The 57,671-nt window shown below is 53.3% G+C and carries 48 protein-coding genes (2 of these 48 only partly in view); 17 read left to right on the forward strand and 31 right to left on the reverse strand.

The genetic code is table 11. The annotated features are described in order from the left end of the window. On the reverse strand, positions 1 to 569 hold the 5' end (the start) of the coding sequence (locus tag A8710_RS08015) for an acyl-CoA dehydrogenase family protein (protein ID WP_094078702.1). It extends 571 nt beyond the left edge of the window; 569 of the gene's 1,140 nt are visible here — the first part of the coding sequence; it begins with the start codon at positions 567 to 569; its stop codon lies beyond the left edge, outside the window. Between the two features lie 265 nt (positions 570 to 834). Here A8710_RS08015 and folD point away from each other — a divergent pair, with 265 nt between their 5' ends. Then, on the forward strand, positions 835 to 1,680 hold the full coding sequence (gene folD / locus A8710_RS08020; protein WP_068859487.1) for a bifunctional methylenetetrahydrofolate dehydrogenase/methenyltetrahydrofolate cyclohydrolase FolD: 846 nt from the start codon (positions 835 to 837) through the stop codon (positions 1,678 to 1,680). Positions 1,681 to 1,725: 45 nt separating this feature from the next. Here the strand turns inward: folD and A8710_RS08025 are convergent, their stop codons facing one another. From A8710_RS08025 to A8710_RS08035, 3 genes are all read right to left on the reverse strand, one after another. After that, entirely contained in the window at positions 1,726 to 3,024 is a 1,299-nt protein-coding gene (locus tag A8710_RS08025; protein ID WP_068859488.1) for a hemolysin family protein, read from the reverse strand. A 100-nt stretch (positions 3,025 to 3,124) separates the two neighbouring features. Continuing rightward, on the reverse strand, positions 3,125 to 4,537 hold the full coding sequence (gene cysS / locus A8710_RS08030; protein ID WP_068859490.1) for a cysteine--tRNA ligase: 1,413 nt from the start codon (positions 4,535 to 4,537) through the stop codon (positions 3,125 to 3,127). Beyond that, the gene (locus A8710_RS08035) at positions 4,534 to 6,204 is read right to left on the reverse strand and encodes a glutamine--tRNA ligase/YqeY domain fusion protein (RefSeq protein WP_068859492.1); all 1,671 of its coding nucleotides are present in this window, start codon (positions 6,202 to 6,204) and stop codon (positions 4,534 to 4,536) included. Before A8710_RS08035 ends, cysS begins: the two co-directional genes overlap by 4 nt. Before the next feature lie 112 nt (positions 6,205 to 6,316). On the opposite strand from A8710_RS08035, the gene A8710_RS08040 reads away from it, so the two are divergent. The 3 genes from A8710_RS08040 to A8710_RS08050 are packed head-to-tail and all read left to right on the forward strand — an operon-like array spanning position 6,317 to position 7,861. Next, positions 6,317 to 6,817, forward strand: a complete 501-nt coding sequence (locus A8710_RS08040) for a peptidylprolyl isomerase (protein ID WP_068859494.1) — start codon at positions 6,317 to 6,319, stop codon at positions 6,815 to 6,817. A gap of 3 nt (positions 6,818 to 6,820) precedes the next feature. Beyond that, positions 6,821 to 7,576: a UDP-2,3-diacylglucosamine diphosphatase gene (locus A8710_RS08045; protein ID WP_068859497.1), complete on the forward strand. Its 756-nt coding sequence runs from the start codon at positions 6,821 to 6,823 to the stop codon at positions 7,574 to 7,576. Positions 7,577 to 7,579: 3 nt separating this feature from the next. Then, the gene (locus A8710_RS08050) at positions 7,580 to 7,861 is read left to right on the forward strand and encodes a hypothetical protein (protein WP_068859499.1); all 282 of its coding nucleotides are present in this window, start codon (positions 7,580 to 7,582) and stop codon (positions 7,859 to 7,861) included. A gap of 6 nt (positions 7,862 to 7,867) precedes the next feature. Here A8710_RS08050 and A8710_RS08055 read toward each other — a convergent pair whose 3' ends face one another. From A8710_RS08055 to prmB, 7 genes are all read right to left on the reverse strand, one after another. After that, positions 7,868 to 8,338 (reverse strand): hypothetical protein, encoded by a 471-nt coding sequence (locus A8710_RS08055; RefSeq protein ID WP_157686352.1) that lies wholly within the window; start codon positions 8,336 to 8,338, stop codon positions 7,868 to 7,870. A 102-nt stretch (positions 8,339 to 8,440) separates the two neighbouring features. After that, positions 8,441 to 9,271, reverse strand: a complete 831-nt coding sequence (locus A8710_RS08060) for a putative RNA methyltransferase (protein WP_068859502.1) — start codon at positions 9,269 to 9,271, stop codon at positions 8,441 to 8,443. Further along, positions 9,259 to 9,906 (reverse strand): tRNA-(ms[2]io[6]A)-hydroxylase, encoded by a 648-nt coding sequence (miaE, locus tag A8710_RS08065; protein WP_068859504.1) that lies wholly within the window; start codon positions 9,904 to 9,906, stop codon positions 9,259 to 9,261. Before miaE ends, A8710_RS08060 begins: the two co-directional genes overlap by 13 nt. After that, a complete protein-coding gene (locus tag A8710_RS08070; RefSeq protein WP_068860700.1) occupies positions 9,906 to 11,132 on the reverse strand; it encodes a saccharopine dehydrogenase family protein in 1,227 nt (408 codons plus the stop codon). Before A8710_RS08070 ends, miaE begins: the two co-directional genes overlap by 1 nt. A 73-nt stretch (positions 11,133 to 11,205) precedes the next feature. Beyond that, positions 11,206 to 12,393 (reverse strand): MFS transporter, encoded by a 1,188-nt coding sequence (locus tag A8710_RS08075; protein WP_082968739.1) that lies wholly within the window; start codon positions 12,391 to 12,393, stop codon positions 11,206 to 11,208. After that, complete coding sequence (aroC, locus tag A8710_RS08080) at positions 12,354 to 13,457, reverse strand: chorismate synthase (protein WP_068859508.1); 1,104 nt, start codon at positions 13,455 to 13,457, stop codon at positions 12,354 to 12,356. Before aroC ends, A8710_RS08075 begins: the two co-directional genes overlap by 40 nt. A 1-nt stretch (position 13,458) precedes the next feature. After that, positions 13,459 to 14,373 carry a 50S ribosomal protein L3 N(5)-glutamine methyltransferase gene (gene prmB, locus A8710_RS08085; protein WP_264753537.1) on the reverse strand — a complete coding sequence of 305 codons (915 nt, stop codon included), beginning with the start codon at positions 14,371 to 14,373 and terminating at the stop codon, positions 13,459 to 13,461. 144 nt (positions 14,374 to 14,517) lie between these two features. Between prmB and A8710_RS08090 the strand changes: the two genes are divergently transcribed. Both A8710_RS08090 and folE read left to right on the forward strand, forming a co-directional pair. Continuing rightward, positions 14,518 to 15,198 carry a Smr/MutS family protein gene (locus A8710_RS08090; protein ID WP_068859510.1) on the forward strand — a complete coding sequence of 227 codons (681 nt, stop codon included), beginning with the start codon at positions 14,518 to 14,520 and terminating at the stop codon, positions 15,196 to 15,198. Between the two features lie 51 nt (positions 15,199 to 15,249). After that, positions 15,250 to 15,792, forward strand: a complete 543-nt coding sequence (gene folE / locus A8710_RS08095; RefSeq protein WP_094078681.1) for a GTP cyclohydrolase I FolE — start codon at positions 15,250 to 15,252, stop codon at positions 15,790 to 15,792. 72 nt (positions 15,793 to 15,864) lie between these two features. Here folE and A8710_RS08100 read toward each other — a convergent pair whose 3' ends face one another. Further along, complete coding sequence (locus tag A8710_RS08100; RefSeq protein ID WP_068859514.1) at positions 15,865 to 16,953, reverse strand: putative solute-binding protein; 1,089 nt, start codon at positions 16,951 to 16,953, stop codon at positions 15,865 to 15,867. A gap of 10 nt (positions 16,954 to 16,963) precedes the next feature. Next, entirely contained in the window at positions 16,964 to 17,953 is a 990-nt protein-coding gene (locus tag A8710_RS08105) for a putative solute-binding protein (RefSeq protein WP_157686354.1), read from the reverse strand. 131 nt (positions 17,954 to 18,084) lie between these two features. On the opposite strand from A8710_RS08105, the gene hrpB reads away from it, so the two are divergent. Beyond that, positions 18,085 to 20,622: an ATP-dependent helicase HrpB gene (gene hrpB, locus A8710_RS08110; RefSeq protein WP_068859518.1), complete on the forward strand. Its 2,538-nt coding sequence runs from the start codon at positions 18,085 to 18,087 to the stop codon at positions 20,620 to 20,622. On the opposite strand, the gene A8710_RS08115 is transcribed toward hrpB, so the two are convergent. The 3 genes from A8710_RS08115 to A8710_RS08125 are packed head-to-tail and all read right to left on the reverse strand — an operon-like array spanning position 20,606 to position 25,219. Then, positions 20,606 to 21,475: an alpha/beta fold hydrolase gene (locus A8710_RS08115; RefSeq protein WP_068859520.1), complete on the reverse strand. Its 870-nt coding sequence runs from the start codon at positions 21,473 to 21,475 to the stop codon at positions 20,606 to 20,608. The genes hrpB and A8710_RS08115 overlap by 17 nt on opposite strands. A 1-nt stretch (position 21,476) precedes the next feature. After that, a complete protein-coding gene (locus tag A8710_RS08120) occupies positions 21,477 to 22,295 on the reverse strand; it encodes an alpha/beta fold hydrolase (RefSeq protein ID WP_068859522.1) in 819 nt (272 codons plus the stop codon). Next, entirely contained in the window at positions 22,292 to 25,219 is a 2,928-nt protein-coding gene (locus tag A8710_RS08125) for an insulinase family protein (protein WP_227513004.1), read from the reverse strand. Before A8710_RS08125 ends, A8710_RS08120 begins: the two co-directional genes overlap by 4 nt. A gap of 180 nt (positions 25,220 to 25,399) precedes the next feature. Here A8710_RS08125 and A8710_RS08130 point away from each other — a divergent pair, with 180 nt between their 5' ends. The 3 genes from A8710_RS08130 (at position 25,400) to A8710_RS08135 (ending at position 30,404) form a co-directional block, all read left to right on the forward strand. Next, positions 25,400 to 26,905, forward strand: a complete 1,506-nt coding sequence (locus A8710_RS08130; protein ID WP_068859526.1) for a DUF3336 domain-containing protein — start codon at positions 25,400 to 25,402, stop codon at positions 26,903 to 26,905. A 241-nt stretch (positions 26,906 to 27,146) separates the two neighbouring features. Continuing rightward, the gene (locus A8710_RS12095) at positions 27,147 to 29,021 is read left to right on the forward strand and encodes a DUF1302 domain-containing protein (protein ID WP_082968740.1); all 1,875 of its coding nucleotides are present in this window, start codon (positions 27,147 to 27,149) and stop codon (positions 29,019 to 29,021) included. 27 nt (positions 29,022 to 29,048) lie between these two features. Beyond that, complete coding sequence (locus tag A8710_RS08135; protein WP_068859528.1) at positions 29,049 to 30,404, forward strand: DUF1329 domain-containing protein; 1,356 nt, start codon at positions 29,049 to 29,051, stop codon at positions 30,402 to 30,404. An 83-nt stretch (positions 30,405 to 30,487) separates the two neighbouring features. Here A8710_RS08135 and A8710_RS08140 read toward each other — a convergent pair whose 3' ends face one another. The 9 genes from A8710_RS08140 to A8710_RS08180 form a co-directional block, all read right to left on the reverse strand. Continuing rightward, on the reverse strand, positions 30,488 to 30,787 hold the full coding sequence (locus tag A8710_RS08140) for a high-potential iron-sulfur protein (protein ID WP_068859529.1): 300 nt from the start codon (positions 30,785 to 30,787) through the stop codon (positions 30,488 to 30,490). A gap of 143 nt (positions 30,788 to 30,930) precedes the next feature. Further along, entirely contained in the window at positions 30,931 to 32,379 is a 1,449-nt protein-coding gene (locus tag A8710_RS08145) for a hypothetical protein (protein WP_157686356.1), read from the reverse strand. Positions 32,380 to 32,384: 5 nt separating this feature from the next. Then, complete coding sequence (locus A8710_RS08150) at positions 32,385 to 33,986, reverse strand: LVIVD repeat-containing protein (protein WP_157686358.1); 1,602 nt, start codon at positions 33,984 to 33,986, stop codon at positions 32,385 to 32,387. A gap of 73 nt (positions 33,987 to 34,059) precedes the next feature. Then, positions 34,060 to 34,389, reverse strand: coding sequence for a hypothetical protein (locus tag A8710_RS08155; protein WP_068859535.1), 330 nt, complete (start codon positions 34,387 to 34,389; stop codon positions 34,060 to 34,062). A 26-nt stretch (positions 34,390 to 34,415) separates the two neighbouring features. After that, a complete protein-coding gene (locus tag A8710_RS08160) occupies positions 34,416 to 36,464 on the reverse strand; it encodes a pilus assembly protein TadG-related protein (RefSeq protein ID WP_082968741.1) in 2,049 nt (682 codons plus the stop codon). 35 nt (positions 36,465 to 36,499) lie between these two features. After that, complete coding sequence (locus A8710_RS08165; RefSeq protein WP_068859539.1) at positions 36,500 to 36,901, reverse strand: response regulator; 402 nt, start codon at positions 36,899 to 36,901, stop codon at positions 36,500 to 36,502. Beyond that, positions 36,901 to 38,802, reverse strand: coding sequence for a PAS domain-containing sensor histidine kinase (locus tag A8710_RS08170; RefSeq protein ID WP_068859541.1), 1,902 nt, complete (start codon positions 38,800 to 38,802; stop codon positions 36,901 to 36,903). Before A8710_RS08170 ends, A8710_RS08165 begins: the two co-directional genes overlap by 1 nt. Before the next feature lie 89 nt (positions 38,803 to 38,891). After that, positions 38,892 to 40,319: a hypothetical protein gene (locus A8710_RS08175; RefSeq protein WP_068859543.1), complete on the reverse strand. Its 1,428-nt coding sequence runs from the start codon at positions 40,317 to 40,319 to the stop codon at positions 38,892 to 38,894. A gap of 2 nt (positions 40,320 to 40,321) precedes the next feature. Further along, entirely contained in the window at positions 40,322 to 42,373 is a 2,052-nt protein-coding gene (locus tag A8710_RS08180) for a TonB-dependent receptor family protein (protein WP_068859545.1), read from the reverse strand. 242 nt (positions 42,374 to 42,615) lie between these two features. On the opposite strand from A8710_RS08180, the gene mfd reads away from it, so the two are divergent. The 7 genes from mfd (at position 42,616) to A8710_RS08215 (ending at position 52,572) form a co-directional block, all read left to right on the forward strand. After that, the gene (mfd, locus tag A8710_RS08185; protein WP_068860703.1) at positions 42,616 to 46,113 is read left to right on the forward strand and encodes a transcription-repair coupling factor; all 3,498 of its coding nucleotides are present in this window, start codon (positions 42,616 to 42,618) and stop codon (positions 46,111 to 46,113) included. Beyond that, positions 46,076 to 47,617, forward strand: a complete 1,542-nt coding sequence (locus A8710_RS08190) for a hypothetical protein (RefSeq protein WP_157686360.1) — start codon at positions 46,076 to 46,078, stop codon at positions 47,615 to 47,617. The genes mfd and A8710_RS08190 overlap by 38 nt, the downstream gene beginning before the upstream one ends. 2 nt (positions 47,618 to 47,619) lie before the next feature. Beyond that, positions 47,620 to 49,206: a hypothetical protein gene (locus A8710_RS08195; RefSeq protein ID WP_157686362.1), complete on the forward strand. Its 1,587-nt coding sequence runs from the start codon at positions 47,620 to 47,622 to the stop codon at positions 49,204 to 49,206. Next, positions 49,203 to 50,408 (forward strand): glycosyltransferase family 87 protein, encoded by a 1,206-nt coding sequence (locus A8710_RS08200; protein ID WP_068859551.1) that lies wholly within the window; start codon positions 49,203 to 49,205, stop codon positions 50,406 to 50,408. The genes A8710_RS08195 and A8710_RS08200 overlap by 4 nt, the downstream gene beginning before the upstream one ends. 5 nt (positions 50,409 to 50,413) lie before the next feature. After that, positions 50,414 to 51,574 (forward strand): glycosyltransferase family 87 protein, encoded by a 1,161-nt coding sequence (locus tag A8710_RS08205; protein ID WP_068859552.1) that lies wholly within the window; start codon positions 50,414 to 50,416, stop codon positions 51,572 to 51,574. 66 nt (positions 51,575 to 51,640) lie between these two features. Next, positions 51,641 to 52,120 (forward strand): TadE/TadG family type IV pilus assembly protein, encoded by a 480-nt coding sequence (locus A8710_RS08210; RefSeq protein ID WP_082968742.1) that lies wholly within the window; start codon positions 51,641 to 51,643, stop codon positions 52,118 to 52,120. Then, positions 52,120 to 52,572, forward strand: a complete 453-nt coding sequence (locus A8710_RS08215; RefSeq protein ID WP_068859554.1) for a TadE/TadG family type IV pilus assembly protein — start codon at positions 52,120 to 52,122, stop codon at positions 52,570 to 52,572. The genes A8710_RS08210 and A8710_RS08215 overlap by 1 nt, the downstream gene beginning before the upstream one ends. Here the strand turns inward: A8710_RS08215 and A8710_RS08220 are convergent, their stop codons facing one another. The 6 genes from A8710_RS08220 to A8710_RS08245 all read right to left on the reverse strand — a co-directional run. Then, positions 52,573 to 54,618, reverse strand: a complete 2,046-nt coding sequence (locus A8710_RS08220) for a pilus assembly protein TadG-related protein (protein ID WP_082968743.1) — start codon at positions 54,616 to 54,618, stop codon at positions 52,573 to 52,575. A 15-nt stretch (positions 54,619 to 54,633) separates the two neighbouring features. Further along, a complete protein-coding gene (locus A8710_RS12255; protein ID WP_157686364.1) occupies positions 54,634 to 54,813 on the reverse strand; it encodes a DUF3613 domain-containing protein in 180 nt (59 codons plus the stop codon). 191 nt (positions 54,814 to 55,004) lie between these two features. Further along, positions 55,005 to 55,871 carry a tetratricopeptide repeat protein gene (locus A8710_RS08230; RefSeq protein ID WP_068859558.1) on the reverse strand — a complete coding sequence of 289 codons (867 nt, stop codon included), beginning with the start codon at positions 55,869 to 55,871 and terminating at the stop codon, positions 55,005 to 55,007. Beyond that, positions 55,871 to 56,776, reverse strand: coding sequence for a type II secretion system F family protein (locus A8710_RS08235; protein WP_068859561.1), 906 nt, complete (start codon positions 56,774 to 56,776; stop codon positions 55,871 to 55,873). Before A8710_RS08235 ends, A8710_RS08230 begins: the two co-directional genes overlap by 1 nt. Then, the gene (locus A8710_RS08240; protein ID WP_068859563.1) at positions 56,776 to 57,654 is read right to left on the reverse strand and encodes a type II secretion system F family protein; all 879 of its coding nucleotides are present in this window, start codon (positions 57,652 to 57,654) and stop codon (positions 56,776 to 56,778) included. Before A8710_RS08240 ends, A8710_RS08235 begins: the two co-directional genes overlap by 1 nt. After that, positions 57,654 to 57,671 carry the 3' end of a CpaF family protein gene (locus A8710_RS08245; RefSeq protein WP_068859565.1) on the reverse strand. The gene runs 1,257 nt beyond the window's last position, so only the last 18 of its 1,275 coding nucleotides appear in the window; the start codon falls outside the window, past its right edge; the stop codon is at positions 57,654 to 57,656. Before A8710_RS08245 ends, A8710_RS08240 begins: the two co-directional genes overlap by 1 nt.

The following is a 57,671-nucleotide window of genomic DNA, read 5'->3' on the forward strand; positions in this document are numbered from 1 at the left end:
GCTTCGATCAGCAGCAGCGAAATGCTTTCGGCACCCTTGCTAGGATCACCCGTCTTCACCACCACCACCGCGATATCGCAGAGATAACCGTTAGTGATGAAAATCTTGCTGCCGTTCACGATGTAGTCATCACCATCGGCAATGGCGCTGGTGCGCACTGCCTGAAGGTCAGAGCCTGTGCCGGGTTCGGTCATGGCGATAGCGCCGACGGCCTCACCTGTGGCCATCTTTGGCAGCCACTTTTGCTTCAGCTCTTCGCTGGCGAAGTTATTCAGGTAGTTCGCCACGATATCGGAGTGCAGCGAAAAGCCTGAAGCAGAGTCACCTGCACGCGCCTGCTCTTCCATGAGGATCACGCTGTATAAACGGTCCACACCGGAGCCACCGTATTCTTCAGGCATGGTTGGGCAAAGCAGACCCAGCTCACCCGCTTTATTCCACAAGTTGCGATCAATGTGCTGCTGCTCTTCCCATTTTTCACGGTGAATTGCAATTTCATCTTCAAAAAAACGGCGGGCAGTACGGCGGAAATCTTCATGTTCTGCGCTGAACAGGGTGCGCGGAATCATGGCATTCATAGGATTCGGGACATTCAAACTCATGACAAACCACTCCGGAAAAGGTCATAAAAGGCAGGCGAACCTCAAAATGTGACTCAACGGTCTCGCAGCCAGCCGCGTTTATACAAGCGCGACTCATCAGTCGCAAGCGATTTATGACTGAACAGTCCTTTTTCTTCGCACCATAGAAAAGCTAGTCCTAAGTTCAGCACTGACAGGTCAGTCCCGCGCATGCGAAAATACGCGTCAACTTAACGACCGCTACGGAGATCTCATGTCTGCCTTGTTGCTGGATGGCAAAGCCCTGTCGCTGAAAATGGAAGCCGAGCTCGCCGAGCGCGTTGCGCACATCAAGGCTAAAAGCGGTCGCACGCCAATTTTGGCTACGATTTTGGTGGGCGACGACCCTGCCTCAGCGACGTATGTGACCATGAAGGGTAAGGCCTGCCAGCGGGTTGGTATGGATTCCATCCGTCTTGAACTGCCCAGCGTGACCACGACCGAGCAACTCCTGGCTGAGATTCACACGCTAAATGCCAACCCAGATGTCCATGGCATCCTCTTACAGCATCCGGTACCGCATCAGATTGATGAGCGCGCCTGCTTTGATGCGATTGCACTGGAAAAGGATGTGGATGGTGTGACCTGCTTAGGCTTTGGACGCATGGCCATGGGCGAGCGCGCCTATGGCTCAGCCACGCCAGCCGGCATCATGACGCTACTCAAGCATTATCAAGTGCCACTGGCCGGTCAGCATGCGGTCGTTGTCGGGCGCAGTGCCATCCTCGGTAAACCCATGGCGATGATGCTGCTCAGTGCCGATTGCACTGTCACCATTTGCCACTCGAAAACACAAAACTTAGCGGCGCTCATTGCGCAAGCCGACATTGTGGTTGGTGCTGTGGGTCGCCCCGAGTTCATTAAAGCGGCATGGATAAAAGACGGCGCTGTAGTCGTTGATGCCGGTTATCACCCCGGTGGCGTGGGTGATATTGAGCTGAAGCCGTTGGTTGATCGTGTGGCTGCCTGGACTCCCGTGCCCGGTGGCGTTGGCCCGATGACCATCGCGACCTTAATCGAACAGTCCGTGCAAGCCGCAGAGCGGCAACTCGTCAGTTGAGCCTTCGATCGGCCATTAAATAAATAAGCCCCAGTAGGGGCTTATCTAGTCATCAATGACTTTGAGCCTGCTCACTAAGAGCTTGTCGATACGCATGCCATCCATGTCCACGACTTCCAGACGCAAGCCATTCCAATTCATCACCTGACCCGTTCGAGGAATACTGCCTAGCTCGAACAGCACCAGCCCAGCCAGCGTTTGGAAATCTCGACTGCCTTCTAAATCGTCGCACTCCATCGGGAAAAGGTCGCGGAAGCGCTCAATGGAAAGTGCGCCATCAATCAACCACGAACCATCTTCACGGCGAACTACATCAGGGTCTTCAACGTTGGCATCGGAGGGCAATTCGCCGACCATGGCTTCCAGCACATCAGTGAGAGTCACTAAACCTTGAATTTCGCCGTACTCATCCACGACTAAGGCTAAATGCTCACGCTTGCTGCGGAACAGATCGAGTAGCGCCAAGGGAGACAAGCCCATCGGGGCAAATAAAGCGGGCTTAACCAGCGACTCAATATCCCAAATCGTGTTGTTGGCTAACTGCTGCTGCAACAGCACGGGGAGTGATAAAACCCCGACGATGTTCGCCATACCATCGCGGCAAACCGGCAGATAACTGTAGCTCGTCTGAGCCAGTAAGGCTTTTTGCTCGCTCAACGGCTCGCTAAGATCCAAGCACTCAATGTCCGGTCGCGTGGTCATGATCAAGCTCAAGTTCCAGTCATCGAGACGGAAAACATTGGCGACCAATTCACGCTCGGCTTGTTCAAAAATGCCTGCCTCAGCACCTTCTGCCATCAAGCCCTTAATTTCTTCTTCGGTTACCGGCGAGTCACCGGTGCGCTTGACACCCAGCAAATCCAACACTCGCTCGGTAGACCAGCTTAAAAAGCGCACTACGGGATGTGTTAGAAACAACACCCCGCGCATAAATGGCGCAATCACCCGAGCAATTTTCTCGGGCGACTGCATACCCAAACGCTTAGGTACTAACTCACCCACAATCAACGAAAAATAGGTAATGAGAATAACCATGCAACCCGTTGCCAAGATGCTGGCATAGGGCGCAATCAACGGGATGCTCTCGAAGATCGGTCGTAACCGGTCCGTAATGGCACCTTCGCCCAAGGCTCCGCTCATCACGCCAATGAGCGTAATACCGATTTGCACCGTGGACAGGAAAAAAGTGGGATGTTCAGACAGCTTCAACGCTGCCTTTGCACCTAAGTCACCCGTATCAGCCATTTGCTGCAAACGGATGCGGCGCGATGAAACGATGGCGATTTCCGACATGGCAAATAGGCCATTGAAGGTAATCAAAAACAAAATCAGCAGTATGTCCATAGAAGGCGGCGGTTAGTGACCGGGAGCGAGGGATCGCCGCAAGTGCAGCATGATACATGCCAACCTAGCTTTCCCCTAGCAGCTCCCAGCCTAATCCGGCTTAATCGGCTTTACGCCAACGAATGCCTTCGCGTGAAAACTCCACGGCCACACCCATGGCTTGCAGTTGAGCCCGAATCTCATCGGAGCGCTGGAAGTTTTTAGCGAGTCGTACAGCAGTTATTTCAGAAATTAAGGCTTCAACTTCGGCGACAAAGTCTGCATCCCCCGCCCCCGCTTGACGGAAGGCTTCAGGTTCGTACTGTAAAAGCCCCAAAATGGCACCGAGGCGTTTAAGCAGGTTGGCATACTGTGCAGCACCCGTCGCATCAGCTGCTTTGTCACAGCGATTCGCTTCACGCACCAACTCATACAGCACGGCTAGGGCTTCGGGAGTATTGAAGTCGTCGTTCATTGCCAATGCAAATCGCGCCTCATACTCCGCAGCCGTTTCTGGCTCGCCCGCGCCTAGATCAACCAATGCACCAAGCGTTGCATAAAAGCGCTCTAGGGCTTGTTTAGCCTGATCCAACGCAGCGTCCGAATAATTCAGTGGGCTGCGGTAATGGCTAGCGGCAATGAAGTAACGCAAGACTTCCGGGTGATACTGCTTGAGCACTTCGCGAATGGTGAAGAAGTTGTTTAACGACTTCGACATCTTCTCAGCATTGACCTGCACAAAACCGACATGCATCCAGGTATTGACGTAGGTTTCGCCGGTCGCCGCTTCAGACTGTGCAATCTCATTTTCATGATGCGGAAAGAGTAAATCCCCACCGCCGCCATGAATATCAAAACCGCTGCCTAAGCAGCACGTGCTCATGGCTGAGCATTCGATGTGCCAGCCGGGCCGACCCTGACCCCACGGCGAAGCCCATGAGGGCTCACCGGGCTTTACGGCCTTCCAAAGCACGAAATCCATGGGGTTTTGCTTGATGTCATCGATCTCAACACGCGCACCTGCCTGCAGCTCATCCAATTTTTTATTGGACAGGCGACCATAGCGCGGGAAGCTAGAAACGTTGAAATAGACATCGCCATTCTTGGCAGGATAGGCATGCCCTTTCTTCACCAAGGTGTCGACCATACGCAAAATATCGTCAACATGATCCGTCGCTTTCGGCTCTAGATTCGGACGCAATGTACCCAAAGCAGCCGCATCTTCGTCCATGGCCGCAATAAAGCGTGCCGTCAGCGCGTCAATGGATTCGCCGTTTTCGTTTGCGCGCGCGATGATCTTGTCGTCGATATCGGTGATGTTGCGGACATACGTGACCTTGAAGCCTACGTGACGCAACCAGCGGGTAATGATATCGAACGACACCATGACGCGAGCATGGCCGATATGACAGTAGTCATAGACCGTCATCCCACAGACATACAAGCTGACTTCACCGGCTTTTCGCGGCACAAAGGCGGCCTTGCTGCGCGTCTCTGAGTTATGAATGACCAATGCTGACGATGTCACACTCATGCCGGCTTGCCCCAAGAGTCACGCAAACCGACGGTGCGGTTGAATACTAAGTGCGCTGGACTGGACTCTTTTAAGTCAACGCAGAAATAACCTTCACGCTCGAACTGAAAACGATCTTCTGCCACTGCTGTGGCTAGCGAGGCCTCAACGCGGGCGTCAGTCAGCGTCTCTAAAGAGGCTTCATGAATAAAGGTTTTGAAGTCAGCATCGCCACGATCTGGAGAGGCATCATTGAACAGACGGTCGTAAAGACGAACCGTTGCAGGTAAGGAATGTGAAACCGATACCCAATGAATCACACCCTTCACTTTACGATCCGTCGGATTAGCCCCCAGCGTGGCGAGGTCTAAGGAACAGCGCAGTTCGGTGGAATTGCCGGCTGCATCTTTAATGACTTCATCGCAGCGCATGACATAGGCATTGCGCAGGCGTACTTCGCCACCCAATGTCAGGCGCTTAAAGCCTTTGGGTGGCACTTCTTCAAAGTCTGCACGGTCAATGTAGATTTCTTGGGTGAGCGGTAATTCACGCTCACCCATGTCCACATTCGGATGACGTACCGTGCGAATGATTTCGAGATGATCCGCTGCCACGTTCGTTAAGACGACCTTTAGCGGGCGCAGCACGGCCATGGCTCGCGGAGCGCTCAGCTCCAAATCCTCACGAATACAAAACTCGAGCATGGCCACATCCACTACACCATCGCTTTTGCTGAGGCCAATGCGGTCACAGAAATTGCGCAAGGACGCAGGCGTATAGCCACGACGACGCAGGCCAGAAATGGTGGGCATACGTGGATCGTCCCAGTCCTGTACCAGCTTCTCATCAACGAGCTGTTTGAGCTTGCGCTTGGAGGTTACGGTGTAGTTCAGGTTGAGCCGCGCAAATTCGATCTGCTGTGGGTGCGGCAGCGACGGCAGTTGCTCCAACAGCCAGTCATACAACGGCCGATGCGCCTCAAACTCTAGCGTGCACAGCGAATGCGTAATGCCTTCCAAGGCATCCGAAATCGGGTGCGTGTAGTCGTACATCGGGTAGATGCACCAGTCACTGCCGGTCTGGTGATGGTCGATGTGGCGAATGCGGTAGAGGATCGGATCGCGCAAGTTGATGTTGCCTGAGCCCATATCAATTTTCGCGCGCAAGACATGAGCACCATCGGGAAATTCGCCCGCTTTCATGCGTGCAAACAAATCCACGTTTTCGGCTATGGAGCGGTCACGGAATGGCGAATTACTGCCGGGCTGGCTCAACGTGCCGCGCATCTCGCGAATTTGTTCCGGCGTTTGCGAATCCACATACGCTTTGCCCGCTTGAATCAGCTCAACGGCAAAATCATGCAGTGCCTGGAAGTACGAGGAGGCATAACGCACTTCGCCTGACCATTGGAAACCCAACCATTGCACATCACGCTGAATGGCATCGATGTACTCTTGCGACTCTTTTTCAGGATTCGTGTCATCAAAGCGGAGGTTGCACAGCCCGCTAACACCGGGATGCGTTGCAGCTTCTTCAGCCAGTCCAAAGTTTAGGCAAATCGATTTGGCGTGACCAATATGCAGGTAGCCGTTCGGCTCCGGCGGGAAACGGGTCACAATTTGGGCGTGGGCACCGCTATCAATATCGGTAAGCACACGGGTTCGGATGAAATCTCTGGCTTCAATCATGGTCTAGCAGGCAAAATTAAAGGCTGGAGTGTACGCCTCACGGGGGTACGCTCTCAACCGAATACGGGCTATACATGTCCACTGTCATTCATAAATACGCAGGAATCCGCGCATGAAAGTTGCACTTAACACAAATCAAGGTCGCATCGTGCTGGAACTCGACGCTGCTAAAGCGCCAAAGACCGTTGCCAACTTTGTTGAATACGTTCAAAACGGTCACTACAACGGCACTATTTTTCACCGTGTCATTGATGGCTTCATGATTCAAGGCGGCGGCTTCGACGAGAAAATGAAGCAAAAGTCGACTGGCACGCCCATTCAAAACGAAGCTGACAATGGCTTGAAGAACGATATCGGCACCATCGCCATGGCGCGTACCGGTGATCCGCACTCAGCAACGGCTCAATTCTTCATCAACGTCGGCAACAACGGCTTTCTCAACCACAGCGGCAAGAATCCACAGGGCTGGGGCTATGCTGTTTTTGGTAAAACCGTAGAAGGCATGGACGTCGTCAATAAAATCAAGGGGGTTGCTACGGGTAATGCCGGTGGCCATCAAGATGTGCCCCGTACCGCCGTGGTAATTGAAACTGCCGAAGTGATCGCGGAGTAAGCCGTGGCCTGTGCTCTGCTGCTGTCGGATGTTCATCTCGCGCCTGACCTGCTGCGCTGTAGCGAGGGCTTTAAAACCCTGCTGCGCGAACTGCCAGGCGACTGCTCGGCAGTCTATGTGCTGGGCGATCTGTTTGAGGTCTGGGTTGGAGACGATCTTCATACGCCCTATCTCGACAGTATTTACGAGAGTTTCCGCAGCGTCAGAGCACGTGGCATAGAGCTCGTCTTTTGCCACGGCAATCGCGATTTTCTGCTGGAACGTGGCCCTGCCGGTGTGCCAGGTTTTGCCGAGCTCGCCGGTGGCCGCATGATGGCTGAGTCGGAGGTTGTCGATCTGTTTGGTACTCCCGCCCTGCTCATGCACGGCGATCAACTCTGCACGCTGGATACCGCCTACCTGGCGTTCCGCCAACAATCGCGCAGCAGCGAATGGCAGCAAATGATGCTGGAAAAACCACTCGATCAACGCCTGATGGTGGCCGAGATGTGGCGCATGCAAAGCAAGATGGCGAACAGCAACAAACCAGAAAACATCATGGATGTGACGCTGGAAGAAGTCGTTCGTGTCATGGCGGAAGCCAATGTGGAGCTGCTCATTCACGGTCATACCCATCGCCCGATGCGGCATGCCGTGGAACTGCCCGGCGACATGGCCGGTGAGCGTCTGGTGCTGGGAGACTGGCGCGAAGAGGCTGGTGAGGCCGTCATTGCCTGGGCTAGCCCTGAAGGCATTGAGCTCGTGCAGTATCGGTTTTAAGCCATGGCAAAGAGCATTCTGCAAAAAACCATTGAAGAGCTTCAAGTGCTGGCGGCCAAGCAAAGCGAAGAGATTTTTGTCTATCCCGAATTTGGCGACAATCGCAGTTATCGATTAACGGCCTTAGAGCCCTATCTCGACTTACTGATTATTCACTACGAGTCAGCGGGCGAACAGTTCGCGCTGGAAACGCCCAAGTTGCAAGACTTTGCGTTTTCCAAGTCCCGATTAGAGCTGCGTATGGAAGATATTGACGGCGAAGGGCTGCTGCTGGTGGCAGAATAAGCGCTGTTAACCGCTCATTTTCACCTGCGATACGAGTGCCAATACATCAATATTGGCTGCTGTTTGAATGCTGGGATCATTAATACGAGCATTCACTTCTTTCACGATTTGATCACGCACAATCGGCTTCACCAACTTGAGCCGATCCAGCACATCACTCGGCAAGTTTTCGCCCACCAAGTCGATACGAATGCTGTGGCCTGACACCGGGTGCGGGACTAGTCTGAGGGTGACCGGCGCATACGTCTCTACGTCTATTTGTACCTGAATGCTGACGGCCAAAGAGAACTTAAGATCAATGCCGAAGAGCTCGACATCCAATTGCAGATCACCGCGAACGCAGAGCATGAATGCAATATTTGGCAAGTGGTTCAGTAAAGGATCTACGCTAATGTCATCTAACTTAAAGACATAAGAAATCATCAGCATATCGGCCGGTAATTTACGCATAGAGCCGGCAATCGTCTGCTCCAACAAGGCTTCTATCTCATTGCCAAGTCGGTGAGCTGTTACCACCTGCTGTATAAAATTGTGACCAAATTCGGCATAACTGATGGCTTGCAATGCTCAACCCTCAACTTAATCCAAGATTTCGCTTTGTTGCTCAAGCCTTCGCTTGAACAGCATGACATCGAATGCCGCCAGGGTTTGAAAACTTTCGTTGGCTTCTAGTAAAGCTCTGCGTTCGGCGGTCGCCTTCCATGCATAGGGTGTCATGGCCAATAAATCCTTTAAGGCCGCTTGTGAAAGTGTCAGCGGCGCCTCTACCTGCTGGCGACTGACTAACACAAAGTCGTCGTGAAAGGCCTGCACGAATTTATCCGGCTCATGAGCACGCACCGCTTCAAACAAACCTTGCCGAACTTGCCAGAGATGATCGGGTGCCGGCGTTACCATCAGTACATGGCCGTTTGGCCTTAACACGCGATGCATTTCAGCCACCGGTAGCGGGCTAAATAAACTGCTCACCACATCCAATGATGCATCGGCAAAAGGAAGTAACGCCGCACTACCGACCAACCAGGTCACCTGCTTTTGCTGGCGAGCCGCCAGTTGGATGGCCGGCTTAGCAATATCCAATCCACAGACTAAGGGCACCTCGCCGCGCATGGCCTCGGTGTAATAGCCCTCACCACAGCCAAGATCCAGCAAGCGTTGCGCCGATAAATCACGCAATACCCTCGCCACTGCGTCACGGAGCGGCTGGTAATGACCCGCGCCTAGAAAGCGACGGCGCGCGGCCACACTGTCGGCGGTATCGCCTGGAGACAGGCTTTTTTTGTGCTGAACAGGCAGTAAATTGACATAGCCCTCGCGTGACACATCAAAGGCATGGCCGTTTAAGCAAAGCCAGGTCTTGTCATGGGTTTGCAGAGCAGTCCGGCACAGCGGGCAAATTAACTCAAACATGCGGCTTGCTCTGTGGTTGGCTGAATCGCCATGACTGGCGGCAGGCCACTGTGGAAGCGCACCTCCACATCAGGGGTTTCAATCAACACCCGTTCAACATCACGAAAAAAGGCCACACGGTCCTCAATTGGCTCTGGCGAATACAAACTCGCCAAGCCCAAGTAGTACTGGAAATGGCGGGCTTCGGAGCGCAACAAAAAGGTATAGAAGCGTTTCAGGTCTTCATCTAAATGCGGTGCAATAGCGGCAAAGCGCTCACACGAACGTGCTTCAACGAAAGCACCGATAATCATCAGATCGACCAGATGCCCAGGCTCAGAGGTTCGAACGTGTTGACGCATGCCTTGGGCATAACGGGCAGCCGACACAGGGCGATACCCTATGCCCCGCTTTTGCATCAGATCGCGCACTTGCTCGTAATGCAGCAATTCTTCGCGAGCCAGTTGCGCCAGCTCGGTTTGCAGTTCCTCGCGGTCGTTGTAGCGGAACAGCATATTCATAGCAGTGCTGGCCGCTTTTTTTTCGCAATTGGCATGGTCTTGTAACAAGAGCGGCACGTCCAGCACGGCGGCACTTACCCATTCGGGCGGCGTTGCACAAGCCAAAAAGTCACGCACCGGTTGCATAAAGTCCATCACGACGCCGACACCTCACAAAATGTCAGACCGGCATGTTGTTGCAAACGAGCGATGAGGGCATCACCCATGACGGTAGCTGGCGTCCAGAAGCCCCCGGTCTTGTCGGACTTGCTGATGTCCATGGCCAAACACATCGCAGCCTCACCCAACATCTTGCCGGTTGAGCCGTAGCCCGGATCGCGATCACCGGTGACCTTGACCACCAAGGTCTGCCCTGCATCCGTTTTGCCAAACAGACGAATGTCGTAATAACCCTCACGCTGGGCCTTGGGTGATGGACCCTCACCCGGCTTGGGCACCACAAAACGTTCCAGCAAGCTGCGCGTAGGGGCTAGCGCAGCAGCGGCCATAAATCCGCCCAGACCGGAGGCAAAGGCGATTGCAGCGATTCGACCCTTAAAGCCATTTCCGGTTAACTGCGTTTCGTCATAGCAAAAGTTTTCACCGTAACGGTAACCCTGCAAGGCATTGCTGCGATGAACCACTTTGGTATTAATCGCGGCCATGATGAAGGGCACTTGCCAGGACTGCGCGTCGTCATCGAAGGAAACGGCCGCCGGATTAGGCTGTCGTAATTTGAGTTGCTGAGCACAGAAGGCATAGGGATTTTGTAGCACTTTCAGGATGGCGCGGTCTTTGCCGACCTCACGCAGCATCTCCATCATGCTGGCCACCGTGCCGCCCGAAAAAGTCCCGCGCATGGCTTTCACGCGCAGCTTCACGCGTGAGCAAGGGGCTTGATAGCGCGCTTGTGCCTGGGATTGTAAAAAGTAGGTGCCCAAATCGGATGGCAGTGAATCAAAGCCACAGCAATGCACGATACGCGCACCCGTACGCTGCGCAGTGGCCTCATGTTGGGCCAACATGCGTGCAATCCATTGAGGCTCGCCGGTGAGGTCACAATAATCCGTACCGGATTCGGCACAGACTTTGACTAACTCAGAGCCATACAGCGCATAAGGCCCTACGGTAGACACCACCACACGGGTTTGCGCGCACAGGGCCTGTAAGGAGGCTTCATCATGGGCCTCTGCCAGCAGTACGGGCAGATCACGAGCGGCCTCGCCTAGGCTGTTTTTAAGCTCCGCCAATTTGGCAGCAGAACGGCCGGCAATGGCCCAACGAACTTCGCCCGCTACGCCCTGACGCTCGAATAAGTAACGCGTCAGAATCTGCCCGACAAAGCTGGTTGCACCGAATACCACCACATCAAAGTTGGCCATGATTGCGTCCTCAAGGTAAAAATGAATGCCGAACAAACCAGCACCCGCTTGCAAGGATCACATCATAGCCAAATCAGGGCGCGCTGGCCTGCCGAAATGACTGCATTAACAACAGCAGTGCCACCAGGCAAAGCGCCGTTGCAGTGGCAAAAATCCATCCTGCCATCGCATTCGACCACACCACTCCCGCCAGCCACGCGCCCAGCGCTACGCCCGTCCCCCATAGCATGCTATAGAGCGCCTGACCTTGGCCTTGCGAACCCTCACCAAAGTGCCGATAGATCAGTGTCATGGCCGCCGCATGAAAGGTCGCGAAGCTGGCGGCATGCAGCAGCTGCGCGGACCAGATCATGGCCGGGTATTCAACGCCATAGCCAATCATCAGCCAGCGCACGGCCGCTAGCGCCAGACTCCAGAGCATCAAACGATGCTCACCCACCGCGGGTAATACGCGATGCATGAGCATGAATAAAACGACTTCGGCGAATACCCCTAAGCCCCAAAGCCAACCGATATCACTGCGGCTGTAGCCATGGCTTTCCAAGTAAATACTGTAGAAGGTGTAGTAAGGCGCATGCGATAACTGAAGCAGAAAATGCGCGATAAAAAATACCCAGACGGGGCGACGCTGAAGAATGGCAAGAAAGCCCTGCGCATTTGGCGATCGTTTCGGCGTAGCAATGTCGGGCACAAAAGCGCTAGCCAACCACGTCGCCAAGGCACAGACCAACAGCGCCAGTGGCAAATGACTGACCGGAAAGTACTCAAAATACAAGCCCAGCCCGGTACCGGTGGCTATAAACCCGAGTGAGCCCCAGAGACGAATTTGGCTATAACGTTCGCGCTGTTCGCCCAAGTGAGCCAGCGTAACCGCCTCGAACTGCGCCAGAATTGCATTCTGGAAAAATCCATAGACTAAAAGCACAGCCGCCAGCGGCCAAAACTCGCGCGCCACAAACACGCCCAGCCAGCCCAACGTAATCATGCCCGCGCCCAAGCGAACTAAACGCAGGCGTTGACCGGTCTTGTCGGCAATATAGCCCCAGAAATTTGGCGCGATGATACGGGTGGCCATGACAATGGCCGAGAGCTCGCCGATGGCTTCGGCATTGAAACCTAGGGACTGTAAGTACAGCCCCCAGTAGGGCATGAAGCCGCCGATAACGGCAAAGTAGAAGAAGTAAAACGCACCCAGCGGCAGGTAGGGAATGCGCGCCACGCTCAACCGGAAACGCTGCCCGGAATCACGGGCGTGCTGCACGTGACCTTCGCATTTTGGGCACGATGACGCAGCGCGTGATCCAGCAGCACGATGGCTAACATGGCCTCTGCAATAGGCGTAGCACGCACACCCACGCAGGGGTCATGACGACCTTTAGTGACCACTTCAATGGCCTCGCCTTTGAGATTGATGCTGCGACCAGGCGTCGTAATGCTGGAAGTCGGCTTCAAGGCAATACGCACAATCAAGTCCTGACCGCTGGATATTCCACCCAAGACACCGCCCGCGTGATTACTCAGAAAACCTTCCGGTGTTAGCTCATCACGGTGTTGCTCACCCCGCTGGGCTACCACAGCAAAGCCATCGCCAATTTCCACGCCCTTTACGGCGTTAATGCTCATCATGGCGTGAGCAATATCGGCATCTAGGCGATCAAATACCGGCTCGCCCCAACCCACTGGCATGCCGCTAGCAAATACTTCTACGGCTGCACCAATGCTGGAGCCTTCGGTGCGCATGCTGAGTACGAGCTGCTCCATTTTTGGCACGGCTTCGCGATCACCACAGAAGAACGGGTTTTCGCGAACGAAATCCCAATCGCAGGTCTGCGCCTTAATGTCGCCAATTTGCGAAACACGACCCCGAATGCTGACACCAAACTGCTCGACCAGTACTTTGCGGGCAATGGCGCCAGCCGCCACGCGCATGGCCGTCTCGCGGGCGCTGGAACGACCACCACCGCGATAGTCTCGGAAGCCGTACTTGTGCGTGTAGGTGTAGTCGGCGTGGGCAGGACGAAAGGTGTCGACAATGTTGCCGTAATCCTTGGAGCGCTGGTCCGTGTTCTCAATGACCAGCGCAATGGGGGTTCCCGTCGTGCGGCCTTCGAACACACCAGACAAAATTTTCACCTGATCTTCTTCTTTGCGTTGCGTCGCAAACGATGAAGTGCCGGGCTTACGACGATCAAGATCGCCCTGCAAATCCGCTTCCGTCAGGGCAATGCCGGGCGGCACGCCATCGACAATGGCCGTGAGCGCAAGGCCATGCGACTCGCCAGCGGTCATGACACGAAAAACTTGCCCAATACTGTTGCCGGCCATCTTAGATGCTCGCCTCAAAAACCGCCTGATGTTCGCGGCAATCGGCCGCCGTTAAGACAAATACGCCCTTACCACCGCGCTCAAACTCCACCCAAACAAAAGGTACATCGGGGAATGTTTGTTCTAACGCCCACTGTGAGTTACCGACCTCGACCACGAGCACACCGTCTTCCGTCAGGTAGTCAGCAGCTTCAGCCAGAATGCGTTTGGTGATGTCCAGTCCGTCCGCACCGGAGGCCAGACCCATCTCTGGTTCACGCAAAAACTCTTCCGGCAAATCGGCCATGTCTTCGGCGTCTACATAGGGTGGATTGCTGACGATGAGATCATAACGCTGGCCCGGCAACTTGCTGAAGACATCGGACTCCAGCAGACCGACGCGCTCTTGCAGGTCGTGATGTTCGACATTGATGGCAGCGACAGAGAGTGCATCTAGCGAAAGATCGCTGGCATCGACCACGGCATCGGGAAATTCTTTTGCGCAGGCGATGGCGATGCAGCCAGAGCCGGTGCAAAGATCGAGAATGCGCTGCGGTTCGTCTTTCAACCAGGGCAGGAAGCGATCCTGAATCAGCTCGGCGATCGGCGAACGCGGCACCAGCACACGCTCATCGACATAGAACGGCAGGCCGTTGAAGTAGGCGAGATTGAGCAGATAAGCCAGCGGCGTGCGGTCGTTGACGCGCTTGCGCAGGGTTTCGGCGATGGCGGCACGTTCGGAGGGCAGCAGGCGTGCCGATAGAATCTCTTCATCCGCCGACCACTCCAGATTCAGCGTCTGCAATACCAGCGCCGAGGCTTCAGCGAAGGGATCACGGGTGCCGTGGCCAATATGCACATCGCAGCCACGAAAGCAGCTCACGCAAAAGCGCATCCAGTCACGAATGGTGACGAGTTCACGCTCGGCTTCTGCCAGCACATCAGCGGATAGGGTCAGGGCAGGCAGCGCATCGCTCACGGGAACTCCGAAATTCAGCAGAAAATGTTCAGCGATTTTACACGGCAACTGGCGCTGCAAGCACACTATAATTTAGCTATCTGACTGGGGTGGTAATCACGCATGAAAGATCCGCAACTCACCGCGCTAAAGCGGCAGTTAAAAGCAGAGGCGCCATTGCCCGCACCGAAGTTGGTCAAGTCAGTACCCGCACGTGAGCCTGAGCCGGAACTGGATGACCAAGCGCTTTTCGAACAGGCCACGCGAGGTGCTCGAAAACTTTCGGTGGACAGCGCCGTCCCTGCCCGCCCTCAGCGCCCGAAGAAGCCGGATGCACTGACACTCCTCAAACGTGCACGCGCCGAGGGCGATGCCGAGCGCGAGAATATCGCTCTGTCGGATACCGTCGCGCTACTTCAAGGCGTGTCGCCGGAAGCCGCATTAAGCTTTAAGCGTAATGGTGTGCAAGAACGTCAGCTCGACAAGCTTAAAACTGGACTGCTGCCCTGGAAGCATGCCGTGGATCTACATGGCTGCACGCTTGAGCAGGCACGCGAGGCGGTTTTGCAGCTGCTTGCAGAGGCCAAAGCTGAAAGCATTACGGTGGTCAAAATTGTGCACGGTAAAGGCCAGATCAATGGTCAGGCCATGCTAAAAACTGCCGTGAATGGTTGGCTACGCCAAATGCCGGATGTGCTGGCCTTTGTCAGCGCCGACCCACGCCACGGCGGCACCGGCGCTGTCATGGTCTTGCTGCGACGGCCGCGAGAAGACAAAATGCCCGCGCTGTCCTCTTTACCGTAGGCTCGCGCCTCGCTACGGTCAGTCTTTCATCCTCCGAGTACGAGAATAATCATGGAAAACGCCTACGCGGACATTATCCGCGGTGTCGGTGAGGACCTGGGCCGACCCGGCCTGCTCGACACACCAAAACGAGCCGCTAAGGCTTTTAAATACCTGTGCAAAGGCTACGAGGAAGACCTCGACACCCTCGTTAACGGGGCCGTATTTCCCTCTGACAATGATCAGATGGTGTTAGTGAAAGATATCGAGCTGTATTCGCTGTGCGAGCACCACCTGCTGCCGTTCATTGGCAAGGTGCATGTGGCTTACATCCCGTCTGGTAAAGTCTTGGGGCTGTCGAAAGTTGCCCGCATTGCCGACATGTATGCCCGCCGCCTACAGATTCAGGAAAACCTGACTAAACAGATTGCCGACGCGATTCAACAAGTGACCGATGCCAAAGGCGTTGCCGTGACCATTGAAGCCAAGCACATGTGCATGATGATGCGCGGCGTTGAGAAGCAGAATTCGGTGATGAAAACGTCGATTATGCTCGGGGCGTTTCGTGACAGTGCGCAAACCCGCAATGAGTTTCTGGCGCTGATTCGCGATTAAGGGATGTGAGTCAGCATTAAGCGCTTGGAAAAAAGCCCCGCCAGCCTGCACTGACGGGGCCTTTTAATGGCTTTACTCGTCGTACGTCTTGCACTCCGCGTCATTGGGCACATGCTTGCAGCGCACACGTTTCATAATGCCCAGCATCACGTTGTTATATATGCCCTGACGCATCAGCGTAATGCGTGCCTCGCGCAGCATTTGGTAATACTTATCTTGCTCGGTTTTCGGCAGATCAATCCAGAGGCGCTCTGGCACGTCTTGCTCCGCTTCTTTCAGCATATTGATCAAGCCATCAATGTGTTGAAGCCCCAGTTGCCGGACTTGGTTTAAGCGAAGATCCAAATCGGGAATTTTCGGCAAAATCAAATCACGACGAATCAGGATGGTTCCCGTGGCCTGCAGTAATGGAAAGCGAATGACCCCGCCTTTGCTGCCGATGCCCTTGTAGAGCTCCATCGGCTTAAAGCCAAGGGCTGGCGCGGCGATGATGTCGGCCTGGCCATTATTGAACTTTCCCGCATAGGTCGAGAAATCGGCGAGCACCGGCTGCGCGCCCAGCCCAGAAATCATTTTGGCTTGAACTGGATCCCACTCCAGCACCACCACGCGCTTACCGGCTGCCTTACTCAACGAGTTAATTTGCCGATCATTGACCACCACGAAGATGGCGCCAATCGGCATGATCGCCGCCACCTGATACTTACCATTGATGGCGAGCTGTGCAACGACTGGATTAGAAAGCATCTTCAGCAGCGATTTCATTTCGTCGTAATTGCGCAGATTACCCGGCGAATCAATGCTGCCAACCACGGCATTAAATTGCTTGGCACGCAAGGTAGAAATGGCCACTGCCTCACACTGCCCCGCCTTGAAATCTTCGGTCGCTACCCGCTCATCGGTGTAGGCTTTTATCTCAGCGATGAAGTTCCACTCCGCGGCAAACTTCGCCAGCTCACGCGCAGCAGTCACGATTTTTCCATTCGGCCCGAGTGGATCGAAAATACAAAATCGGACCTTCACGGGCTTGGGTAGTGGCTGTGGCATCCCCGCCGATTTAGGGCTAGGGAGATCCGGCATAACTTCTGCGGCAAAGGCCGGAGCAGCGAACAAACCGCCCGCCAAACAACTCGCCAGCAACACCTGCTTAAATGACTTCATGCGTATTTCCTTATTCATCGAACAGACTGCATTCTTCATTGGCAGGATCATGTTTACAGCGCACGCGCTTTAACAAGTTCATGGTCGAGGTGTCGTACACACCATCCTTGGTCATCGCAATGCGCGCCTGACGCACCATCCGAGAGTATCTATTCTTTTCTTCGGCGCTCAGCTCCACCCACACGGCTGCTGGAATGGACTTTTCAGCCTGTTTGAGTCGCTCTAAATGTGCGTCGAGGAAGCGTAAGCCATAAGCTTGTAGCTGCTGGATACGGGCATCGAGATCCGGCATTTTTTCGAGCAAAAAGTCGCGACGAATCATGATGGTGGCGGTGGCATGCAACAGGGGGAAACGAATCACACCGCCATTTTTGCCAATGCCTTTGTACAACTCCAGCGGCTCATAGGCGATGGCCGGCGCAGCGATAATATCGACCTGCCCGTTATTAAACTTTCCGCCATAACTGGTGATATCGGACGGCACCGGCTGCGCGCCTAGCGCTGAGATCATTTTCGATTGCGAAGGGTCCCAATCCAAAACCCCAATGCGCTTACCAGCGGCTTTCTCAATGGAATTAATGGATCGATCCCGGGTCATGACGTAAAGCGCGCCAATGGGCATGACGCCTATGACTTGATAGCGTCCGGTGATCGTCATGGGTTGGAAGGCTGGATTGGCGAGTACATGCAATAGCGATCTGATTTCAGCATAGCTGCGCAAATTGCCCGGTGAGTCGATGCTGCCCACCATCTTGTTAAATTGGCGCGCACGCAGTGTAGACATGCCCACTAAATCACATTGCCCCGCTTTGAAATCTTCGGCGGCAACATGCTCGTGCAAATAGATTTTCACATTGAGGCGCATGCCATATCGCTGGGCCTCGATGGCGAGGTCACGCGATAATTGCGCAAACGGCCCATTGGCGCCGGTAGGATCAAAAATACAGGCTTTTACGGGGACCAATGCCGGCGCTTTAACGGGTTGAGCATGGACGGACATGGCTGCAAAAATCAGCCCCAGTCCTATGATTCGACATCTGCTCATAGCTACTCCTGTTGTTATTATGCAGAGCCTAAGCTCCTTTCCCTTTATGCAGCCTACGCCACCTAAACTGCCTGCCGTTGACAATAATGACTGATTCATTCGTTTCTAAAGTCACATCACTGCCAATAGAGGCTGTGCTGCCCGAGCTACTCGCCACACTGGAGCGCGCAAACACCGCTATTTTACAAGCCCCACCAGGCAGCGGAAAAACCACTCGGGTTCCTCTCGCCGTTCTTCACGCACAGGCTACGTGGCTGCAAGAGCGCCGAATTCTGATGCTCGAACCTCGGCGACTCGCGGCACGGGCAGCAGCGCAGTTCATGGCAAAACAACTGGGTGAGCCGGTAGGTCAACGCGTTGGCTATCGTACGCGACTCGATAGCAAGATCAGCACAACGACACGAATTGAGGTCGTTACCGAAGGTATTTTGCTGCGCATGGTTCAGGATGACCCGGAACTATCGTCCTACGGTGTCATCATTTTCGACGAGTTTCATGAGCGCAATTTGTCGTCAGACTTGGGTCTTGCATTGACCCGAGAAAGCCAAAGTGTGTTTCGTCCTGACCTGCGTCTGCTCGTGATGTCGGCCACACTCGATGCTGCTCCCCTGTCTCGCTTACTCGATGACGCGCCAATTTTAAATTGCCCCGGTCGGCAATATCCGGTCAGCATCAGCTATGCCCCACCCGGCAGAACCCCCCTGCTCGAGCATTGCGCGCTGATGGTCCATCAGACCCTGCAACGCGAATCCGGCTCGATATTGGTATTTCTGCCGGGAGAAAGTGAAATTCGCCGCCTGCAAGGGCTGTTGCAACAACGCCTACCGGCCAACACACAACTTTGTCCGCTCTATGGCCAACTCAGCCAGCTTGAGCAAGATGCGGCCATTGCACCTACCGCTAGTGGTCAGCGCAAAGTCGTCTTAGCCACCGCCATCGCGGAAACCAGCTTAACCATCGAAGGTGTGCGCGTTGTCATTGACTGCGGCTTACGGCGCAGCCAACGCTTTGATCCCAATACGGGACTCTCCGGCTTAATCACCGAATCGGTATCTCAAGCCAATGCCGAGCAACGACGTGGTCGAGCGGGTCGTATCGAGCCCGGTCACTGCCTGCGGCTGTGGTCGGAAGATGCCCAGCAGCGGCTAGCGCGCTTTGCCACGCCGGAAATCTACCAAACCGATCTAGCCGATTTAGCGCTGACGCTGGCCGGTTGGGGCATACGGGACCCACAACAACTGATTTGGTTAGATATTCCGCCCGCTCCCGCCTGGGCGCAGGCCCAAGACCAACTGCGGGATATGCAGGCGCTGGATCAAGACAGTCGCATCACCGCGCACGGGCGGCAGATGCTAACACTCGGTTTATCGCCACGGTTGGCGCATCTGCTGGTCTTGGCGCATGCCCGTGGGCAAGGTTCACAGGCCGCTGAATTTGCCGCCTTGCTGTCGGAGCGGGACCTTCTCAGCGGACCGGCGCGCGACGCGGCAGGCAGTGACTTACGCGCTCGTTTGGCGCTCTTGCAAGGGGAGGCCTTGGCGTCCCACGCTGATCGAGGTCGCCTGCAGCGCGTGAAAGAGCAACGGCGACAGCTGCAAGAACGTTTGCGCGCACTCCCCGCCCCTAACCTCAATCAAACCCGCGCGTTGAGCTTAAGTGAACTGCTGGCGCTGGCTTGGCCCGATGCCATTGCACAGAGGCGTCCGGGCAATGAGGGGCGTTACCTGCTGGCCAATGGCCGAGGCTGTAGCCTGCGTAACGATGACGCACTGGCGGGCGAGCCCGGACTGATTGCGGTCAGTCTGGATGCCCAGGCGCGCGATGCCAAAATTTTCCTCGCCTTGCCCTTTGATCTTGCTCAGCTTGACTTGCTGCATCCAGGGCGCGTGCTGAGTGAAGAAGCGTTGCAGTGGGATCACTCCAGCGCGAGCGTCATCGGCCGACGGCAGCGACGATTTTTAGCGCTTATTCTGGACAGCGTGCCGCTACCTCGGCCCAAGCCCGACATTCTTCTGCCCGTGTTCATCGGGGGGCTGTGTCAGCTGGGCGCAGAAGCACTGCCGTGGACACCGGCGCTGCGGCAGTGGCAGGCCCGCGTGCAACGCTTACACGCAGCGCATCCCCAAGATTGGCCGGACGTGTCCGATGCAGCGCTCATGGCAACTCTGGCGGATTGGGCTGGCCCTTGGCTGAGTGGCCTGTCACGACTCGAGGAAATGTCGCGCTTTCCCTTGCAGGATGCACTCTTTGCACAGCTCGATTGGTCGCAGCAACAGCAACTCAACGAGCTACTGCCGACGCACCTCACCGTACCCAGCGGCAGCAGCGTGGAGATTGACTACTGTGTGGAAGGCAACCCGGTCCTGGCGGTGAAACTGCAGGAAGTTTTTGGTTGGCTGGATACACCCGCTTTGGCGCAAGGCCAACTGCGGCTGACCCTGCACTTGCTTTCACCGGCGCGACGCCCCACCGCCGTCACCGCCGATCTGGCCAGCTTCTGGCGGCAAGGCTACCCGGAAGTGCGCAAGGATTTGCGCGGTCGCTACCCCAAACACCCCTGGCCGGAAGACCCACTCACCGCCGTGGCACAGCGCGGCGTGAAGCACCCTAAACCGCGTGGCTAAGGAAGGCCCGTACTTCAGCCGCGACCTCGGCTGGCGACTCATCCAAATGCAAATGATGTCTGCCGGGCACCGTGACTTGTTTTAAGTTCGCAAAAGCCGCCAGCCTGGCCTGGCCGGCGGCCTGCTCAAACGGCGCACCATCTTGAGCGCGCACCAACAGCGTGGGCACGCTGATGGCGCGGATGCAGGCCAACACCTGGGCTTCACTGAAACGCATCAGGGAGTTTTGGCGTAGGCGCTTGTCGGTGCGCCAAACCAGCTCGCCGTCCGCATCACGATCAAGGCTGCGGCTACACAGAATGCGTGACGCCATTTCGCTCAGCGGGCCGGTCAAGCCATTCATGCGCGCTTGCACCGCTTGCGCCTCATTGGCAATCGGCCTGCGTTCAGGCCGGAAGTCGCGATAACTGGCTAAAGACAGCCGTGTCATGTCCACATAATGCGACGGGTCGGCGGTGAGCGGCCCCAGCCCCTCAATCATCACCAAGGCCTGCACACGCTCAGGCAACAGGCCAGCCAGCATCATCTGAATACCCGCGCCCAGCGAGTGACCGAGAAAAATCACTTTTTGCTGGGGATACAAGGCATCCAAAACCCCCAGCACATCATCGAAGTAATCGGCATTGTGATAGCGGAATCCGGCCGGTCTTGGATCGCTCAGGCCATGACCGGGCAGGTCCATGGCCACAAAGGGATGTTCGACCATGTGCGGCGCCATGCGGTCAAACGTTGCGGCATTGTCCATCCAACCATGCAAGGCCACGATGGGAACACCGCGCGCTTCGGCATGCCACGTTTTCAGTGCGATGCGACCGCGCCCGAATGGGAGTTCGATAACCGATTCAATGGCCATATCAAACGCGCACGCCTGACATTGCCCACATGGCCTTTACCTGCGCTAGCACCGACGCGGCGGTGCTCTCGGGGTGCTCAAACGGAAACATGTGACCGCCGGGAATGATTTGCAAGGGCACGCGCTGCGCCTGCGCCAGCTTATGCATGGTGCCGCGCTTGAGGAACTCGCTGGTTTCGCCCGTCAACACCGCAACCGGACACTTCAAAGGCTTGCGATAGCGCCAGGCATCGGAAGGCGTGTGCCGAAAAATCTCGACTTCCACGGCGGGGTCGTAACGCAGGTGCACACCATCGTCCTTTTCGACCAAGCCATGCTCCAGATACCCCGCAAAGCTGGCGTCGGTGAAGGGCTTAAACAAACCTTTGTTACGGAGGCTGTCATGTACCGCCTGACGATCCGGCCAATGCGAACGACGGCCTAGGCTACGTCCCGCTGGGGTGATGTCATCAATACGACCAAGGAGCTTGTATAGCGCCACGCCAAAACCCGCTAGGGGATTGATGTAGGCGGGATCGAGCAGAATGACCCCACGAAATAGCTCAGGATATTTCGTGGCGGCGATCAGCGTAGTCATGCCACCTAGCGAATGCCCAACGCCAATCACAGGCTCGCCGCCCGCCTGGCTGCGAATGGAATCGGCCAGCTGTTCAGCCAAGCCATGCCAGTTCGGCGCGATGGGATAGCGCGGGTCGTGCCCCAGCATGGGTACGCGAATGACGCGCGCCTGCTCGCGCAGCTCGGCCAAAAACGGCACATAGCAATCACTGGGAATGCCATTGGCATGCGCAAAATGAAGTAAGGGTTGCTTCTGGCTCATAGTGTTTGCGTCTCCAAACCAAGACCTTCAGTCACGGCACGTTGCGCACTGGGGGCAACCACCGCCACCGAAGCCTGTGCTGACAATAAGTAAATCTCAGCAACACGTTGTAGGTCCGAAATGGTCAAACTGAGCAGACGTTCTCGGAGCTGCTGACGCTGCACCACCGTGCGGCCGTAAAGCTGATTGTGGAAGGCCTGGCGCGCCTCGCCCGACGGCGACAGCGGCTTGTCCATGTCGGCAAAAATACCGAGCAGCGCTTCCTCCAATTGATCCGGCTGGTGCTTGCTACTATGCAGCCAATCCAGACTGGCATCGAAATCCGCCAGCGTTTCAGCCAGGCGCGGATCCCGATAAGAATAGAAGCGGAAGGCGCAGGCATTGCCGTCATAGGCTGCACCACCGCCATATGCCCCACCCTGCTCGCGGATGGCCCGATGCAGGAAGCCGTTGCGCAAAAAGCTGCCCAAGGCCATCAGAGCTGGAGCATCGGCATGGCCGGCCGGGACAGCGGGATAGACCCTGGCGCAGAACTGTACCTGTGTCTGAGTCAGCCAGGCCTCCTGCACACGGCCTTCCGCCGGCATCCAGATCATGCTCTGGCTGTTCGCCGCCACCGGGGCATCCGCCCATAGCGACGAGACTTCTGCTTGTACCGCCGCCAGTGCTTCGGCTTCGCTGATCAGCAGGAGCTGACGCGGGCTTTGCAGCACCAGCGCATGAATACCGGCGAGCTCGGCCAGCAGCGCCTCGGTGGCATCCGCCTGACTCTGCTGCTCGTGCAGCTGCTTAAAGAAACGGATGCCGGCTAGTCCGCTGTGACGCTGCTGGAACGCCGCCAGCGCACTGCAGCCGCGCGCGGCCGTGGCCATCGCCAGCGCATGGCCTTGGCCGGTGATGCTGCCTTCCCAGCGCGTCTTCATCTGAGCGACCAGATCGCGCACACGCGCCGACTCATCGAAGCGCAGGTCAAAGAACGTGTCTTTCAGGAGCTGCTGAAAAGCGCCCTGATGATGCACCAGCGCCTTGCCATTGATGACCAGATGCGCCTGCGCCGATTGCTTGTTATCCAGCGTGGTACGGCCGGACAGGCTCATGCGCAAACCGCCGCTGACCGCCGACTGACGCTGCTGCATGGCGCGATAATCCTGCGCGCCCACACCCAGCTCAGAAAACAACGAGGTGTACAGCGGCAGCAACTGCGTCTGGCGTGCATTCAAATCGGGCAAATCAACAATCAGCTGCTGATACAGCAGCCCGTTGGTGCCCTGCGCATAGCGCGTCACCGGCAACGCTGCCGGCTTGCCGGCAAACAGAATTTCCTGCTCGCCCGCCAGCGACTTCACCTTCGCCGGCACATCGGCCAGCGTCACTTTCGGCAGAATCGCGGCATCGTTTTCTTGCAACTGGCGTGCGGCCAAGGCCTCGGCCTGCGTCTTCAACTGCGCCAGTTCATCGGCACTCAGGCGGCTGTGAATTTTCGCCAGATTGCTCGCTTCCAGCGCATCACGGCGGGCCGCCAGCTCGGCATCCGGGCGCAAGGTTAGGCGCACGCGATGCGGATTGTCGAGCAGCAGACGGCGCACGAGGCTAGGCACAAAATCTGGGTTCTGAATGGCGAGTCGCAGATGCGCCAGCTCGGCCTCGATGTCCCAGACGGAGAGCGGGTCGGCATCGTGCAAGTACGGCGTGAGGCCGTTGAGCAGCAGCTGCAAACCGTAGGGATAGCTGTCGCCGCCGATCTCGCGCTGGCTCAGCTCGAATTGATGCAGCACCGCCTGGACCTCACTGAGCGACACGCCTTGCTCGGCGACCTGCGTCAGCGTATCCAAAATCAGCTGCTCGACCGCCGCCGCATGCTCCGGCTGCGAACCTTCTATGCCAGCCGCAAAAGCCATCTCACGATTATTGTCATCGAGCCCACTCAGGGCCGATGGCGCCTCGCCAAGCTCGGTGGTTTCAAGAACCTGCCGCAGCGGTGACGCCGAGTTTTCCAGCAGCACGCCACTGAGCAGATGCGCCTCAAAGCGAGCACGCGCATCGGCTGCCGGGCCGAGTAGCCAGGCCAGTACATGATGCGTCTGCGGGCCGTCTTCCGATTCTGGCGCATAGGCTTCTTCCACCCGCAATGGCGCGACATACCGTTTTTCGTCACGGCCCGTCACGGGCTCGGCCACATCATTAAACCGCGACAGCGCCAGATCCACGAAGCGCGTTTGCAGGTCCTGCGGCATTGCATCGCCAAAGGTCATAAAGACCGCGTTCGACGGGTGATAGTGCTTACGGTGAAACGCCTTTAGCGCCTCATGTGTGAGGTCCGGAATATGCGCCGGATCCCCACCGGAATTGTGATGATAGGTCGTGGTCGGAAACAGGTACTTATTCAAAGACTCGTTCAGAATGCTGTGCGCCGAGCTCAGCGCACCTTTCATTTCATTGAACACCACGCCCTTGTAAACCAACGCCTCGCCGTTCGGCGTGGGTTCAATACGAATCCCTTCTTGGGCGAAATCCAGCGGGTGAATATGCGGAAAAAATACCGCGTCCAAATACACCTGCAGGAGGTTGTCGAAGTCTTGGCGGTTCTGACTGGCAAACGGATACGCCGTCCAGTCGCTGGCCGTGAAGGCATTCATAAAGGTATTGAGCGAGCGCCGAATCATCAGGAAGAACGGATCGCGCACCGGAAAGCGCTCAGAGCCACAAAGCACGGTGTGCTCGAGAATATGGGCAACGCCGGTGGAGTCTTCGGGCATGGTCTTGAATGCCACCAGAAAGACATTCTCGGGATTATCCGTCGCCAGATGCAGATGGCGTGCGCCGGTGGCGCGGTGGCGATACTCACAGAGCGTAGCCTGAAGGGCTGGCAAGGCAACCGTACGAATCGATTCAAAATGGGGATGGGCCGGAAACAGCGCAGACAAGACATTCTCCTCAAAGGGTCGCGCCAACATACCGCACGCGAATGCCTTGATTATGGGGACGACAGCGCACTTTTCCAAACCCGACAAACTGCTCATCGGCTAGACAAGCGGTCACGGCATGCTACAGTCGCGCACTTGTCCAAGTGGGCTGCGTAATATTGTCAGCGGGAAGTCGTTGTTATGGCACGAAATATGAAACTTGAAGTCTTGCAATCCGCACGTCAGCAAGCCAAGACTTATGACGAATGGCGCGAAATTTCGCTAGAACTCGATGCGCATTCCGGTTTGGATTTATGGAAAATCGAAACCGCCTCTGACCACTATCACCACGAACTCCTGCGCGAACGCCTTCTCACGCTTCGCCAGTGGCAGCACTCGCATAACCACAAGTTACTCATTCGTTCCCTGCGCGAAGGCCTGCATCACGACCTCGGCAACATGGGTAACGCCAAACTCTATGGCCGCGCGCATGTGGGTACCAAGCGTCTCATTGAAGACTATGTTGACCAGGTCTGCGCCAGTCTCGATTACCTCTGCGATGCCACCATCGAACATCTCACCAACGACGAAAAGCTCGCGCTCTTCGAAGACATTCTGCGTAGCTTCGGCCAGCCCGCCCTTCAGCTTTCTGGTGGCGCCACGCTGGGCATGTTTCATATTGGCGTGTGCAAGGCGCTTGACGAACAAGGCCTGCTCCCTAGCGTCATATCCGGCTCCAGTGCTGGCTCCTTAGTCGCCTCCATGATCGGCACACACACTCGCGATGAAATGGACGCCTATTACGACGGCGACGCGCTCTACAAGCACGCATGGAGCTGGAATAAAATTACCGATGGTCTGCGCGGCAAAGGCTTTGCCAATCAGAAACAACTGGAGACTTTTATCCGCCAAAACGTCGGCGAAATGTCATTCCAAGAAGCATTTGAGAAAACCGGCCGCCACATCAACGTGAGCATTTCGCCCACGGGCAACAATCAAAAGTCGCGCCTGATGAACGAGCTCACTTCGCCCTATTTGCTGGTCTGGAGCGCGGTGTTGGCCTCCTGCGCGGTTCCTTTGCTGTTCCCGCCGGTCACTCTGACCACGAAAACCGCCGATGGCGATCACGCACCTTATATGCCGCTAGAGCGTTGGGTGGATGGCTCCATGCGCAGCGACATGCCGCGCCGTCGCCTCATGCGTCTCTATAACGTGAATTACTTCATTGCCAGTCAGGTTAATCCGCACATTGTGCCGCTGTTGGAAAGTGAACGTAAGAAACGCCAAAACGAGAAGATCAGTTCCCTGCCCCGTCGCATTTTAAAAACGCAGGCCAAACTGCTCAGCATGGGTTCGCTACAAGTCGTGCATGACAGCGTGAGCAACGAGGCCCTGCGTCAGATGCTGAGTCATGTCTACACCATGATCTCGCAGAGCTATCACGGCGATGCCACCATCGCACCGCCTAGCTACGGCATGAAGCACTACCAACACATGCTGCAAAACCCCACGAAAGAATCGGTTATTTGGTTCCGTCAACAAGGTGAACGTGCCACCTGGCCTAAGATTGATCAGATTCGCGTACAAACGAAAATCAGCATGACCCTGCAAAAATGTGTGGCGCGCTTGTTGCAGCGCAAAGCGCACAACTGGCACGAAGCCGAAGTTCGCGCGCTTTTACAAGAACCTACGCTTCGCCACGGCTAACCTTTTCTCTGCTGTCCCCAAACGCCGAGCTTGCTCGGCGTTTTCACAACTACAACAAATCCTACCGTTCATGCCTGTTACACAACCACTTATCAGATTCAACAATCGTCTGATTTAACAGACGCTCCGTTTGTGGTCTAACTTAGTCCTGTTGTGCAGGGCATATCAGCACCTTGCTGCTTGCCTCGCCTAACTGTGTCTCTAAGACAATTATAAAAATGGCTTGAACGAGGATGCATCCATGAAGAAATCTACTACGGCACAATCCAGACCGAACTGGAGACGCTCATTGCTGAGCCTCGCCGTTGGCGCAGCACTGTTTACCCCAATGACGGCGATGGCCGTCGAGTTCGAGCTAAAAGATGGTGAAGTGACCGGTTCGTTAGATACCACGGTGAGTTATGGGGCTTTGTGGCGGGTAACCGCTCCACATAAAGAAAACTTAGCTATAGCCAATGGTGGCTCTAAGCCGAGTGCCAACTTTGATAATGGCAACCAAAATTATGAAAGAGGAGATCTAGTTTCTTCACTTTTTAAAATGAGTAATGACTTAGAATTAAATTATAAAAACTATGGTGCCTTTTTTCGAGTAGCATCATTTTACGACCACTCAATTCAAAATAAAGACTTTGATCCTTTGAGATCAGATCAGCGTACACTTAGAAATCGAATAGGCCACGATTATGAAATACTCGACGCTTACATACGTGGTTCATTTAATGTCGGTTCAAGAAAATTAGATGTTCGTGCTGGCAAACAGGTAATTAGTTGGGGAGAAAGCACATTTATTCCAAACGGCATTAATGTAATTAACCCAGTTGATGTTGCTAAACTTCGAGCTCCTGGTGCAGAACTAAAAGAAGCCTTCTTACCAGTCAACATGATTTGGCTCTCTCAAGAACTTTCAGACAACCTAACGATTGAAGCATTCAATCAATTTTCATTTAAGAAAACACGGCTAGAACCAAATGGTAGCTATTTTAGCACTAATGACTTTGCTTCACCTGGAGCAACACAAGTGCTTAGAGGCTCTGGCACACGTGATGAAGAAAATGCGAATATGCTTGGTCAAACTATATCCAGAACAGCAGATCGTGACGCAAAAAATCAAGGTCAATATGGTTTTGCTTTAAGATTATTGACACCGGAAATTAATAACTCTGAGTTTGGTTTTTATTTCCTGAACTACCACAGCAGAACACCATTGATCGGTGGTACAACTGGAAGCCTTGGGCCTGGTAATGTTCCAGTTGGACTGACTGGAGCTACAGACGCCACCTACTTTAATGAATATCCTGAAAATATAAAGTTATATGGGGTTAGCTTTTCAACATTAGGACCCCTAGGTATTGCGCTGCAAGGTGAGTACTCATATCGACCTAATCAACCGCTACAACTCGCTGCCCCTGACTTACTAGCAGAGCTTCTAACGAATGGATGTGCCAATACTAATACCGGTTTTGCACCTGACCAATGCACTAATGTTGCAGGTGGCAGCGGAACTCCAATTCCAGCTGGAACAACCCTTGCTGGATTTAAACGAGTTAAGTTTCATCAGTTTCAAATGACAGGTACACAAACTTTAGGCCCGCAAATTGGCGCTGATCAAGTTGTAGTTGTTGCAGAAGCAGGCTACACCTATCTCGATCTCCCAGAAAATGTGCCCTTTAATGCGCCTGGTGTCGATTTTGGCTCAGGTCCTACTGGCCGTCCTGGTGCTCTGAGTGCGGCAGCTGCTAACGCGACAAGTCCATTGAAGTCAGGAACACTTACAACTAATTCCTATGGATATCGAACCGTCTTGCGAGCAGATTATAATAGTGCTGTTGGATCTATTAATCTCTCCCCAAGACTTGCATGGTCACATGATTTACGTGGAACGAGTCCATCTTTTGTTCAAGGAACTAAAGCAATTACTCTGGGGTTAACTGCAACTTATCAAAGTAATTTATCCGCTGATTTATCTTACACAAACTTCTTTGGTGGTGAAGGCTTTACAGGTGCTGCCACTGGAGGCGCTTCATCAACTACTCCAGGCGCCCAAATTGCAAGATCTACAAACAACCCCCTATCTGACCGCGACTTCATCGCCGCAACCGTCAGCTACTCCTTCTAACCCTTGGCCTAAAAGAGAGACCTACTTATGAAAGCCTTATCGAAAACCTTAATTGGCCTAGCGGTTGCGGCCGTGCTGTCTGGGCAGGCCATGGCCGATGCCTCTCAGCTTGGCAAAACCCTCACACCTATGGGTGCTGAGGTAGCGGGCAACGCGGATGGCAGCATTCCGGCGTGGACCGGTGGTATTAAAAGCCCAGGCGCTGGCTACAAAGCCGGTGGTCATTACCCCGACCCCTATGCCGCTGACAAGCCCACGCTAACCATTACTGGCGCGAATGCCGATCAGTACAAGAACCGCCTCAGCGCGGGTCAGTTGGCTATGCTGAAAAAGTATCCTTCGTGGAAGCTGAACGTGTATCCAACACGTCGCTCAGCCTCCTTCCCACAAGCGCATTACAACGAAACTATTGCTAACGCGAGCAAAGCGAAGTTGGCACCAGGTGGCAACGGTGTGCTAAACACGGATGGTGGTGTGCCGTTTGCCATTCCTGAAAACGGCTTGGAAGCCATTTGGAACCACTTGCTGCGCTACCGTGGCGACACCTATGCCACACAGTGGAGCCAAGCCGCCGTAACGCGTGATGGTTCCTACACCCCCGTTCGCTTCGAGTACGAGTACGATTTCGGCTACGGCAACTTGCAAAAATCTAAGGCCGAACGTGCTGGTGGCGGTGAGATGAAAATCTTCAACTTCTTGCAAGAAGTGACTGCCCCTGCCCGTCTGGCTGGTCAGATTTTGCTCGTGCATGAGTTTGTTGACCAAGTCAGCACGCCGCGCCGCGCCTGGACCTACAACCCAGGTCAACGTCGCGTTCGTTTGGCACCTAACGTTGCCTACGATAACCCCGGTACTGCTGCTGATGGCCTGCGTACCAACGATGACTTCCTGATGTTCAACGGTGCTACTGACCGCTACAACTGGAAACTGCTGGGCAAGAAGGAAATGTACGTACCGTACAACTCCTACAAAATCAGCGGCAACAGCCTGAAAATGAGTGACGTACTGAAGCCAGGCCACATCAACCCAGACGCAGCACGCTATGAGCTGCACCGTGTTTGGGAAGTCGAGGCGACACTGAAGCCAGGCACCAGCCATCAGTACACCAAGCGTAAGTTCTACATCGACGAAGACAGCTGGATGATCTTGATCACTGACAAGTACGATGCCCGCGGCCAACTCTGGCGCACATCCGAACAGCACAACATCAACTATGCCGACTTGCCGATGCAGGCACCGAGCATTGAAGTTCACTATGATCTTCAGTCCGGCCGCTACCTCGCCATGGGTCTGCGTAACGATGAAAAGACTGTGTACACGCCCATCAAGCGTACTGATGCAGACTTCTCGCCAAACGGCTTGCGTCGCGCCGGTACACGCTAATACTGAAGTCTAGTATTTAGCGCCAAACAAAAAGCCCGAGTCGTGCAAACGATTCGGGCTTTTTAATGCGTTCCAATTGGGCGTTAAGCTTTTTTAACCCACGCCGTGCACCAACCATTGCCAGCAACTAGCTTGCCCCCAAACAGTGGACAGACTGCTTTGGCATCCGTGGCTTTACCTTGATAGAAATTGCAGTTTTTACAGGCTTGCCCTGCAACAAACTTAGGTGACTTCACCGCTTTTACATTCGCTTTGTAGCCCAGAGCTACCGCGTTCGGATCCGTTTCAGACACCGTTGCTGGTGCAGCAAACGCTGCGGGAGCAGCGGCCAGCCCGATACAAGCTGCTGGAATCATTTTGATAAAATTACGACGCGTCGTCATGGTCTTCCCCCGTCATCAAGAATATGGCCTATTTCCAACACATTTATTGTGGGCTTTGCGGCAATGCTCGCGATTGGACAGCGGGGAACAAAAAGAAAAAAGTCAGCCGCTCGGCAAAGGGCGATGAAGAGGCGCTCAGGCTTCTAGCGAAGCACTTCGGTATCTAAGGGTTGGGCCAAAATCCAAAGCCCAAACACCGTGAATGCCATCATCAACACCAGTAGCGGTACCTGGCTAATCCACACCTGTTGAGATGTTGCATATAAGCGCTTCGCCACCTCATGAGCTACAAATACGCTAGCGATATGGCCCAATAAAATAAGACCCACTTGCAGATGCCACACCCAGCTCATGTCCAGTAAAACGCCCGATGTTTGCGTGGCCACAAGCCCTAGCACGTTCCAGCCAACGCCCAAGGGATCACTGAGTAGTGAGAAAATCTGCGGCCCCTGCCCCAAGACTAGCGTGAAGTAATGAGTGAAATGATAGACCACCACAATAGGCAGCAACGAATAACTAAAGCGATATAGCGCACCTTCCAACGACTCAGTACGTCGTGTGAGCAGGCACATTAGCCCTAAACAACCGGCAAAAATTAGCCAATAAATAAACGGGGAAAGCACCAACGCAAGACTCTGATACACCGCATACAGCGGCTTCAGGGTGCTGTATGCGGTCACCAAATTATGGCCTAGCCAGGGCGATAGCCACGCAAAGACATCTTGCCAATACAGTAAGGCCCAACTCTGCGTGTTATGAAGACCATCGAATGCCGTGGAACTGAGCATGAATAAAATAAATACCACTTCACTCATGCTGGAAGGCCGAGACTCCATTAAGCCCGCACCGGGCCAACGCAGACGCCAACCTGCTGGAGCGCCCTGCTCTGCTCTGCAATAACTGACGGGCGCCAGCTTGCCCAGCAAGCGCAGCATCACACTGAAAAACTCAACGTAACGGAACCATGCCGAGGCACCCACGCTATAAACGCCCAGCACGTTCAACAGGCTATAGGCCAATAATGCAGCGGATAGTTGCCAGGGGGTTAGCTCTGCAAATAACTCCAACCAAATAAAGCTGATATAGAGCACAACCGCAGGCCAATACGACCATTTTTCGGGGTAGGCAAAGCGCGCTTTTCTGATACCAGCCAAAAGGGTCTGCCACGGATTTATCAGGCTAAAAATGTCGCCGACAATCACGGTGGCATAGGCCAAACCTAACACAAAGACGATCCAAAAGAGCGTCATGTTGATGTTGCGATACGCATCTTGCGTGCCGAAAAAGCCGCTCACTATCGTGAGGACCAAGGCGCTTAATGCGATGAGCCGAAGCCCCCATAGCACACACAAAGCCGGCCTAGAAAACGCATGGTAGTGTGCCTGCGAGGGCACTTCAGGATGGTCTCGCTTGGGCTGACTTGATAGCGCAGCCAACGCCAGAAACGACAACAGCAGCGCCGCAGCTGACGCCCAACCATACAGCCAAAACGGCACTGGCAAGGTATAGAGCTTGCCAAACGAATGCCCATACGCTGGCGCTGTGAGCAAGCTCACAGCAACCAAGCCAACGGCCTTAGGAAACCACGCCATAGGCATTATCGGCGTGTCGGTTTAGGTGCCGTTGGGCCTGCGGATGGCGTGAAAGCCAAAATTTGAAACCCCGCGCTATAACTCGCAATCCAGATATGACCCGTTTCTGGGCGATAGCGCACATAGGTCGGCACCGCATCCCAACGCGCGGCGGAGCTACCAAAAAACTCGGCCAAGGGCACGATCGGCGTTTTTGGATTTGGAACTGGGTGCCAATAAGCAATCTCTTTGGGTTGCGCTGGATTGCGGATATCCCAAACCCGAAGACCGCCGGTGTAATGCGTGGTGAATAGCGTGGTGGCATTTTGCACATCATCAAAACCGACATAATGAGCCGAATAGTTGGCCACATCGATCTCAGTCTGTAGGCACTTAGCCGGATCATTCACCTCCAATTTGATGTCGGAGACTTTGACCGGATTTGCTTCATCGGTGATGTCAATAATCCGCCCGTGTGCCCAAGGGCATACACCCGCCGTAGGCCACTCATCACTGGAATAGAGATAGGTTCGACCGCCGTTACGGAACCAGCGGGCCGTGTGTGACCCCGCCGTTGGCGCTTCACCAATGAGCACATTCGTCCAAGGCAAAAAGCTGATTTGAGGCGGTGCCGCACCGATTAAGAACGGTGCCGGCGGCGTGCTGCGGTTGTGCAGCGACGACACGTCATAAATGCCCAAGCCGTTTTGCCCCACTGCCGGGCCATTCGGTAACCCCACACCCAGGGCAATAAAACCAAATTGCGCAAGATATAAGCGATTACCGTCCGGACTTAAGCCGCAGTCATGGCCTGCTGGGGCAAATAACTGAATCAGCTTAGGGTCGTTGATATTGTCTAAGTTAATGGCGGCATTAGTGCTAATCGAGCTAGTGGCATAGGCCGTACGGCCATCGTCACTCAAACACAAGGCATGGCCAGCAAAAGGCAGACCGAGATCCAAGCTATCTAAACCGCCAGGAATGCCTTGCAAAATTTGGGATAGCACGGGAATTTTAGGCAGCGTTAAACCGAGGCCTAAGTTAATTGAAGCGGTTAGTTTAGGGTTACGACAATCTCGCGCATCGTAAACATCAAACGCCGTTCCCCCACCGCGTGTAGCCACAATAATTTTACGTTGTTGATTCGCTTGCAACGACTCGTGAGGTGCCAGCATCGCTGGGCTTTGAAGGATATTAATTAGCTTGGGATTAGCTGGGTTGGCAGCATCAATGACTGCCATACCATTCAGCGGATTAAACTTGGGATCGGCATAGGGTGAGGCTAATGGCCCGAAAATCTGGCCCGGCGACGTCGTGGTGACATAGGCACAATCGTCAATCCAGGCCATAGAGAAATTGGCACCACGATCTAAAATCGTATTCTGACCGACCAACTTTAGGCCTTTACGGTAGCCCTTTGCCGAGTCGCCATTGAGCTGACTGGCCATCGGAATTTGTCCCTGTAAGCCCGGTTCAAGACGATCAACCGCAGAGTATTCAGGGCCTAAATTGGCGCTGGGTGTTGGCGAAGCAGGAGAAGAGGATTCATCGCCACAGGCGGTTAAAAAAGGCAAAAAGACAAATAAAACTAAGAAACCAACATGACGCGCGAACGGGGTCCTTTTCACAGTGAAGGCCTCTTATGTAATTAAGCCGTGACTTTACGAAAAAATTTAGCCGCACAATGTTGTATTTGTGTGATCAGGCACTGTCATGCAACAACTTCGATTGCATCAACGTATCTGACAATTCTTGAATCAAAGGCGTAAGCGCAGTGTTCGGACCATCGGTATCCCATAGGCGTTCAATTTCACGCGCCATATCCCCCACACGCTCTTGATCCACCAGTGCTGCTACGCCCGCCAAACCGTGAATACTAAGTTTTAACGCAGGTAACCACTGCGCAGGTTCAATCTGTTGACTCTCTGACCAAGCTAAAAAAAAGGCAGGGGCGCGCTTACACCAGAAATGGCGATTAAACTCCGCCAACATCTGTTGCCATTCCTCATCGTCTACCAAATCAGAAGCCATAAACCTCTCCGCGCCGCAGTTTCAAATTAATGTACTAGTTTTACGCCACCACTACTGCCGCAGCTCATCGTTGCACCAACATCTGTTGTGGCTAAATCAATGCCTAAATTATTAACCAGCATGGTCGTTAGCGGGGACAAAAGAGGCGAGAGAACGGTGCTGACAGCTTGTTTTAACAAGGCAATGACAGCATCCATAGTGCTTCCTGCGCCAACCAATAAACTACCTAGTCCGTTCCCACTACCCGATGGCCGATACATTTCAATCGTAGGCCCAGCTAACGTGCTGGTGAGACTATTGATAATATTCTGGGACGATAAGGATTGAAATGCCGGGGCTTCATATAGCTCTGGCAAGTTACTCGCGGCAGGCGTTTGATAAACAAGCAGAGCCGAAGTTTGCGCCACTGGCACATCCGCTTTAAGTCCCAAGCCGCCTCCGGCATAGGGCGTACGCACGCAGTTACTGGTACTACAAATGCCAAGCAAACAAGTCACCGTGCATTGCTTTTTGCCAATATCAACGAGGGAGATAGGATTTACTGCAGGCGCCGATGTCGATGCAAAAACCAAACTTTGTGCATTAGCAGCACTACTCCCCATGCTGCCGATACGTAAATTGGTCGCGGCAGTTTTGGCGTTCACTGAGAGCGACTTGTTGGTTCCATTACACAAATAATCCGTTACCCTCGCCTCACCTGCCCCCACATCTAAGTTCACATCAAAACGAAACGTAGGCGGAAGGATAATTGGGTCTACAAAAGTCTGCTGACAGCCTACACAAATCAGCGAGCCGAGCACGCCATTGAGATTAAGCGATAACAAATTATTGAGTAGCGTAGTGAGCGAAGACAGCGTCCCACTCAATGTACTTAGCAGTGTATTAACGATACTCGTAAGCGTGCTGCTTAAATTAACCGACATCAACAGCCTAACCTGTGCGGATCTAACATAAATTCTATTAGGACTATCATTGATAGGTAAATATGACTCAGCACGCGCAAGTTCGGGATCACCAATGGAGGATAACAGCGGCGGCTCAATCACTTTTAATTTAACATCTATCGTAGTACCGCCTACGGTAATCGGAATAGTCGCTGTAACAGCATTATTTTTGTTAGCTAACTGAATAATTCCTTGAACAAGGTGAAATAACTGAAGCTCAGCTGCTGCGCCCGTGTAGTTACCGCCATTTTGCAGCTTAATTAACTCACCTACATTCAAATCAGTAGGCGCAATCTGTGATGCTACAAGCAACTCATCTAATGCTACGATAGCATCTAAAGCATTAATCGTTACTTGGGGCGTACCAATTTGTTCATCAATAACATCTATAGCTGCTTGAATTAACTCGCCAGTCGTAAAATTGGCAGTTAGAACGTCTTCATAATTACCGACCGCTAAGCCTGCATTAATAGCCAATTTATCAAGAAACTTAAAAATATCAATTTCGGTATGAATAAGGCCATTCCATGCACCCACTGAAATATTTAAATTGCCACCTAACATGCCGCCAAAAATACTGCTTAAAAGCTGAGCTCGGCTATTTTGAGTAATATTAACATTTAATAGGGTACTCTTAAGTGTTAATGCAGCCAATCCTGAGCCACTATTCGTTGCCACCGCACTTGCTTCCATCGTAATTTTATCTTTAAAAATACCGCCAGCAATAAGACTTCCAGCAACTGACTCACGGACTACCACACGGACTGCTGTATCAGAAGCACCAATAGGGCTAGTAATTAAATTTCTAATGCCCAGTGTAGTGCCAACCTGACCACAACTAACCGTAAGTGTTTTGGTTGCTGAGAGAATAAAATTATTCCTTATTAAACTTTGTTGTGCATATTGTGTGGCTGTCTGATCTGAGCATTTGCCTTTACGCGCAAGCACTTCGATGGCTGCCATATCAGCCACTCGTTGTAAATTGCGTTTAGACATATATAGCCGACCTGTATCGACTACCAAAGCCAAACTAAGTACTGCAAGCATCATGAAACCAACCGCGAGGAATAAAACAGCCCCTTTCTCTCGCGAGAAGGCCATAATATATCCTCTATTGTTTATTGTTTTCATACATGCCTCCAACCACACTTAAAACAACAAGACGACTAATGTGCTTGTTGCCACTTGCTCCAACAGGCTTGAATCTGACCCGGCAACAACGCGGGGCTAAACGGTTTAGACAACACATCATTAATGCCTAACTCATGCCACCGCCTAATTTCCTCTGGATGTACTTTTGCAGTTAGAAAACAAACAGGGGTTTCTTCATATCCTGGCATAGCACGAATGGCTTCAAACGTTTGCACACCATCCATTTCAGGCATCATGACGTCTAGCACAATCAAATCCGGATGATTCCCTTCCGCCAAATAACTAATTGCACCCTTTCCTGACGGCTCAGAATGTACATCTAAGCCTCCTAAACGAGAAAGTGTCATGGTAACTAAAAGTCGAATATCAGACTCATCCTCGACGAGAAGCACATTTTTTAATGTGGAAGCTTTCATTAGCTGACCTCCCTTAAAGGTGAAATATTAGATCTAACCAGGCCAGCAGACTTGCAGGGCAAGTCAATATAAAATGTACTTCCATGCTTAATTTTACTAATACAACCTACTTTCGCACTCATGGCAGTGGCCAGCTCCTTAGAAATTGCCAGACCTAACCCTGTTCCGCTGCTTTTTCGACTGTCTGAACCATCGCCTTGAGAGAATCTGGTAAAAAGTTTTGACTTAAAATCGTCACTAATACCAGGCCCATTATCTTTTACTGAAACTCTGACCATTTCTCCAATTGCAGACACCGTTATATCTACCTTACTATTTAAAGGAGAAAACTTAGCAGCATTAGACAGAAAATTTGCTAGAATTTGCTGCAGTCGCTGTGAGTCTACATTCACCCAGCAGTCGTAACCTTCTACAAGCTCCAAATGAACTTTATATTCTTCAGCAAACCTAGAGTTCAGTGCAATGGCATCATCAATTATTGGCATTATCCTTTGTTCTTTAAGATTAAGCTCTAACTTACCTGATGCCAACTTATCAATATCGAGAAGATCATTAATCAAACATGAAAGTCTTAAGGTATTTCTGATCGCAACATCCATAATAGGAGTAATCTCCTGATTCAAATCACCCACGGCACCCAGACTAATCAGTTCTAACGATCCTTTTATTGCCGTTAAGGGAGTTCTGAGTTCGTGACTAACCGTAGAGACAAACTCTGATTTCATTTTATCGGTACGCTTACGCTGGGTGATATCTCTTATCACGAGTACAGCCTTAGGCTCTTCGTCTATAACAAGATTTGAAATTTGGCATTCCAGCTCAAAGGTACTTAAATCTTTTCTTATGCCTTCTACTTCTACACGCGAAGCGTTACGCTTCATATCCAGTAAAAAGTCAACGCAAAAACTTGAGAAGCGCTGCTTATCATTCTCAGATATGAAGTTCAAAATTGATACATTTGAAATATCATCATCAAACGAATGAAATATCTTTACTGCGCCTGGGTTAAATTTTTCAATAACTAGATTTTTATCTAGCGTTATTATTCCATCAGCCACGGCATCCAGCACCAGTTGCAAATAGCGTTGCCTGGCTTCAGATTGAAGCTCAACTTCTTTCTTAGTTGTTAGATCTTGAATTTGTGAAACAAAATACAATGGAACTCCCTGTAAGTCTCTAACCAATGAGACGCTTAATAGGGCATAAACTAAACTTCCATTTGAATGGTAATAGCGCTTCTCCATTTGATAACTTAGAATCTCTCCCGCGACCAGCTGCTTAACTTGTTCTAAGTCCTGCTCCAAATCATCTGGATGCGTAATTCTTTGGAAATCCAACAACAATAGTTGATTTTTTTCATAGCCAAAAATCTTGCAGAGTGCGGCGTTTGCATCCAGCCAGCGTCCTTCTATCGATACCAAGCCCATACCATGGGTTGCCGAGTGAAACGCATCGCTAAATCGCTGATCACTAATTAGCAACTCACTTTCAAGTGAGCGTATTTTGGTTATATCTTGCGCAATTCCCATGTATCCAATGAGTTCACCTGATTCGTTTTTCATTGGTGTAATGGTTAAGTTAACCGTTAAACGAGTTCCGTCTTTTCTAAGATAAGTCCACATACGGCACTCATGCCCTTGCCTCGTTGGCTCGAACACAAAAACGTTAAACCCGTTAATTTCTTGCTGGTATTTCGCAGACAATACCGATGAATATGCTTCTACTTCTTTCACATCATGAAAAATTGCCGGCGTATTTTTACTCACCATTTCATCGGCGCTATAGCCCAGCATCAGCTCTGCTCCCCGATTGAACACCTGAACAATGCCATCTGGGCATGTCGCAATAATCGCGAGCTCAGTCGAGGAGTTTAAAACTGCATTCACTAAATCAGGTTTCATGTCGCCCCGTCTTACACTGGTTCTAGCGTTACACTAAAACAGCTAAGACGGGTCTGTATGGTGCAGAACTGTAATGAGATGTAGATCAGTTACAGTGAATGACGAGCCCTTCGTAACAAGGTGATGCCCGTACAAGCCATCACAAATATCGATAAGGCGAATAGTGCGAGAGTGGCATCTCGCGCATCCTTTCCAAGGAAGTCAAACCAATGTCCTTTGTGCAGATAGGCAAAACTAAACCCTTCTGCTCGATCTACATTTTTCACCACAGTGGCTACTGCAGCATCTGCGGGATCTATGTATACCGAAAGCTCACCCTCGAACATGACCCGATAGACCGGCAGTCGCTTTTGCACAAAGCCATACTCTGAGGTGAACTCGGTGATGGGTTCCGTGCTGAGCCACTTCGCTTGCTGGCTCACTGAAGCGGTCAGTTCACGCACATACTCGGTGGGCTGCACAACCTCCCCGGTTCGTGCGGAAGCATAGGTTTCGAGTAGATGGGGTGTACTTTTTTCTACTGAATGATGCTCATGATTAGCTATCTCCGCGTGGGCATTTGAATGCACGCCCCATTCACGCCAGAGAGGTCCAGCCGATGTTGCCACAATCTGTAAGCGCGCTAAGTCGTTATTGATTGGGGGAGCGGGGTGAATCAGCTCATCACTATTGAACGTATGCGTTAGCGGGTAGGTGGCGAATGCTGGACGGCCTTTGTTAATGGCTAGGAGGTGAAAAATGCCACTGCTAGCCCATGCCAAAGCAGCAGCTGCCACACACCAACCGATGCGACGATGCCAACGCGTGGTTTTCGTGGTTACCGGCGTTACTTTCCTTGCCCTGGCGCGCAAAATCCCACTCAAAACCAGCAATATGGCTGCAGACAAAAAGCTCACCATGGCTACATCACGGCTAGGCTCGTGGGGCCACCACTTCCAACTATGTACGTTAGAAAACAAAAAGCTAAAGCGTGTTTTCCACGTATCGGTAAGGCCTGTGAGCTGCAAGCTGCGCGGTTCAATAAAGGCGACTAAGCCATCTGGCTGATCAAACGCCACTCGCCAAACCGGCAAGTATCGGTTCACAAAAGCGTATTCATCATCAAAAGCAGTGACTTCGCGGACGCTTAAAATTGGGGAGCTTACACCCGTATAGTGACGGGCCAGGGCTAGGATAATGGCCGGCTCAATGTTGGCAGCTTTACCACTTTCAGCCTCGTAGTAATGCCTTTCACCCGAGGCTGTTTGCACCATCCAGTAAGGAGTTTGCTGCCAGGTGAGCGCCCGTAACTCACGTAATTGCAAGCCATCAGGCAGGGTGGTAGCGGGTGCTGGCAAGTCGCTCCAAGGCCTATCTACTGGTGATAGCACAAGATCCATCGGCGGCTTCATGGCCACCGCAGAGGGCTGCCAACGCGACATTAATGGATGCAGTAAGCCGGTCAGCGACCACGCCAGCACGGGGATAACGGCGAGAATCGCTAACGGGCGGTGCCAGCGCAGCAAAGACTTGAGCATGATCAGAACGCCTTACTTGCGCCAACATAGACGGCTCGACCTTCGCCGGGTGCGAATTGAGCCTGATCATTGCCGCCGGCGTTGCGCATCACGCCAGTGGTAGCGGCATAGCGCTTATCACCGAGGTTGCGCCCTTCAACAAACCAAGAGAGTCCGGGCGAAAGCGTCTGATTCAGTTTAACGCCAAACACGCTGTAGCCGGGCGCCGCTAAGGTATTGGCATGATCAACCCAAGCTCGCGAGGCTGCGCGCAAGGTAGGGCCTAACCACATTTGCTTTGGCAGTCGTAGCGCAAACTCGGCTGAAAGCACCTGATCCGGCAAGCCTGCGATGCGATGGTTGCCAAATTGCGCATCACGTTGGAACTTAAAATCGTTGTAGAGGTAACTGGCCTGACCACGCCATTGTTCCGCTTCAGCCAACAGCCCAGCTTCAACGCCTTGGTGTACTGTTTGATCGGCATTCACCGTCAGGGTTTGCGTGCCATTTTGCGTCAGTGCCAACAACTCGTTGCGAAGTTGTGCACGATATACGCTGACATCGTAGCTGAGCTGAGCGCCCTTAAAAAAAGTAACGGCGCGGGCCCCTAACTCATAGGTTCTGGCGCGCTGCGCTTGATTAAAGGTGGCACCTGCCGTGGTTTCTGAAAAGCTGGGCGGCTCATAGCTAGCACTAACGTTGGCATAGACATCCAATGATGCAGTGAGGTGATGTAGTACGCCCAATTTGGGTGAGAAACGACGATAGTCTTGATCATAGAACGGCCCTAGCGGGACATCGCCAGGGGCCACTTTGCGCTGAGCATCGGTCCATTGGCCACCGAGAGAAACTGTCGTGGCGGGTGTGAATGCCCAGCGCGACTCGCCATATAGCTCAAGATTATTCGCGGTGAGTTTGTTGGATTTTGTTTTCGTTGTGCACGGATGAGTTGTGACCGGAGCACCACCGTATGTGCACTGCTCATCCACCGTTAAACCTCGGCGCCAGTTAGCTCCCAGCACGTGAGACTGAGTCATGCCCAGCCATTGGGTATTTCGGCTATGCCTCAAGCCCAGCCCAAGATCTCTATTTTCTTGCTCGATGCGCGCGAAACCCAATGGGTGAAATAGGTATTTCTTTGCGGCATAACTCGTCACTTCAGTTTGGCTATTGTCGTCATGGGTTATCGCCGTGCGATTAGCCAAACGGTAAAGGGCAAAGTCACGTTTGGCATCCCGATTAACACTGAGCGCATCAGCCTTACGCGGGTTCGCTTTCAGCTGGGCATAAGTCAGATTACCCGGCAGCTCTGAATCCGTATCAACGGCTGTGACATAAAAGCGCGATTCAATCTGGGGCGAAAGCTGCCAGCCCACATTTCCAACCAAGCGCTGGTTGCGTTGGCGTGCGTGATCTCGAAAGCCTGCTTGCTCGGTAAAGTTGAAAGACGCATAGCCGTCTGCAGAACCCTGTTGCCCTGCTACCGAGGCCTGATAGCGCTGATAGTCAAAGCTGCCGGCCTCGGCACGTAACACCAGCGGCGGTGCGGTTCGGCCTGTTTGCGATACATAATTAATGGCCCCACCTAAGGTGCTACTGCCATAACGTAAGGCATTCGCACCACGCTCAACCTCAATGTAGCAGGTCGCCTGCGGCTCAATGGCCTGCATATCAAAGCCACCATCGGCGAGATTCAGCGGAACGCCATCTTGCAAGAGCATTAAACCGCGCCCATGGAAGGTTCGTTGCAATCCTGAGCCACGAATAGACACACGGGCTTCATCAGCACCGAATCGCGACTGAATGAACACACCCGTGGCGAGTTTTAGCGTGTCTTCCATCGTCCCTGCGCGACCGGTGAGGTAATGCTGAGCATCCACCACCGTAACCCCGCCTGCAGTGCGCTGAAGCTCACTTAATGCCTGCGCCGGCGTGACTGAAAAAGCCGACTGTTGCTCCAGCGGAACAGAAACCTCAACGACGGTCTCGTGCATGCCCCACGTCGCCCCCGAAATCGTTAGCGCTACGGTTGAAACGGCTAAGGCAAGGGGCGTTAAAGTGAATGGGTGCGTCATGATTATTATGGGGTCCGGCCGATGAAAGCATGGGCCGGATTGTATGCAGCTTAAGGCCACTCCACCTGCGACATATTGTCGCACCGATAAGCGTCAACGCAGCCAACTACGCTGTCGCAGTGCCACCCAGCCTGTGCTTGCGCTACACTCGGAGCCGGTCGCCGTTGCGGCCTTTTGTCATTTCATCGCTGATGCTGCTTAGCCGGAACTGCCCGATGTCGTCATTGAATACCGCCCTTGCTCTGCCTGTCCTTGACCTACCTAAGCGTGCCGATGATCGTCGGCAATGGGGCCAGCTCACGGGGGCTGCGCTAGCACTCACGCTGGCTCAGACCGTGCAGCAGCACAATGGCTTGGTCGTGATGATTACCGCCAGCACGCAAACCGGCGCCCGTCTGGAAGAGGAGCTACGCTTCTTTCTGGGCGATGACACTGCTTTGCCGATCTGGCATTTTCCCGATTGGGAAACCCTGCCCTACGACCAGTTCTCGCCGCATCAAGACATTATTTCTACGCGCTTGCAGGTCCTTTCCCGACTGCCCTCCGCGACTCGCGGCATCCTCGTGGTGCCGGTCAGCACCTGTGCACACCGACTGCCGCCACGTAATTGGCTGCTCGGCCAGGCCGTCAGTCTGAAGCGTGGTCAAAAACTTACGTTGGAAGATACTCGGGCACAGTTACAAGCAGCTGGCTATCGCACTGTAGACACGGTCTATGAGCATGGCGAATTTGCCGTGCGCGGCAGTCTTGTGGATCTGTACCCCATGGGTGCTGAACACCCGGTGCGCATCGAGCTCTTTGATGACGAGATCGATACTCTGCGCCTGTTCGATGTGGAAACGCAGCGCACCGTAGAAGCCATCACCGAACTGACGCTGATGCCAGCGCACGAATTCCCGCTCGACAAGGCCGGCATCCGCCGCTTCCGCGATCAGTGGGCAGACAGCTTTAGCGGCGACCCGAAACGCTGCTCGATCTATCAAGATGTGGTCAGCGGTATTGCGGGCAACGGCATTGAGTACTACTTGCCACTGTTCTTCGAGCAGACCGGCACGCTCTTCGACTACCTGCCCGCCAACAGCCTGATGCTGATGGAAGCGCTGGCACCGGCGCAGCTCGCCACCTTTCGCGGCGAAGTGAATGACCGCTTCGAGCAGTACCGTGGCGACAGTACGCGCCCATTACTCGCGCCTGAACGACTGTTCCTACGCGAAAACGAATGGTTCGGCGAGGTCAACCAATTTCCGCGCATTACCTTGCAAGCGGAACCCGTAGAACCCCGCGCTGGCGTCCTGAATTTGCCATTTACTCTGGCACCTGCGCTGCCCATCGAAGCCAAGGCCGAACGGCCAATACAAGCTTTAGCCCATTTTGTTGCGGAACAGCAAGGTCAGCGCCGAGTACTGATTTGCGCAGAAAGTGCTGGTCGTCGTGAAAGCCTCAGTGATTTGCTTAACCGCTGGGAGTTAAAACCGACCCCCGTAAATAGCTGGCAAGCCTTCCTCGCCAGCCCAGCGCCGCTGTGCATCACCATTGCGCCGTTGGAGCAAGGCCTACTGGGTGACTCGGGGAGCCATGGCTTTGCTTTAGTCGCCGAGTCGCAGCTCTTTGGTCAGCGCGTACAACAACGTCGGCGTCGTAAGGCAACCTCGGCCGACGGCCAAGACGAACTGGCCATCCGCAGCCTCAGTGAGCTACAGCCGGGCGCACCGGTGGTGCACCTAGAGCACGGCGTGGGCCGCTACCAAGGCCTAACCACGCTGGATATGGACGGACAGACCCAAGAATTCTTACTACTGGAATACGCCGACAAAGCTAAGTTGTATGTGCCCGTGGCACGCTTAGAGCTGATCTCGCGCTTCGCGGGTGCTGATGACGCCATGGCGCCACTGCATCGTTTAGGTACGGAGCAATGGCAGAAGGCTCGCCGCAAGGCCGCTGAGCAAGTGCATGATACCGCTGCAGAACTGCTTAATCTTTATGCGCGTCGCGCCGCCCGCAAAGGCTACGGCTTTCCGTTTGATGAAGGCGAGTACGCCCTGTTCAGCGCCGGCTTCCCGTTCGAGGAAACCGCCGACCAGGCCAATGCCATCCTCGCCACCATCGCCGATATGCGCTCGCCGCGCCCCATGGATCGTCTCGTTTGTGGCGATGTGGGCTTCGGCAAGACCGAGGTCGCCATGCGCGCCGCCTTCGTGGCCGTGCAGGATGGCAAGCAGGTCGCCGTGTTGGTGCCGACTACCCTGCTCGCCCAGCAGCACTACGAGAACTTCTGCGACCGTTTTGCCGATTGGCCGGTGCGCATTGAAGTGTTGTCACGCTTCAAAACTGCCAAGGAACAAAAAGCAGCCATGGATGCCGCCGCAGATGGCCGCATCGACATTCTCATTGGCACGCATAAGTTGCTCAGCGAAGAGCTTCAGTTCAAGCAGCTCGGGCTCATCATCGTCGATGAAGAACACCGCTTCGGCGTGCGTCACAAAGAGGCGCTAAAGCAGCGTCGTGCCGAAGTCGACATGCTGACACTGACCGCCACACCGATTCCGCGCACGCTGAACATGGCCTTCGCTGGCATGCGAGATTTGTCCATCATCGCCACGCCGCCGGCACGCCGACTGGCGGTGAAAACCTTCGTGCGCGAAACGCATCCGGCCGTGATCAAGGAAGCCATTTTGCGTGAGCTGCTGCGCGGTGGTCAGGTGTATTACTTGCACAACGAAGTCGACAGCATTGAGAAGTGTGCACAGGAGCTGATGACGCTGGTGCCGGAGGCCCGCGTGGGTATCGCGCATGGGCAGATGCGCGAACGCGAGCTGGAACAAGTCATGCAGCAGTTCTATCACAAGCAGCACAATATTCTGGTGTGCTCGACCATCATCGAAACCGGCATTGACGTGCCCAGCGCCAACACCATCATCATGGATAGAGCCGACAAGCTCGGCCTAGCCCAGCTACACCAGCTGCGTGGCCGCGTTGGACGCTCGCACCATCAGGCCTATGCCTACTTGCTCACGCCACCGCCTAAAGCCCTTAGCGGTGATGCTCAAAAACGGTTGGATGCCATTGCTGCCGCCGATGATCTCGGCGCAGGATTTGCGCTGGCCTCACAAGATTTGGAAATTCGTGGTGCGGGTGAGCTGCTTGGCGAAGACCAGAGTGGCAATATTCAGAGCGTCGGATTTACGCTGTATATGGAGATGCTCGATCGCGCGGTAAAGGCGATTCGCAGCGGCAAAACGCCGAATATGGATCAGCCCTTCACACTCGGTGCCGACATTAACCTGCGTCTATCCGCTTTGATTCCCGAAGACTATCTGCCCGATGTGCACAACCGCTTGATGCTCTACAAGCGCATCAGCAATGCCGCCAGCGACGATGCGCTGGATGAGCTGCAAGTGGAGATGATTGATCGCTTTGGCTTACTACCCGAGCCGGTTAAAAACCTATTTGCGGTGAGCGCGCTGAAGCTCAAAGCACAGGCGCTGGGCATTAAAAAAATTGACGCCGGCCCCAACGGTGGTCGTCTCGAATTTAGCAATGACACCACGGTAGACCCCCGCCGGTTAATACAGCTTATCCAGAAAGAACCGAAACGCTACAAACTCGAGGGCGGCGACACGCTACGCTTCACAGACACGATGAATGTGAACGAAACTCGATTGAAGTTTGTACACGCCCTTTTGGATGGATTGGCAGGACAGCATGCAGGCAGTGACGTGGGCGCGAACAAATCACATTAAAACGGTCGGATTATTACTCCTACCTGCTGCCATTCTGATTGCTGTGACATGGGCGTTAATTGGCCGTTTTTTTTATACGCTAGATGACGCCTATATCCATCTTCAACTCGCTGAGATGATTGGCCAGCAGGGTCATTTTGGCCTGCACCTAAGCAGTGTCGCTTCGCCCTCTTCAAGTCTTTTGTGGACACTCTGGCTGACCATCTGGTCCTGGCTTCCCGTTGGGTTTGATTACATTCCGCTGCTCACCAACCTATGCATTCTCGCGCTGCTGGGAATGGACTTAAAAACATGGCTAGACCACCGGCTATGTGATCAGAGGAACACGATCTGGTTACTGGTAGCCATCTTCATTAGCTTGAATGTTTATTGGCTTAGCCTCTCAGGGATGGAGCAGCTCACTCAGGCTTGGTTGGCGACTCGAGTAATGATCGCTGTGAGTCAGCAACAATGGCAAACAAGCTCTCTCTTTGTGGCCATTTATGCCCTTGCGCTCATTCGCTATGAAAGCCTGGCACTATGCCTTCCCGTGCTACTCCTGGCTGCCTCAAAGGGAGAGTCTAAAAAAGCACTCGCCACCCTGCTCATTATCGTCCTGACACTCGGTGTCTACTCCCTGTTCTTACATGAGGGCTTGGGTCTCGGTTGGTTGCCTGCTTCCGTACAAATTAAGTCTGTATTCGCAGAGCTAGACGAACGCTCGTGGCAACAGCTATGGGCGGCACTCCTTGAGAACATTCAGTTCGTAATGCAACAGGAATACAACCGTTATTTGCTGTGGTTGGTGCTCGGCTGGTTTGCCGCAGGACGACAAGCACTGGGCCGTCAACTCATGGCCATTGCCACAGTGGTTTATGTTGCGCATGCCTTATTTGGCCGGGTCAACTCAGGTCGCTATGAAGTCTATGTGCTGGCCTGCTGTTGGGTGGCGCTGCTACACAGCAGCTTCCCCTTAGTTGAGCGATATCTGAGTACTTACGCCCGACGAATCATTTTTTTACTGCTTGTGATTGTTCTAAATTTAGGCAATTTTTACTCAGGGCCATCCGCACCCTGGGCTGCAAAAAATATACATGACCAACAAGGGCAACTGGCAGAACTCGTTCAGCACTATCTTAAGCAGCCTGTGGCAGTGAACGATGTTGGGCTAATCAGTCGGCACAACGAACTCCCGGTATTAGATTTGGTTGGGCTTGGCAGTAAAGGCGTTTACGAACTCAGGAAAACCATGGGGCCCGGGTCGGCTTGGGTATCCACGTTGCTTACCCAGCATGACATTCACTACGCCATGATCTATGAACATTGGTTCCCTGACTGGCCACGACATCTCATTAAAGTCGCCACCTTCGAAATTCCTGGCCCTTTGTTTACACCAGCCGGTAGACGTGTTTCGCTGTTTGCCGACTCCACAAGTAGTGCCAAAGTCCTACTTAAGGCCATTGCCAGCTATCAGGCAGATCATCCTGCACAGTCGAGTTGGTTTACTGTGACAAAGGCAGACTAAACATGAACCTTGGGCTTAAGCGTTATCGAGTAAGGACAGAGCCCGTCTTCCTAACAATGCTTGCGCTGCTAGCCACTGTGCCTGTCTGGTTAAGTGCGCTTCCTTTAGGTACCGACATCCCACAGCATGCCGCACAAATTAATCTTCTACTCGACCATTTTTTGACCCATCGATGGGAACAGGAGATATATCTCAATTACGTCACGCCCTACCTACTCACCTATTTTGTCGGTGCGTTGCTCGCCCTAGTCGTGGGCACGCTCACGAGCGTAAAAATTCTCATTAGCCTATCGTTAGCTGGGCTGGTATTGGCCTCAGCAAGACTCCTGAAGCGGCATGGCTGCGAGCCCAAGTTAGCGATTTTTTCTATTTTTGGGCTGTATGGTTTCAGTTATCAATGGGGCTTTTTACCCTTTAACGTCTCTGCGGTGTTTATGCTGTTGTTATTGGCGGAGATGCAGCCCGCCTCTAGTACTCATAGGGCTTCTCTCATTCGCTGCGTATTGTTGGCACTGGCCATCGTGCTTACCCATGGGCTTACCGCCGTTGTCACGGCCGCTATCGTACTCACGCTGACGCTAGTCGAACCCCAACGCTTCCTGAGGCTTCGCAACTACTTGCTAGTCCTGGTATTGCTGATGCCCGTGGTGACATGGCAACTCTTGGCTGACACCGGTGTACAAGGTTTCGGACATGGCATTTACTTTGGCATCCACCCATCTCTTTCTCCCTATTTTTACTATCAAGAACTTTCCTCATTACATCCGCAGCTCATCAATGGCTGGGGTCGTATTACGGGCTTTTTCCCACGCATCTTCGGCTGGGAGAATGGCACGGGAGCCATCGTTACTGGGATGATGCTTGTGCTCTCGCCTTTCCTGCTGGGCTATCGTGTGAATTACAGCCGTAAGCCCTTACTGCTCTTGGCGCTACTACTCGCCGTCCTATTGGTCATGCCCAGTGTTATCAATGGATCCCTTTATTCTGCTGAGCGCTTTAGCCTGCTTTTTTTCTGCGTATTTCCCTTGCTGCTCATCCCTCGGGCTCGAACGCACCACCTCTTGCTGCCCAGTTTGCTATTGGCGAGTTCGGCAATGTTGGTCGTACAAATCAATAGGGCACACGTCTATGATCGGCAAATCGCAAACCTAGTCAGCGCGTTACCCTCCATGCCTGAGGGGCAACGGGCGTTAAGCCTGTCCTACTCGTACAACGCAGAAGGGTTTATTGCACCGATCTATTTGCACAGTGGGCAATGGTATGGCGTTCTCAAAAATGGCTTAGTAGATCCTAATTTTGCTGCAACCGATCTTCAGCCCCTACGCTACAACCGTCAGCACCTGCCTTTTGCCACGATTGGTAATGGCTTTGACTGGAGCCCAAGCCCATACAACTGGAATGCGTTTCAAGGTGAGCGCTATGCTGTATTTATTGTTCGCGGGTCATTAGCTGCATTTAATCAACATACCGGCTGCCATTACTCGTCCGTTTCCCAGCAAGCAAACAAAGAATGGCTTGCACTTTATATCCCGGCTGAGGTTGCGCAGCGCTGCTCCCGTCAACTCCAACTTCAGGACCCACACCAATGACTGAGTTCTCCCTAAAAGGTCAACACACTCATTGGCTCAACGCTGAACGTGTGAATGTTTATTCGTGGATCTTTCTCGTCATTTTTTCCATTTTTCTTGGCAGCCTGATTTACGAAAGTTTTATTTCCACGACAGCCAAAGACCCACGTCCCGACCGAGACTTCATTACGTTTTATGCAGCAGCGGAATTGGCTCAGGCAGGGAAAGCTGTTGATGCCTACGATCTGGAAAAAATGTATGCCGCTGAAAAAGCCGTGTGGGCAAAGTCAGAGAAGTACGCTTGGTTTTACCCTCCCACGTTTCACGCGCTGATAAAGCCTTTGGTGCTTCTCGAATACAAACCCGCCTTTGCCACCTTCATGCTGTTAACGCTGTTGTTTTATGTCCTGGCAGCGAAACGCTTGGCGCCGGAGTACAACATTTGGTTTCCCCTCCTAGCCTTTCCTGCGGTCCTAGTGAATTTGATCTACGGCCAAAATGCTTTTTTAACCGCCGGATTGGGCATACTCGCTGTGGCACTCCTAGAAAAGCGGCCGTGGCTCGCCGGCATCTGTGTGGGTTTATTAGCCATTAAGCCTCAGATGGCGATGCTATTCCCACTGGTGCTAATTTGCGGGCGACACGGGCAAGCCTTTGTCAGTGCCGCCATCACCGCAACACTGGTCTGCGTTTTAAGCACTTGGTTAATCGGTTACGAGTCATGGCCCGCTTTCTTACACAGCTTGATCGAAGCGAGGCAGTTCCTGGAGTCCGGCCAGCTACGCTGGAGCCAGATGATCAGTGTTTTCTCAGCGGCTAAGCTGGTCGGCGCAAGCACCGAACTGGCTTATATTGCGCACATCACCTATGCCACTGCTTTAACGCTTTTATGCGCCTATGTATGGCTGAGCAGCCAAGATATGGCCTTACGAGCCTCATCGCTTGTGTTGGCCAGCCTACATTTCAGCCCCTATATGTATGACTATGAACTGGTCTGGATGGCTATCCCGCTCATCTTGCTTGGCCTGCGAGGAATACAACAGGGGTGGATTCGCGGTGAAAGAGAGCTTCTGTTATTGGCTTGGCTATTTCCATTTATTGATCTCACCATGTCCAGAACCTTTGGGCCGAATCTGTTCGTACTCATTTCGGCTTCCCTATCGGTAATCATCATGATGCACTTGAGAGTGGCGCGGTCGGTGGCTACTCCTCAGGAGGCTTAAACCGGATGCAACAGCTTGCATCACCAAGACTGCAGATGACCCTATGGGCACTGCTTGGCCTTCATATCGCTTTGCTTTACTTCACGCTGGATTCGTTTACTGGCTTGCTTAATGAACAGGGCCATCCGCTAGGAGCGGATTTCATTACCTATTGGGCAGCCTCCCATCTCGCTCAAATAGGCAGCCCGACAGACGCCTACCATGCGGCGTCGCTACTGGCGGCAGAAAAGCTGGTTGCACCCGTCAACATGCCGCACACCGGCTGGTACTACCCGCCTCAGTTCCTGCTCTTGGTGTACCCGTTGGCGTACATGAGCTATGCCCTTGCTTACGCGGCATTCTCGCTATTGGGTTTGTGTCTTTACTTAGGTGCCTTGGCAAAGCATACGCGAGGGAATGGTCTACTGATTTTGGCCGCTGCCTTTCCCGCGTTATTTCTGAACATAACCTCAGGACAGAATGGCTTAATCACCGTCAGCCTAGCTGCACTGTCGCTTTACTATCTCGAGAAAAAGCCGGTATTAGCCGGCACGCTGATGGGGCTACTTTGCATCAAGCCACAGTTGTTGCTGCTCTTTCCGCTGATGATGCTGTGGACTCAAAACTGGCGAGCACTCAAGGCATTTATTATTAGCAGTACTAGCTTTGCCGGCTTAGCCACATGGGTACTCGGCACGGATATTTGGCCAACGTTTTTAAGCGGGCTAAATATGGCTAAAACCTATTTAGAAACGGACATCCCGCTTGAACGCATGCCGACGGTGTTTGCCCTGGTCAGACAAATTGACGGCTCACTCGCGTGGGCTTATGGTTTGCATGCACTGGTCGCAGCACTGGCAATTGTCACGCTGCTCGCAACATGGCGACTCAGCCAACAGGCTAGCATTCGGGGCATAGCCTTAGTTGCCGCGACTTTGCTAATCAGCCCCTACCTGTTTGATTACGATCTGGTTTGGCAAATTTTGCCCATACTTTGGCTCTACCAGCTCGGTCATAAGTCGGGTTGGTTGGCCGGTGAACGAGCCCTTTTAGTCATCACGTGGTCACTACTGCTCTACGTAAAGCTCGGGCTGTATTTAGTGACCGGCCAGGTTGTTCTTGTCGGTGCCGTCGTCAATCTGGCCTTACTATGGACAGCCTATCGCCGTGCACGCCACGCTTTTTAACAATCCCGCTATACAACGACAACTAAACTGGGACTATATTGGACACAACGCTAAAGGTTAAACACCATGTCCAAAACACTGGCTCACGCCATGACCACTAAGCATCGACAACGAGGCGCTTCAGCGATCGAGTTCTCATTTGTTTTCGGGCTGTTATTCACGACCTTCTGGGCGGTATTAAGCTACGCCTTTCCATTTTTTCTTTATCAAGTCATGAATCAAGCAACCGCTGAAACTGCTCGATATGCCCTGCGGATCGACCCCAGTCAAAGTAACGCCGCCATTGTTACGCTGGCCCAAGCCCGCCTCACTCAAGAGCTTAGCGTGCTACCCCCTCGACTGAGGCGAGCGGATACCGTCGTACCGTCCGTCACCGTGCAAACCATCGATACGTTTAGAACGCTGGTGGTTACCCTGACCTATCCGGGCTGCAGCAGCAGCAACAAAGTGGCGTGCATTGTCCCGCCCCTTAATTTAATTGGTTTTAGCCTGCCTAATTTGTCTGCTTTTAGTACGACATCACGACTGCGCTTGGAGAATATGTGATGCGTAAACAGCAAGAGAAAGGCGTTGCCGTCATTGAGTTTGCCTTGGTGTTTACCTTGGTGTTTGGTGTTTTCTGGGCGCTGGTCAGCTACACCATCCCATTAATTTTGCTGCAATCGATGAATCGGGCTAGCGCCGAAGGTGCACGCGTGGCCGCTACCGTGCCTGCCAGCACACCCAGCTACGATGCAGCCGTCACCGCGCAAGCACTGGCTGAAATGAACCGACAAATGCTGTGGTTGAGTGGGTGGACAACCGGCTTATCCACCACGGCCACCTTTGTGACCGATGCATCTTGCCCTGTTAGCCGGCCCGCATGCGTATTGCAAACCCAGCTGAATATTCCGAACTACAGCTCAGTGGCGCGAATAAAGCCGTTAAATTTACCCGGATTAGGCCAAATCCCAGCACTGCCACCCACGTTAACCGCGCGGTCTCGGGTCATTCTGTAATTATTTAACGAGCCTCACACCATCTGTACCTGAACAACTCAACTGCCCCGCCACTTCCGTTTCCGCTAGGTTTACACCTAGGGTATCTAACAGAAAGTCTAGGATCGGATCTAATAAGCCCGACAAAAGCGGCACAATGGCATTTTGTAATGCCGTTTTCAGACCATCCAATGCACTGGTCACAATACCAAATAGCGCCCCTAATAAACCCGAATCGCTGGTGTAATAAGGTTGCAGGGTAATACTCGCTAAGGTGTTGATCAGACTATTCACAACACTGGTACTTGTAATTTTTTGATAGTCCGAATTCGTTAACGCAGCGCCTACCTCAGGCGGATTGGTAAACGTTAACGTCTGATTCACACCCGCGACGGGTGAGTCAACCTTAAGTCCTAAGCCAATTTTCACTGTAAATTTAGCGTTGTTACGGTTCGACTCTGTCCACGTATTGGCAGTGGACTTGTAGACCTTATTGAAACATGCAACGAATAACAGGCAGGTCTGCCGCACCTCTACAAATCCAACTTGTAAGACCGGTACCGGATCTACCACCGGCGCATTCGCAGAACTAAATACATTGGCCTTGGCGTTAGCAGTAGAGGTGCCCATTTGACCAATACGCAACCAGGCTGCAGAGGTTTTACTGGGTGCTGTTAGGGTTTTATTGGCGCCACTACAACTGTAATCACTGACATAGGATTCACCGCCGCCCACATCTAAATTCACATCCACTCGGGCAGAGGGTAAGACCTTAATCAACGTTTCCTTAGACTCACAGGTGCCAATCAAGCCACAGACTAAATTCGTGACCAAACCAGTAAGACTAAACGTGTTGGTTAAAAGGGTTGTTACAGGCGAAAGCGCAGCCGATAAGGCGGTAACCACTGAGCTCAAACCAGCCACTGCCGGTAAATCCACAGAAACGAGTGAGCGAATCTGAGCAGACCGGACATAAATTTTATTCAGCCCAAGGGGATCAGCTTTCGCCAGCGCAGGATTACCAACCGATGATAGTTGGGGAGCTTCCATGACACGCGTGCTGATATTAGTGCCCACAAGACCCGGTAGGGTAATCGGCACGTCCGCAACTAACGCATTCGTGCCGTTGGCTAACTGCACACTGCCCTGAATTAAATCGAATACATTGACGCCGAGGTCGGCCCCCGCGTAGGAGGTGGCCGTCTGTAGCTTAATAATATTAGCCAGCTGGACCGTAACAGGGTTAATCAACGCCCCTACTTTCAGTGCGGATAACGCCGTTAATGTTGAAGCTGCGGTATTGCCATCACGCCCCAGTACGGTGGAGGTGGCATCAATAATTTGGCCCACGGTGAGATTCTGCGAAAGCACCTCGGTATACCCACCGGCCGACAAACCCAAATTCACTTTGAGCTGATCTAAAAAGTCGAAGAGGCTGAGTTGTGTGCCAAGGAGGCCATTCCATCCGAGCGCCGAAACGTTAACAGCACCGCCGAGCAAGCCGCCTATAACGGAGTTAAGTAGCGCACCCCTTGTAGAATCTACGGTTGCTACTGTGGTTCGCAACGCCAGAGAGGCTAGTGGCACGCCCTTGGTTGCAACAGCGGCCGCCGATAGCGATATTTTTCCACCGAAAATGCCGCCAGCTATCATACTGGCTGCAACTTGGCGGGCTGCGACTACCTGAATTGCATTATCGACACCACCAAAAGGCGTGGCCGCCACCGTTCTAAGCCCGCCTACGGTACTCACTTGTCCACAGGTCAGCGTCAATGTATTGGTGCCGCCCACAGTAAAGTCATTACGCGCAGCGCTTTGCGTTGCAAAGGTCAGTGCTGTACCCGTATTACAAGCACCATCTCGCGCCATCGCCTCAATGGCCGCCATATCGGCAACACGCTGAAGTTTCCGTTTTTCAACATACAACCGACCAGTATCCACCACGAGCGCCAAGCACAACACCGCAAGCAACATAAAACCTACTGTCATAATTAACACAGCGCCTTGCTGGCTATGTCGTGACAGCATGAGGTTGTTTTTACGCATTAATAAGCGTTGTGGTGTCATGCGTTTATTCTCAGGCTATTTCCCGGCACCAAAGCCGTCACCATAAAAGCTCTCTTTGATGGCGTAATCGTAGGTTTTGAGAAAGCGCTCAGCCGCCTTCTCCCGCTGAACAGCAGAGGCTGCCTGCGGATTGCTGGAGGCTTGCTCACCCTCCCGCTGCATACTCAGCCACAGGCTGGTTTGCTCGCCTGCCATGGGCAACTCTTCCTGCGCTACAGCTGCGGAAGCACTCGCGAATAGGGTCAGAGCTAATAAGCATTTAATCGGCGCTATATTTCGCATTACTTCTCTCCCATCAGATTTAAACATCATACGCCGCGTAACACGTTGACTGAGCACCTGCTGCAAAACAGCCACAAATCGTCACGTACGCATAACATCAACGATTATTTACCCTTTGGCATGGTAGGCATTTGCACTGCACTAGGTAATGCCGTGCGCGGACTCATGGGGCAAGACACGGAACTTTGTGAGCGGCTCCGTTTGCGCATTAAATACTGACAACTGTGTAAAAGCTCCTCTCGGTCAGAAGTCGTGAAGCTGATGCGGTCTGACCAATAGACCCATGCGCCTTCGTCTTGACGCAGCAGTGCCAGCAACGCTAGGTTAAACCCAGGCACCTTGTCCTCTGGCGCTAACTCATAGGCCGTCCGCAGTTCAAATTCGGCGGGGGCATCCATGTTGAGATGCAGGTACAAAAAGCCTAAATCGTTACGAACTCGACTATCCGCAGGGAGTAAACGTGAAGCGCTAATGAGTCGCTTTAAGGCCTGCGTGTAATCATTTCGTTGAGCCGCTAATAAGCCCAGGCCATGTTCTGCCCGACCTGCCAAGCAGCTACCCTGCAAAGCCACATACCAAGCCTCGGCCTGTGGTGACTGTAACTGGCGCAGGATATCGGCGCGCAGGGCAGCAACCGTAGCGACTTCAGAGGGCAGTGACTGAATTTGAGCCAGGGCTGCGTAATAGTTGCCATCGCGAACGCGCTGCTCTACTAGTGCCTTTACCAGTTCATCGTCTTTGCTTAGTGTCGCTCGGCAATTGACTCGAATCTCAGGCTCTTGGACCTTTACAGGCGCTATGACTTCTGGAGCTTCATCAACACTGCTTGTGGTTCTCGACTCAACAGGGACACCCACCACCGCTGCACTCGGGATCTGCCTAACCGTGCCTTTCGACGTCGCACAGCCCGATACGAGCACCAGCAGGACACCTAACCCCGTCCAGAGTCCAGTTAACTGAAATCGCGTCATCACATATCACCCATGGCATCGCCAATAGAAATAAAGCCAGGGCCGGCCAACAAAATGACCAGTGCGGGGAAAAAGAACACCACCATGACCACCGTCATACGTGCCGTCAACTTACTGACCTTTTCCTGCATGTCCGTCAGTCGCCGGCTTTCCATGACTTCAATCAATTTTGTCAGGGAGGCTCGGGCGCTACCCCCCTGCTTCAGCATTTGCCGAATGATGACGGTAACGTCCGTGAAGTTAGCGTGATCTAGCGCGGCCGCCGAACTGCCCAGCTCATTTTCCAAGTCCAGACCTTGCTCAGCACGCCGTAATACGGGTTCCAGCTCTTTCACTAATTCTGGCAGGACGAGTTTGGCTTCATTGGCCATGACGCGTAACGCTTGCTCAACGGCAAGGCCGGCATCAAATAGGATGCGCAGCATTTGCACGAAGAGGGAGAGCTCATCATCAATACGCTTTAAGCGATCCTTGGCGATGCCATTGATGACGCGCTTAGGTAGCAGCACACAAACAATGACAATGACAATGCCTACCAATAGGCCGTTTTGGCTATAGCCGTTGATTAGAATCCACAGCCCTGTTAGCGCTAATGCAGCAATCGGCAAAATAACCTGCACACCATAGAGCGTGGCGCGTTGGGCTGCAGAGCGATAACCCGCGCGCCACATGGCTAACACGAGCTCACTGTCTTTCTCGATGTGTTTGCGGATGCGTTCTTGGTCATCAAACAAGTCGGCAAATCGCATGCTGAGCAAGCGTGCATCTTCGCGCGCATTACCGCGCACTGTCATGCGCCGCTCAACGAGGCGCCGCTCGCCGGCAATACGCGTGAAAGTCCAAATAGCCATGCCGATCGCAAGCAAAACGACGCAGAAAAAGAGGGTACCAAAGAGTCCGGCCATCAGATGCTCCTCAGCATTTTCCAGATCACGGCCATACCCGAAATCTGCATAATCGCTGCTGTCACCATGACCCATTTACCCGTGGGGTCATCGATCATTTGGTAGATGTAGTCCGGGTTACTCAAAATCATAAAAGAGCCCACCATGATGGGTAGGGCCGACAGTACCACCGCGCTAGAGCGCGTCTCTCCGGTAAAAGCACGCAGCTGTCGATTCAGTTGCTCGCGCTGTTGGATCAAGGTAATGATGTTATTGAGCAGGTCAATCAAACTACCGCCAAAGCGAGAGTTGACGTTCACGCCCAGCGCCAGCACTTGCAACTCCTTCAGCACATAGACTTCCGACAAATCAATAAACGCTTCGGGTATCGTCATACCTAATTGAATATTGCGCTGCAATTTCAGCATCACCGTTTTCAGCGGCTCATCGGCATCTCGCGTGGCAATAAAGAAGCTATCCGCCAAGGTTTTGCCGGTACGCATCAAACGAACGACTTGATCTAGCAAGCGCGGTAATTGCGAAACAATAAGATTCATACGGCGTTGATAAATACTGCCGATAGCGGTGTAGGCAAATACCATTAAACCGAAGGCCAGGAGTAGCGCCAGGGCAAATCCGAACTGAATCGTGACGAGCAGCAAAATCAACGTTAACGCTAAACCAATCATGCGTCGCTGTGTTTCGGGCAATGTAATACCCGCACGTTCAAGCTGAATGGTTAGCCAGTTCTTTTTGGGAAACTCCAAGGCCTGCACACCAATAAGCGCCAATCGCTTAGACACGGCCTCTTCTTGAGCCTGCTTCTGACCTAACCAAATCAAATAAAGCGAGCCTAGCCCCATGAGCATGGCCGCCAGCAAATACACAAAAAAGAGCATTAGTGCTTAGCCTCGGC

Source organism: Perlucidibaca aquatica (assembly GCF_001676655.1).
Taxonomy (GTDB): Bacteria; Pseudomonadota; Gammaproteobacteria; order Pseudomonadales; family Moraxellaceae; genus Perlucidibaca; species Perlucidibaca aquatica.

Excerpts from the sequence above, each read along its gene's own strand:
- aroC (WP_068859508.1), bottom strand. The coding sequence starts at position 13,457 with ATGGCCGGCAACAGTATTGGGCAAGTTTTTCGTGTCATGACCGCTGGC.
- A8710_RS08235 (WP_068859561.1), bottom strand. The coding sequence starts at position 56,776 with ATGGCCGGACTCTTTGGTACCCTCTTTTTCTGCGTCGTTTTGCTTGCG.
- A8710_RS08205 (WP_068859552.1), top strand. The coding sequence starts at position 50,414 with ATGCAACAGCTTGCATCACCAAGACTGCAGATGACCCTATGGGCACTG.
- A8710_RS08135 (WP_068859528.1), top strand. The coding sequence starts at position 29,049 with ATGAAAGCCTTATCGAAAACCTTAATTGGCCTAGCGGTTGCGGCCGTG.
- miaE (WP_068859504.1), bottom strand. The coding sequence starts at position 9,906 with ATGGACTTTATGCAACCGGTGCGTGACTTTTTGGCTTGTGCAACGCCG.
- A8710_RS08115 (WP_068859520.1), bottom strand. The coding sequence starts at position 21,475 with ATGGCCATTGAATCGGTTATCGAACTCCCATTCGGGCGCGGTCGCATC.
- A8710_RS08025 (WP_068859488.1), bottom strand. The coding sequence starts at position 3,024 with ATGGACATACTGCTGATTTTGTTTTTGATTACCTTCAATGGCCTATTT.
- A8710_RS08155 (WP_068859535.1), bottom strand. The coding sequence starts at position 34,389 with ATGGCTTCTGATTTGGTAGACGATGAGGAATGGCAACAGATGTTGGCG.
- A8710_RS08160 (WP_082968741.1), bottom strand. The coding sequence starts at position 36,464 with ATGAAAACAATAAACAATAGAGGATATATTATGGCCTTCTCGCGAGAG.
- A8710_RS08190 (WP_157686360.1), top strand. The coding sequence starts at position 46,076 with ATGCAGGCAGTGACGTGGGCGCGAACAAATCACATTAAAACGGTCGGA.
- A8710_RS08100 (WP_068859514.1), bottom strand. The coding sequence starts at position 16,953 with ATGAAGTCATTTAAGCAGGTGTTGCTGGCGAGTTGTTTGGCGGGCGGT.
- A8710_RS08105 (WP_157686354.1), bottom strand. The coding sequence starts at position 17,953 with ATGTCCGTCCATGCTCAACCCGTTAAAGCGCCGGCATTGGTCCCCGTA.
- A8710_RS08040 (WP_068859494.1), top strand. The coding sequence starts at position 6,317 with ATGAAAGTTGCACTTAACACAAATCAAGGTCGCATCGTGCTGGAACTC.
- A8710_RS08170 (WP_068859541.1), bottom strand. The coding sequence starts at position 38,802 with ATGAAACCTGATTTAGTGAATGCAGTTTTAAACTCCTCGACTGAGCTC.
- A8710_RS08070 (WP_068860700.1), bottom strand. The coding sequence starts at position 11,132 with ATGGCCAACTTTGATGTGGTGGTATTCGGTGCAACCAGCTTTGTCGGG.
- A8710_RS12095 (WP_082968740.1), top strand. The coding sequence starts at position 27,147 with ATGAAGAAATCTACTACGGCACAATCCAGACCGAACTGGAGACGCTCA.
- A8710_RS08165 (WP_068859539.1), bottom strand. The coding sequence starts at position 36,901 with ATGAAAGCTTCCACATTAAAAAATGTGCTTCTCGTCGAGGATGAGTCT.
- A8710_RS08210 (WP_082968742.1), top strand. The coding sequence starts at position 51,641 with ATGTCCAAAACACTGGCTCACGCCATGACCACTAAGCATCGACAACGA.
- hrpB (WP_068859518.1), top strand. The coding sequence starts at position 18,085 with ATGACTGATTCATTCGTTTCTAAAGTCACATCACTGCCAATAGAGGCT.
- A8710_RS08195 (WP_157686362.1), top strand. The coding sequence starts at position 47,620 with ATGAACCTTGGGCTTAAGCGTTATCGAGTAAGGACAGAGCCCGTCTTC.
- A8710_RS08230 (WP_068859558.1), bottom strand. The coding sequence starts at position 55,871 with ATGACGCGATTTCAGTTAACTGGACTCTGGACGGGGTTAGGTGTCCTG.
- A8710_RS08145 (WP_157686356.1), bottom strand. The coding sequence starts at position 32,379 with ATGGCGTGGTTTCCTAAGGCCGTTGGCTTGGTTGCTGTGAGCTTGCTC.
- folD (WP_068859487.1), top strand. The coding sequence starts at position 835 with ATGTCTGCCTTGTTGCTGGATGGCAAAGCCCTGTCGCTGAAAATGGAA.
- A8710_RS08200 (WP_068859551.1), top strand. The coding sequence starts at position 49,203 with ATGACTGAGTTCTCCCTAAAAGGTCAACACACTCATTGGCTCAACGCT.
- A8710_RS08140 (WP_068859529.1), bottom strand. The coding sequence starts at position 30,787 with ATGACGACGCGTCGTAATTTTATCAAAATGATTCCAGCAGCTTGTATC.
- A8710_RS08090 (WP_068859510.1), top strand. The coding sequence starts at position 14,518 with ATGAAAGATCCGCAACTCACCGCGCTAAAGCGGCAGTTAAAAGCAGAG.
- A8710_RS08180 (WP_068859545.1), bottom strand. The coding sequence starts at position 42,373 with ATGACGCACCCATTCACTTTAACGCCCCTTGCCTTAGCCGTTTCAACC.
- cysS (WP_068859490.1), bottom strand. The coding sequence starts at position 4,537 with ATGAGTGTGACATCGTCAGCATTGGTCATTCATAACTCAGAGACGCGC.
- A8710_RS08175 (WP_068859543.1), bottom strand. The coding sequence starts at position 40,319 with ATGCTCAAGTCTTTGCTGCGCTGGCACCGCCCGTTAGCGATTCTCGCC.
- A8710_RS08220 (WP_082968743.1), bottom strand. The coding sequence starts at position 54,618 with ATGACACCACAACGCTTATTAATGCGTAAAAACAACCTCATGCTGTCA.
- A8710_RS08050 (WP_068859499.1), top strand. The coding sequence starts at position 7,580 with ATGGCAAAGAGCATTCTGCAAAAAACCATTGAAGAGCTTCAAGTGCTG.
- A8710_RS08120 (WP_068859522.1), bottom strand. The coding sequence starts at position 22,295 with ATGAGCCAGAAGCAACCCTTACTTCATTTTGCGCATGCCAATGGCATT.
- A8710_RS08215 (WP_068859554.1), top strand. The coding sequence starts at position 52,120 with ATGCGTAAACAGCAAGAGAAAGGCGTTGCCGTCATTGAGTTTGCCTTG.
- A8710_RS08240 (WP_068859563.1), bottom strand. The coding sequence starts at position 57,654 with ATGCTCTTTTTTGTGTATTTGCTGGCGGCCATGCTCATGGGGCTAGGC.
- folE (WP_094078681.1), top strand. The coding sequence starts at position 15,250 with ATGGAAAACGCCTACGCGGACATTATCCGCGGTGTCGGTGAGGACCTG.
- A8710_RS08035 (WP_068859492.1), bottom strand. The coding sequence starts at position 6,204 with ATGATTGAAGCCAGAGATTTCATCCGAACCCGTGTGCTTACCGATATT.
- A8710_RS08130 (WP_068859526.1), top strand. The coding sequence starts at position 25,400 with ATGGCACGAAATATGAAACTTGAAGTCTTGCAATCCGCACGTCAGCAA.
- A8710_RS08060 (WP_068859502.1), bottom strand. The coding sequence starts at position 9,271 with ATGTTTGAGTTAATTTGCCCGCTGTGCCGGACTGCTCTGCAAACCCAT.
- A8710_RS12255 (WP_157686364.1), bottom strand. The coding sequence starts at position 54,813 with ATGGCAGGCGAGCAAACCAGCCTGTGGCTGAGTATGCAGCGGGAGGGT.